Origin of the sequence: Enterococcus sp. DIV0660C (assembly GCF_017316125.1) — a bacterium.
Classification (GTDB): domain Bacteria; phylum Bacillota; class Bacilli; order Lactobacillales; family Enterococcaceae; genus Enterococcus_B.
This window is the reverse complement of record NZ_JAFLWA010000017.1, coordinates 1-57,671: the sequence shown is the minus strand read 5'-3', so window position 1 is coordinate 57,671 and position 57,671 is coordinate 1. Positions and strand designations below refer to the sequence as shown.

The window sequence follows — 57,671 nt, the reverse complement described above, 5'->3', positions numbered from 1 at the left end:
AAAATTGCATATCTTTGAGGTGTGATCCGAATATTTTCATGCTTTAGTTTTTCGATTGCCTCGTCTACCAATTTGTTGCCCACATTGACACCTCCTACGTGATCGTTCACGTATTATCATACTATTTTTATTTTTCAAAATCTACATTTCATGAAGATAAAATTAAAATTCATGTTTTTCTATGCAAAATGTTAAAGTTAACCTAAAGATCAGTAAAGTATATAAAAGAGGCCAAGACACCTGCTCGTCTTGACCTCCTTACTGTCGTTGATTTTAATCTTCTTGATACAATGCAGTTGATAGGTAACGTTCACCATTATCTGGTACAATAACTAAAACTTTTTTCCCTTTACCCAATTCTTTCGCAATTTTTAAACCAGCTGCAATTGCAGCACCTGAAGAAATTCCCACCAAAAAGCCTTCTTGACGACCGACTTCTCTTGAAGTTTCCATTGCTTCCTCACCGGTGATTGGCAAAACTTCATCGTAAACTTTCGTATCCAGTGTATCCGGTATAAATCCCGTTCCGATTCCTTGAATTTTGTGAGGACCAGCTGGTTTTCCTTCTAAAACTGCTGACTCAGCAGGTTCAACGCCGATAACTTTTATTTCAGGATAGACACGTTTTAATTCATGACCAGCACCAGTGATTGTTCCCCCTGTTCCAATTCCTGAAACAAAAGCATCTAACCCAGCCACTCCAAAAGCAGCCTGAATTTCAGGACCAGTTGTCTTTTCATGGATTTCAGGATTGGCTGGATTTTCAAACTGAAGTGGTAAGAAATAATTATGTTCTTTAGCTAAACGTTCTGCTTCTCTGATGGAACCAGAAATACCGTCAGCACCAGGTGTTAAAATTAATTCAGCCCCGTAAGCTTTCATTAGCAAGCGACGTTCCATACTCATTGTTTCAGGCATTACGATAATCACTCGATAACCCTTAGCTGCCCCAACCATCGCTAAACCAATTCCTGTATTACCAGAAGTTGGTTCAATAATCGTGTCACCAGGTTTCAACCTTCCGTCTTGTTCTGCTTTTTCAATCATACTTAAGGCGATCCGATCTTTCACGCTGCCCCCTGGATTGAAGAATTCTAATTTAACATAAACTTCTGCAGAATCCTCTGGAACTATTTTGTTTAATTTAACGATTGGTGTTTCTCCAATCAAATCAGTAATTGCTTGATAGATTTGTGGCATGAAACTCTCTCCCTTCGACCTGTCTTTACTTCTTCATCATAATACAATCAGATACTATCTGGCGAATAATTCGTCTTAAAACAGGCGACAAAAAAGTAGTTTAGACAAAATATCTAAACTACTTTTTAAGAAATTTCGTGTCAAAAAATTAGTAACTTAAACGATTAAACAGATAGCTCTTGTCCAACCATTAATGAATAATCACTTAATCCGTTCTTTGCCATCAACTCATCGATAGACATCCCAAATTTTTGTGCAATCCCCCATAGTGAATCACCAGAGACAACTGTATATGTTTGACCAGTGCCAGTTGACTGAGTATTTCCACCATAAGTTGTTGATTGCGTTGTAGATGAAGTCGTCGTTGTGGTTGTGGTTGTTGTCGTGCTTGAAACAGAAACAGTTGATGGTGTATCAAAACGTGTTAAGTTGTATGTGCTGATCAATGAATTTAATTTCTCTCCATAAGTTGGATCAGTAGCATATCGGCCTGTCAAATAAGCCGTAGCATCATAAACACTGGTTGTGTTACTTTTCCAAGCTCCTGAGTAGTGATAGTCGCCAGTTGAAAAACTAGTTGACCGTAACACATTCGCATGGTCTTGGAATGATTCCCAATAAGAAGAATATTTACGGAATGGTTCATTCATTGTCACCCATTGACCATTTAAATATTCTTTTGTTGGCATATAAACAACAGCACCATTATAACTTCCCTTAACACCAAATAGATTATAGTTTGGTGCACTTGCTAGTCCAGATGTTCCATAAGCACTTTCAAGCAATGCTTGCGCAATCATCACAGAAGCATATAAATCATTGTTGGCGGCAACTTCTGATGCAGACCAACCAATTTGGTTAATAAAAGACTGAGGATCAGTTGTCGTTTGGTTTGTACCTTGTTCATCTGCATGTGCACTTTGTGGTGCTGCTGTAACCAGCATCGGCCCAACCAAAAGACTTGTTCCCATTAATGGAGCAATGGCTTTTTTATTAATCACCATAGGTTTCTTCGTCTTATGATGACGGGCGCTACGGGTTTTCAGCTCTTGCATTCGTATTCCTCCTCAAAATAAAAAAACTTTAAATAAAAGTTTTCTCCTTAAAACAAACTTAATTAAGTAAATTATACGTTTATTTTGACAAAATCTCAATTTATTCTGGACGTTTTCTGCTTATGTAACACAATTGTAATGTAAAAGAAATCAAACAGTAACTTTACTTTCAATAAAACAAGCCGGGAATTTCTCCCAGCTTGTTCTTATTTTAATTAAATTATTTTATTCTTATAATTCTTCGTAAGTTTTCACAACGTTTTCGACTGTAAAACCAAATTCTTCAAGAATAATATTTCCTGGAGCTGATGCACCAAAGTGATTAATGGTGATTGTTGTTCCTTCTGCCCCAACATAACGTTCCCACCCAAATGGCGCAGCTGCTTCGATTGCGACACGTTTAGTTACAGATTTTGGCAGAACACTCTCTTTGTATTCGGAAGATTGTGCTTCAAACAAGTCAAAGCTTGGCATTGAAACGACAGAAACGTCTTTGCCATTTTCAGCTAAAACTTTTTGTGCTTTAACTGCTAAATCAACTTCAGAACCAGTTGCAATCAAGATACCTTCTGGTGTTTCACCTTGTGCTGGAGAAAGTACGTAAGCACCTTTTTTCACCATGTCATCGGCCTTTTCTTTTGTTGACGGAAGAACTGGTAAGTTTTGACGACTTAACACTAAAATAGTTGGTGTTTCTGTTGATTCCATCGCAATTTTCCAAGCAGCACGCGTTTCATTACCATCAGCTGGACGTACAACATGTACACCTGGCATACAACGAACAGAAGCAAGTTGTTCGATTGGTTCATGCGTTGGACCGTCTTCACCCACTGCGACTGAATCATGTGTTAATACATAAATAACTGGTGCTTTTTGAATGGAAGCAAGACGAATAGCTGGACGTAAATAATCTGTGAATACAAAGAATGTTCCACCATAAATACGTGTACCACCGTGTAATTGGATTCCGTTCATCGCTGTTGCCATGGCAAATTCACGAACACCGAACCAGATGTTTCGTCCTTCATAATTACCTGGTTCAAAATCAGTTTCAGTAGCAACCATTGTGTTGTTTGAGCCAGATAAATCAGCAGAACCACCCCATAAGCTAGGAACTGCTTTTGAAATTGCTTGGATCATATCTTTACTTGATACACGACTTGCTTGGCTGTGACCTTCATCATAACTTGGCATCTCAGCATCCCAGTTTTCTGGTAATTTTCCAGCAAACGCATCTTCAAATTGTTGTGCTAATTCTGGATAAGCGTTTTTGTAATTAGCAAATTTTTCATTCCATTGTGCTTCTGCTTTTTCGCCCTCTTCGACCATTTTTTCATGGAAACGAGTAGCTACTTCTTCAGGCACTGTGAAATCTGGGTAATCCCAACCATACACTTCTTTTGCCATCTTGATTCCTTCATCACCAATCGGTGCGCCATGGACAGAAGATGTTCCTTCGTTAGGTGAGCCATAACCGATAACTGTTTTCACTTCAATTAGTGTTGGTTTTTCAGTTTCCCTTTTAGCTGCTTCAATTGCGTTAGAGATAGCTTCTAAATCATTTCCATCTTTCACTAGGATATGTTGCCAGCCATACGCTTCGTAGCGAGCGCCAACGTTTTCTGTGAAGGCTTTTGAAGTTGGGCCATCAAGTGAAATATCATTTGAATCATATAAAACAATTAATTTTCCTAATTTCATGTGTCCAGCCATAGAACTTGCTTCTTGAGACACACCTTCCATTAAATCTCCGTCACCACATAAAGCATAAGTATAATGATCAACAATATTAAAGTTTTCTTTATTATAAGTTGCTGCAAGGTGTGCCTCTGCCATTGCCATACCAACAGCCATGCCGATTCCTTGACCTAGTGGACCAGTTGTTGCTTCAACGCCATCTGTATGATGGACTTCTGGATGTCCTGGTGTTTTTGATCCCCATTGACGGAATTGTTTCAAGTCATCAATTGTTACTTGATAGCCAGATAAGTGGAGTAAACTGTACAACATGGCTGAACCATGCCCAGCAGAAAGTACAAAACGGTCACGATCTACCCAATTTCTCGAAGTAACAGGATTTACTTTTAAATGTTTTGTCCAAAGTGCATATGCCATCGGTGCAGCACCCATCGGTAAGCCTGGATGACCTGAGTTTGCTTTTTGTACAGCTTCAATACTTAATGTACGGATTGTGTTAACGCCTAGTTGATCAATTTTGTCGAACAAAAGAACCCCTCCAATTTAGGTTTTTTTTACTGTAATTCATTTCATGCTCATTTTAGCGGATACAGTTCAAAAAATCAATGCTTTTTTGGTATTTTTTACCAAAAACCACACTAACGGTCATGTAACCCTTTTTCTTTTTGAATTTCTTTTAATTTATCTGGTGTCACATCATTACCTTCTGGATCAACGATTTTCATTCCTTCAATATGATGTCTCATGCCAGAGCGAAAAGCTGTCAAATATTCTTCTCTCAATAAAATCTGTTCTTTTTCTTCTTCTTTTGAAAGTCCTTCAGCTTTTTTCTTTTTGGCTAATTCATTAATACGTGCAATTTTTTCAGGTGATAACATTATCAGCCCTCCTTTTTTCTCTTCTTATATTATATAAAAAAACCAAAAAAAACAACTAGCGATCTCTATTTACATACGAACATTTGTTTGAAACAGCGCTTTTTATGTGGTATTATTTAATTATTAAGTGAAAGAAGGTGTACTTTGTGGCCCGACAAACTGAAACACGACAAATCGAAGTCTTACGTTATATCCACGAACAAGTGACCCGTAAAGGATACCCACCAACTGTTCGTGAGATTGGTGAAGCTGTTAACCTTTCTTCAACATCAACTGTCCATGGACATTTAGCACGATTAGAAAAAAAAGGATTCATTTTACGTGACCCGACAAAGCCACGAGCAATCGAACTAACTGATTTAGGGTTAGATCAAATTGGGATCAAACCATCTACTATTCCAATACTCGGAGTAGTCACAGCTGGTGAGCCGATTCTTGCAGTTGAAGATGCCTCCGACTTTTTTCCTGTTCCACCAAATTTAACTTCAGAAGAAGGCAGCTTATTCATGCTGACCATTCGTGGTGAAAGTATGATCAATGCAGGAATTTTAGACGGGGATAACGTCATCGTTCGAAAGCAAGAAAGTGCTAAAAACGGCGATATCGTCATTGCTATGACAACAGAAAATGAAGCGACTTGCAAAAGGTTCTATAAAGAAAAAAACCATTTCCGTTTACAACCTGAAAATGACTTATTAGAACCAATCATTTTAGATGAGGTCTCTATCTTAGGTTTAGTAGTTGGTCTCTATCGTAGCCACATTTATTAATATAATTAAACCAAAGAATTGCAGTAAAACTTCTGCAATTCTTTTTTTATTGATCTTACCTCTTTACAAACCGAACAAACATTCGTATAATGATTTTACGAACGAATGTTCGCATAAATAAATGAGGTGAGAATTCATGAAATCAATTAGACGTATTGGCTTGGTATTACTGGTTTTATTCTTAGGTATTTTGATTGGCAATTTTGGGATCCAACCGGCATTGATTATTTTTCTTCCGTTATTCACATTATGGTTCATGTTGTGGGACGAAAAAAAATATCGTCAAGCCGAACAGCGTAGGCTTCATGAAGAACATTTCTATCATGAACATTACTTACGCTCTCGGCAATCTTGAAAGAAAAATAAAGGTAATTAATCGTTCGTTACAATCATCTATTGGCTATTATACTGAAGGCAATTGCTTGTTCTTTACTTTGACTAATCCAAAGTATTCATTCAATAAGAACTATTATTCCCCTATCAAAAAAGACGATCAAAATTTTGATCGTCTTTTTGCATTTCTTAATTAGTTGACTCTTTTTTTAATTCCCATGAAGCATCACTACCTGGTACAGATTGTGTCCACCATTTAGCAAGATATTGTTTGCCATTGTAATTTACAAGATCTCCTGCAACATATGTCCCGCCTTGATAATAATCTACACTCCCGTCCTCATTTTTTATTATTTCTTTTTCCCAAACTTGTGCAGATCCTGGAGTATCCCCTTTTGTCCACCATTTAGCCGTATAAGTTGCTCCTTGATAGGTAACTTTGTCTCCTTTCACGTAAATCGTTGTTGAGGAATAGTTAGGTACATTTTCTTTTTCTTTGACTGTTACAGTAATTGTTTGCGTTGTCTTTTCACCTTTGCTGTCAGCAACTGTATATGTAAGATCATTTGTTCCAACTTTTGAAGTGTCGACATTTCCTGTCACAACTATTTTTGATGTTAGGTCACCATCTTCTTGATCGTTCGCTGTTACGCCAGCTAGTTTATCAAAGGTTGCACCAACTTCAATGATTTGATCTTTCAAACCAGAAAAAATTGGTTTCGTATTCGCATTAGGGTCCACTACTGTAATCGTCCGAATCTTTTCTGAATGGTTTTTCTGACTGTCTACCACAGAATAAGTTATTTGGTATTCACCAGCCTTTGAAGAATCCACCGTTCCAGTCGTCGTGATTTTAGCCGTTAGATCTCCATCTTCCTGATCAATCGCAGTCACGCCCGCTAAAGCATCAAAGGAATCATTCAACTCAATTGTTTCATTTGTTGCTCCTTTGATTACTGGCGCTTGGTCTCTTATGCCTGCCTCTCCGTCAAATTCACCCATAATTTTTGAAAATTCATAGGTTTCTTGTTCGAGTCCAGTATTTTTTAAATCTTCATTCAAATCATTGTCCCGATTCAACGACCAGAAAGAAAGCATGCCAATTTGTTTTTCATTTGCATATGCTAACAAGGCTTTAGCATCAGATTGAGTAAACGTTTCGTTTGCTTGACTTGATTTTCCTACCCACGGCGTCAAACCAATTTTCTGATATACTTGCGCGTCTGTCAGGTCTTGATTGGCATCACTATAAATTCGTTTTAGTTGTCCAGCTAAGCTTTCTGATGCTTGTTCAACATATGTATAGTATGTATTTGTTGGCCCTGTAACAAATGCAGGTCCAAAACACATTGTCATGATATTCACACCATGAACCTCCACCTTTTTCTGAACAGCATCTTGTAGCACATTGTATGCGTCATTGTCTGTCCCTTCACCTACTAAACCAGTCGGTAAAACAGGGAACGTATACCAAACGTCAGGTGCTTCATCACCCAGCTTATCTTGCATGATTTTGATTGCATCATTATTTCTTTGCCAAGCTTCTTTATCACGTACATGGGCACCTTCGATATCGAAATCGATTGTTGTTAATCCGTAATGTTCGACAATTTCAATGTATTTATTCGCAAGTTCTTCAGCATTATCATAGACATCTTGAAGCGGCGTGCCGTTTTCTCCACCAAATGAAACTAACACATCCCCTCCTTGTGCGCGGAATTCTTTGATTTGTTTAGCAAATGCAGTGACAACTGAACCGTTTGTTCCGGTACCATCTACATTATAGTACCCGCCAAAAGAAGCCGTCTTAGGATTACTTGGATCTGATACAATAAATCCGATATTTGCATAACTGATCTGTGATTTCTTCACTTCTTGACCAAGAGGATACAATCCTTGATACCCGTTTTCTCCGTTGTACCATAAACCGCCATCAATATATGGTGCAAAAACCTTTTCGCCCCATTTCACACCTTGTCCCGCATCGACACCTGCATAAGGAGTATTAGGATCAACATCAGGATCAATCGTCGGTTCAAATGGATTAGCAGTGACCCCTGCATTAAGAGTAACTGAACCATCTGAAGCTATTGTCCCTACCTCTTCCCAACCAGTTGAAGTTGCTTCGCCTGATCCCGGCGCTACATCTGTCTCCCCATTCTTCCACCAAGTTGCTGCATAAATTTTACCATTGTGTTTGACTTGTTTTCCCGTTGTGTCAGAACTTCCAAATTCTGTTAACTTTGTGACCTTTGACCATTCCAACCAGTCCTCTTCTGTTAAACTTGTTGTTAATTTTGAACTTGTTTTTTCTTCAGCACGAACTTGGATGATTGGTTGGATTGTTGATATAGCAAGACCACCTAACATCAGTCCACAAACGAGTGGTGATGCTACCTTTTTTAGCAACTGTTCTTTTTTCAACGATAATCATTTCCCTTCAATAAACTATTTTACAAATTATGTTCGATGAATGTTTACGCATGTTTTGAACCCGGGTTTCAAAATATGCGTGAAACAACATCTGTTGTGAATACTAATAGACTCATACATACCAAGCAACCCCCAAATAATGTCAGTAATTCGACATGTTCAGAGTGTTTTCGTTGCTCAAAATTGTTTTATTGGAAAGATTTCATTATTGTAAATGCTCTCTTTAAAGACAATTTTCAATAAATTAGTTCAATTATCATTCGTTAGAGGGATCTTCTAGTAATACACTTTTTATCCCTGCAAAATAATGGGCATTTATCTGTTTTTTTCACTATTCGTAAAAGCACATATTCTTCTTATTTAGAATTTAGCGTGAACTTATTAAGAAAAATTCTCAACAACTTTCATCTATGATTACTTTTAATAAGCGTTTTTGACAAAAATCGAATAAAAAAAAAGAGAGATTCCTAGAACAGTGTTGTTATCATATACACGTTATTTATATACGTAGAAAAATAGCTTAACAGCGTTTTTTTTTAACATTTACTCAATAAAAAAATCTTCAGAAAAGACCAGACACTATGTCTTAGCCATTTCTGAAGATCCACTTAATTTTTATTAGTATTCCATCAAAGTGATGATGTCATAACCTTCAATTTTATCGCGACCATGTAAGTCCATCAATTCAATCAGGAATGCACAACCAACAACTACGCCACCTAATTTTTCAATTAGTTCAATCGTTGCTTTGATCGTACCACCAGTTGCTAACAAATCATCACAAATCAGTACACGTTGACCTGGTTGAATCGCATCTTTGTGCAAAGTCAATGTATCTGTACCATATTCTAGGTCATAAGTTACTTCGATCGTTTCACGAGGTAATTTCCCTTTTTTACGAACTGGTGCAAAACCCACGCCCAACTCATACGCTACTGGACAGCCTACAATGAATCCGCGTGCTTCAGGTCCAACCACCATGTCAATTCGTTTTTCCTTTGCATAATCGACAATTTGTTTTGTTGCTTCACGATACGCATCTCCATCTGCCATTAACGGTGAGATATCACGAAAAACGATTCCTTTTGACGGATAGTCCGGAATACTGGCAATATAATCTCTTAAATCCACTGTTTGTTTCCTCCTAGGTTGTTAGCCATTTCTTAATGGTAGGAATATCACTTAATAGTAAGAATTCCTCAACTTTAATTTTCTTTAGTCGCTGTTGATACAGAGTGCTTTCAGTCAACGGGTGACTTTCTGGATGGGCGACTTTTTGTAAAACACCATCGTCTATTGTAACAAATTTCAATTCAAAAAACACCTGAATCATAAAAATTAATAATTTTTCTGGAATTTTCAAATACTGAGCGACTGCTTTTGTCTTATAACGAATATCAACTTTATCTTGTGTTTTAATAAACTGGAACAAACGAGCATATTGTTCTCTAGAGCCTACTCCATTCAGATAAGCTTCTTGTGAAGAGATCCCTAATAAATAAACTCGGCTAAACGTTCCTGCATTAAAAACAGCTTTCAACTCATCAAGTTCAGTTGGACAATCCACTAACACAAGTGATTCTGGTTGATTCGTCTCCACCCAACGCTTCATCTGATCCATTTTTTCAAAGATAACTACTTGCTCGCGAATACTTGGCGAAACTTGTTTTTTAACTGCTTCATCAAAAGCTAGATAACATGCTTTTTCTGGTAACGCCTCTTGATCTCGAAATCGTTTTGCACGCCAATCAAATACTTGCAGCCCTTTGACCTCAAAATCAGAAACCAACAGTTGCACCTTTTTTTGACCATTCCATTCATTCACGGAGAGTTTGCCAACAATATCAAGTGAATCATTCAACAGTTCACTTTCCTGAGAGCCAAACCCAAAGGCAACTGCATCCAGCTGTTCACCCTCATCTGTTAAAACAAATTTCAAATGTTGTTGATTTGCACCAATCTTTTTCACTTGTTTGGCTGTCACCTGTTGGAATAAAAACTGTGGCACAGGATTATCTGTCCCAAAAGGTGCTAATAATTTCAGCTCATCTAACAATGTCAAAGAAGCATCTTTAGGTGAAAGCACCTCATCAATTTGCATTGTTGGTCCCTTTGTTAGATCAATCTTGTTTTCTTTTACATACTCATTCATTTTTTCTTGTAACACTTCAAGATTTTCTTGAGGCATAGTTAAACCAACAGCTGCATGATGTCCACCAAAATAGGTAAATAAATCTCTTGTTTGGCTCAACATTTCATAAAGATTCAAAGCTTCTACGCTGCGGCCTGAACCTTTGGCAGTTCCATCTTCTTTTAAAGTCAGTACGATAGTTGGCTTACCTGTCTCATTCATGATTTTACCTGCCACGATTCCCAAGACTCCTTCATGCCAACCGCTATTCGCTAATAAATGGATACTGTTAGCAGAATTTACCATAGCTAATGCTTCCTGTGTGATTTCTTCAACAATACTTTTTCGTTCTTCATTGATTTCATTTAATTTTTTTGCTTGTGTGTGTGCAACTTCTTCATCAAAGGTCGCCATCAGTTCAACAGCTGGATTAGGATCGCCCATTCGACCAATTGCATTCAAGCGCGGTGCAATCGAAAAACCAATCGTCATTTCATCAGCATCTTTCATTTTCGCGCCACTTTCAGCAAACAATGCTTGTAACCCAATTCTTTCTGAATGACGAATTGCATCAATGCCTAGTGAGACCAAACTACGATTTTCCCCAGTTAGCGACACTAGATCAGCGACTGTCCCAATTGCAACCAGATCTAAAAATTCTGCTGGTGCTTCTTCCAACAAAGCTGTTGCTACTTTGAAAGCCACACCTACGCCTGCTAAATCTGTAAATGGATAGTTTCCATCTGGATGTCGTGGATGGACGATGGCAAAAGCATCTGGTAACACAGCTGGCATTTCATGATGATCAGTTACAATAACGTCAACTCCAACACTTTGAGCATAAGCAATTGCTTCATTTCCAGCAACGCCGTTATCAACTGTGACAATCAATTGTGTCCCTTGACTGATTTTCTCTTTGTAGACCGCTTGATTTGGGCCGTAGCCATGTTCAAAACGATTAGGTAAGAAAGCTTCTACTTCGGCTCCTAGTAATTCAAGTGTTTCTTTCATGATTGTCGTACTTGTGATTCCATCGGCATCGTAATCGCCATAAACTAGAATTTTTTCGCCACTGATAACTGCTTCTTGGATTCTATTGATTGCTTTATCCATGTCATGCATCAAATAGGGATCATGTAATTCTTGTTCTTTTGGATGTAAAAACTGTTTGATTTCTTGTTCTTCCTGATATCCGCGCTGCCAAAGCATTCTGCCAATAAAAGGAGATAAGTTATGGTTATTGATTAGCTGAAAAAAAGCCTCAGAAGGTTCTCCGGTACTTAATTTCCAATCATAATTTGCTTGCTTCACTGTCTCACTCCTAACTTAGTTATTATAGCAAACGAAAACGACAAAAAGAAGAGGGGGAAAAGAACGTTGTAGCTCCAAGCGGTCAGTTTAAAAAAATAATGAGCAACTGGCAAAAATAGCTTTTCATATTTTAGACAATTGAGAATTATTTCAAGGAGTTACTTGGGGAACACCGTGAATAAGGTTGTAGCTCAAGCGGCCAGCTCCAAAAGATAAGTGGTCAATCTTTCTTTACTCATTTCTTGGATAAATACCTCTCTCATTTAGTAACTATTAGACTTCCGCTATACAGGGACAAAAGAAAAAGGAGTACGATATCATCGTACTCCTTTTCTAGTTTACCGGTTAGTCAAAATAATTGAAGCTTTGTTGTGGCGATTGCGCACGATCTTCTTTAGCATTGCCAGTTTCTTCTAATTGGCTGATTTCCACTGTTTTTGCTTGTAGTTCTGCTTGGTAAGCAGCTTCTAGCTCTGCTCGTTCGTTGCGAAACTCTCGTTGTTGTTCTTCTTTTGCTGCTTCAATTTTTTGTTGTAAATTAGTTTGATGCTCTGCAAGTTCCTGTGTCAAGTTTTTGATTTCTTTTTTTTGTTGCCACAAACTAGCCGAAGCTGTTAAAAAGACGATCAAAGCACCAATCAGTGCTGAACCAATAATAACTAAAATCAATGGTGCTGAAAATGAAGCGAAGCCAAGACTCACTGGAACTTGTTCAATATTGAATACTGCAAATAAAACGATTACTAATACTAAAATAAAACCTAAAATCACACTACTTTGTTTTTTCATTTTTCCACCTACTTTTTGTTAAAAATTCCTCCAGCTAAGTAATCTCCAATATGCGGGAAAAGCGTATAGAATTTGGCTGCAATTTCCATGACAACAGGCTGGTTGATTTCACGTTTTGGATGACTCATACTCCGCACAATTTGTTTAGCTAACTTAGTTGGATCCAATACGATTTGTCCTAAGTTTGCTAAATATTCTCCACTTGGATCTGCTTTATCGAAAAATTCTGTAGCAATTGGTCCTGGATTAACCGTCGTGACTGTAACCCCTAATGGTTTTAATTCCAATCTTAATGCATTTGAAAAACCAATCACAGCAAACTTAGTTGCAGAGTAAATCGTTGATTTGGCTGTAGCCATTTTCCCTGCCATTGATGCTAGATTAATGATGTGGCCACTTTTTCTTTCAGCCATATCGATGGCGAATTTTTGTGTCAAGACCATCATACCTAACACATTAACTTCAAACATATCATAAGCTTTGCCTAAATCAAATTGCAGAAAATCTTCGAAGATACCAAAGCCAGCATTATTGACCAAAACATCCACTCGTCCGACTTCCGTCATTACTTTTTCATACAAACTTTCTACACTTTCTGGATTGCTAACATCAACTTGAAAAGCATACGCTTCTTTTCCACTTAATTCTTGGCACTTTGTTTTTACTTCTCCAATCAATTGAATCCGTCGAGCACAAGTAACCACAATCGCTCCTTGTCTTGCCGCTTCGTAACAGATTTCTGCACCTAATCCCGCAGAGCCGCCAGTTACTAGTACCACTTTATTGGCTAATTTCATGACAATTCCTCCTCATCTCTAAATGGAATCTCAATCACATCAAAATCTTTCATGATCGTTGTATTTGGGAAAATTTCTCGTGCTTCCTTTTCCAGCTCTAAGGCCGCTTTACCAACATATCGAGCGCTAATATGCGTCAACAATAATCGTGCAGTCTTTGCTTCCGTGGCAACTTCTGCTGCTTGATGAGAAGTTGAGTGAAAATAATTATGCGCCATTTTTGCTTCATTTTTGTTAAAGGTACTTTCATGAACCAATACGTCACTGTTTTTAGCAAGTTCAATAGCACTAGCCGTTTTTCTTGTATCACCTAAAATCGTTACGATTCGTCCTTTTTTATCTGGACCAACAAATTCTTTGCCATTAATTATTGCCCCATCTTCTAATCGAACTGTTTCGCCACGTTTCAACTGGCCATAAATCGGACCAGCAGGCACACCTAATTCTTTCAGGCGTTCTACTTGCAGCTCACCCTTATGATCCTGTTCGACAACACGATATCCGTAACTATCGATTCCATGATTTAATTTCTTTGTGTATACTGCAAATTGTTGATCTTTAAAAATAGGTTCATCCTCACGAACTTCAATAAATTTCAACGGATAACTTAAACGAGTTTGTGAAACAGATAGAGCCGTCTTAACAAACTGTTCTACTCCTTTGGGACCATAGATTTCCAATGGAGTATCTCCACCTTGGAATGAGCGACTACTAATCAAACCTGGCAAACCAAAAATATGATCCCCATGTAAATGTGTAATAAAGATTTTTTCGATTTTTCTTGGACGAATATTTGTACGCAAAATTTGCATTTGTGTGCCTTCACCACAATCAAATAACCAAATTTCATTGCGTTCATCTAATAATTTTAACGCGATACTTGTTACATTTCGCTGCTTTGCAGGCACTCCTGCACCTGTCCCTAAAAATTGTAATTCCATAATCTACCTGACTTTCTGTGAGTTCCCTCTAATTTTAGGGGAAAATCAACGGATAAGCAACCGAAAAAGACAGAGAAACGTGCCTAAAATACACTTTTCTCTGCCAGAATTTACTTTTTTCATCAGAATTACCCAACTAAAAAAGAAAACGGAACTTATTCTTGTGAATTGCCCTTATCTATTGGTTGATTTTCAACTGGTGGATGTTTTTCACTCCAAGTTTTTTGTGCTGCTTCTTTCGTACTACGTTCAATTTCTTTCGCATCCGCTACATCTTTTTCGACCTCATCATAATCTAATCGTGTGATTTCACCACCAAGTTCCATCATAACTAATTGGTTCAATGGGCGATTGTCTTCTTCTTCAGCAATCAAAATCAGACCTGTAGCACCCTCGCCAATTTTATCACCAACAAAGTCAAAAACGGTTTGCGCGTTTTGAATCTCTTTTGCATCTTGGGTTGCTCCAATCATTCCACCTGCAAACCAACCAAGTAAAATACCGAGCGGACCGCCTAAAATACCAACGAGCATACCGATCATGCCACCTTTTGAAGATTTATTACTTCCGGTAAAGTCGATAAAGTCTTCTACTTTAAATTGATGTGTGCCATTTGGATCATGACTGATGACAGCCATTTGTTCCCCCTTAATTTGTCGAGTAGCATGAAGCTTTTTGATTTCAGAAAAGGCTTGATAAGCTTGACTCTCCACATCAAAATTTAAAATAATCACTCGTTTGTTCATTTGACTCACTCCTTACTTTTTGCGTTCCTTTCATTTTACCTTTGATTGAGTTAGAAATAAAATAAAAACCTCTAAACGAAAGCGCTTATTTCAATATAAAAAAAACAAAAGAGAGGGGACAAAATTTTTGTCCCCTCTCTTACTTATTTTATTCAACAAATTCAAATTCAAATTCTCCAATGCGAACAATATCTCCATCTTTCGCACCACGAGCACGTAATGCTTCGTCCACACCCATTCCACGTAATTGACGTGCAAAACGCATAACTGTTTCGTCGTGATCGAAATTCGTCATTTGGAATAATTTTTCGATTTTCTCACCAGTCAATACCCAAGTTGCATCTGGTTCACGATCAATTTTGAATTCTGGTCCTTCTGGTGTAAATCCATAATGAACTGTTTCTTCCTCGATTTCTTCATCATAAAGAGGAAATTCTGGTGTTACTTCTAATAAATCAGCAGTTGCATTCAATAATGCATCCAGTCCTTTACGAGTCACACCAGAAATTGGAAATACTGGAATATCATCTGCAAATTCATCTGCTTTTTCTTTATTCAATTGCTCTTTGAATTTCACCAAATTTTCTTCTGCATCTGGCATATCCATTTTATTCGCAACAATCAACTGTGGACGTTCTAATAAACGCAAATTATAAGTAGATAATTCATGATTGATTGCTAGATAATCTTCGTAAGGGTCGCGCCCTTCCATTCCGCTCATATCGATCACATGTAAAATAACACGGGTACGTTCAATATGCCGTAAGAATTGCGTTCCTAGCCCAACACCTTGTGAAGCTCCTTCAATTAATCCTGGTAAGTCAGCTGCCGCAAAGCTACGACCATCAGTCGTTGTTACCATTCCAAGATTAGGAACTAACGTAGTAAAGTGATAAGCACCGATTTTTGGTCGTGCAGAAGAGATAACTGAAAGTAATGTAGATTTTCCGACTGAAGGAAAACCAACTAAACCAACATCGGCTAAGACTTTTAATTCCAATTCAATTTTACGCTCTTGTCCTGGCTCACCATTTTCTGCGATTTCCGGTGCAGGGTTTCGTGGTGAAGCAAAGCGAATATTTCCGCGACCGCCACGTCCACCTTTTGCAACTACTAAAGTTTGACCGTTTTCAATCAAATCGCCTAGTAAAGCGCCTGTTTCTGCATCACGTACAGTTGTTCCTTGAGGGACTTTAACATATGTGTCATCTGAACCTCGGCCATGCATCCCCTTGCTCATTCCATTTTCACCTGGTTGTGCTTTAAAATGACGATTAAAACGAAAGTCCATCAATGTGCGCAAGCCTTCATCAACCACTAAAATAACATCGCCACCGTGACCACCATCACCACCAGCTGGTCCGCCATCAGGAACATACTTTTCTCTACGAAAAGCAACCATTCCGTCGCCGCCCTTACCAGCTTTCACATCGATTGTCACTTGATCTAAAAACATGGACATATTCTCGTCCTCCTATTGTATTTATTTATTTAAATTTCTCGACTACCTGAATTTCCACAATAAACAAAAGTCCTATTTATTTTAGCGATGAAATCATGTTTTGTCTATCTTTTCAGCCAAAACTTTGCTATCTCTTACCAATTTTTGTATTTTTAGCAAATCCATTTGGAAGTTTCAGAAAAATCAAGTGAAAAGATAAATTTTTTGACAAATTCTAATTTTAGTAGCAAACTTAAATCGTATTAAGAGAGGTTGCGGCACTTTCACAGCCTAAATTAAAGGAGGAACTTTTGATTATGACAGTAAAAGTAGGTATTAATGGATTCGGACGTATTGGACGCTTAGCGTATCGTCGTATCAAAGAAGTATCTGATGACATCGAAGTAGTTGCAATCAACGATTTAACAAGTCCAACTATGTTAGCACAATTATTGCAATTCGATTCAACACATGGTACTTATCCTGGAACAGTTACTGCTACAGAAGACTCAATCGTGGTTGATGGTGAAGCAACTCGTGTTTATGCTGAACCTGATGCAAGTAAAATCCCTTGGGTAAAAGAAAATGGAGTAGACATCGTACTAGAATGTACTGGTTTTTATACTTCAGAAGAAAAAGCACAAGCTCACTTAGATGCAGGCGTTAAACGCGTTGTGATCTCTGCTCCAGCTGGCGCAATGAAAACAATCGTTTATAACGTAAACGACGACACTTTAGATGCAAATGATAAAATCATCTCTGCTGGATCATGTACAACAAACTGCTTGGCACCAATGGCTTATTTCTTAAATAATGAATTTGGTATCGAAGTTGGTACAATGACAACTGTTCATGCTTATACTTCAACACAAATGTTATTAGATGGACCAGTAAAAGGCGGAAATTTACGTGCTGCTCGTTCTGCTGCTGACAACACAATCCCTCACTCAACTGGTGCTGCAAAAGCAATCGGCTTAGTTATCCCTGAATTGAATGGTAAATTACAAGGTCATGCTCAACGTGTCCCTGTTGTTGATGGTTCATTAACAGAATTAGTATCAATCTTAAAAACAAAAGTAACTGCGGATGAAGTCAATGAAGCAATTAAAAAACATACAATTGACAACCCATCATTTGGTTATGATGATCGCGAAATCGTTTCTGGTGACGTAATCGGAACAACTCAAGGTTCAATCTTCGATCCAACACAAACAGAAGTAACTTCAGCTGGTGATTACCAACTTGTTAAAACTGTTGCTTGGTACGATAACGAATATGGATTCACTTGCCAAATGATTCGTTTGTTAGAAAAATTCGCTAACTTATAAGAAATTTTTCACTAAAAATTTCTTGCGACACTAAAAAGAAGCTGAGACAAATGTCTCGGCTTCTTTTTTATAGTTAGTATCACGAAGTTCCTGTTTCACCTTCACACACTTAAAAGTACTTCGCTAGAAAGTCTTTTACTACCTGCTGGTATTTATCTGGATCTACAGAGTAAGCTTTCGCATGTTCTGCGCCCTTTACGACATATTTTTCTTTTGGTGCGTTGGTCGCTTCATAAACTTCATTTAACATTTTAAATGGAACAAAGGTATCTTCGTCACCGTGAATAAAGAGCATTGGCGTTTCATTTTTCTTCAATTGTTTGACTGCACTTGCTTCATTAAAAGAGTAACCTGCTCGAACTTTCGTCATTAAACTAGTAGCAGGCATCAATGGAAATGCGGGTAGATTAAACATATCTGCTAATTGATATGAAAGCTCCTCATTTACAGAAGAATAGCCACAGTCCTCAATAATTGCTTTCACATTATCAGGTAGTTGTTCTCCGCTGGTCATCATGACTGTTGCCCCACCCATGCTGATTCCATAAAGAGCGATTTCTTCTTGTTTGCCATTTGTTTCAAGAACTTTGTTGATCCACTTTACATAGTCTTTTCTTTCTGGCCAACCAAATCCAATATAATTCCCTTCACTTTTCCCATGTCCTCGTGCATCTGGAAGTAGGACATTGTAGCCTAGATCATGGAAAATTTTAGCGTAGTTTGCCATCGTTTCCGCATCACCCATATAGCCATGCGCTGCAATCACTGTCTGATTACTTGGTTTAGCTGCAGGAAGATAAATGGCAGAAAGTTTTAGTTGATCCTCTGATTTAATGGTCCAATACGTGCGGTTTTCTTTTGCTTTGAACCAGGTTTGCGTTGCAGTTTCTTCTGCCGTTTTTGTAGTACCAGGTGTATCTTCGCCGATAAAATCTTTTGGTGCTGGAACGATCGCATAATTATAAAAATAATTCGCTGCAAAAATTAACCCAATCGTGAATAGTAGGATCACGCCAATACTAATTTTTACCCAAAGTTTCATATTTTTCATCTTTCTCCTATCATTTAAATTAAAAATAAATCACGAAACGAACAAATTTAGTTCTAAGTATAATCAATGTCTGTGCCTGATGCAAATCGATTTGACAAACAAAAAAGGACCAAGACAATTTCAAGTCCTGATCCTTTTGGAAGTGCGTATGATAAAAACATATTTTGAAAGGCTGTTTGATTCTTTTAATTTATTGCTTGAAGTTTAACGCTTGGAACCATAACCTTTTTCTACGGTGTTCCCAAAACAGCTCCTCCATATAGCTTGCACCCACTTTAAAATATGAAAAGCTATTTTAAGTATCTGCTCGCTATCTCGTCGGAGCTGAGCGTTTTGTACCACAACCTTTTTCTACGGTGTTCCCAAAACAACTCCTCCATATAGCTTGCATCCACTTTAAAATATGAAAAGCTATTTTAAGTATCTGCTCACTATCTCGTCGGAGCTGAGCGTTTTGCACCACAACCTTATTTCATATTTTCAATCAATTTAAAGCTTGACCATGGTTTCAAGAAATCAAGCAAGAATAATTCATCTGCTGAAATTCGGCCGACCACATTCACTCGTCCATCATTTTTCATTTCTTTCAGAGCAATTTGTGTTTCACCTTTATATTGACCGTAGCCAACATTATCAATCAAAACATCTCCGTGAGTCATATCACGAGTATTATGAGCTGGGAAAGGTTTCTCTTTGTAATAAATACGTGTCATTGTCGAACGTAAAATATACTCTGAACGGTCTCCTCGGTAACTGTGTAAGTTATCAAATAGACAAATCCGTTCGTCTTCTGTAATTCCTTCTTCTACATCGACTTTTAGCGTTGGGTAATCTGCGTTGAAGGCTTCTGCCATTGCTTTTAACTCTTCTTCACTTGCATAGGCGTTCCCAACAGAAATATCATCGATCAAACCAGTCAACATCAAATGTTTTACTTGTGTTGAAATTTCTAAGTCACGATGGTCTTCTAATGAACACAAACCATCCTGTGTTGGCCATGGACCGAACGTTGCAACTTGTGAATTCACAAAAGCCATTGTATTCAAATTATATTTTCTGAATTTTTCTGAGCAATAAACAAAGTGATCGTAACTTAAACCAGAATAGCGATGTGGATAAAAGTTATGTGACCCCAATAAATTATTTGTATTTGGTGAATAACTCATGATGTTATCCACGTAGTTTGTTCCAGAGCTCATATTGATTTCAATTTTGATTCCATATGGGTTACGTGTCATCTTTGCTTCTTCTGCACCCGTAAAACCAATATCTAAACGTACACCATATGCACCCATTTCATCAAAAAATGATAAGTCATCATAAGAGATCTCAAGTTGTTCAAATAAGGCAGGATTAATATCCACCATTACTTCCATTCCTAAGCTATTCGCATAGTCGACTACTTTTGTAAATTCGGCTAATACTTGCTCTTTGTCATCGTTCACTTGCAGCAAGCTTGTAAATACGCGTTTAAATCCATATTTGTGTGCTAGATTTAAATATGCTTTATCCTTTTCAAATGTTGAGCGTTCTGGGTAAATCGAAACTCCAAGTTTTCCCATAATCCTATTGCCTCCTAGCGGTTTGCTTTTTTGTATCCACTTACATTATAACAAACATGATACAAATGGTCTACACCTTTTGCTACTGCTTCAAAAAGAAAATTACTTTCCAATTTTCATTAGGTTTTTGCTCGAGAATTTGCTATCATAAATATAGACTATTTTTAAGAAAGAAAGGATCCAGATATGAAAAAGAAAAAAATAATGTTAACATTTGGATTAGCTGCAGCTCTACTAGCTGTTGCGGGTTGTTCAACAAATCAAACAACTACTTCAAGCACAAAAGCAAGCACTGCAGAAAGTACGACTGAAAGTAGCGTTGACCTAAACGCATTAGAATTACCTCAATTAACGAACGAAGTTGCTGCAAATGAAGCATTGGTCGAAATGACCACTAGCGAAGGAACGATCAAAATCAAATTGTTCCCTGAATTAGCACCAAAAGCAGTCGAAAACTTTTTGACACATGCCAAAGATGGCTATTATGATGGTTTGACTTTCCATCGAGTAATTAAAGACTTCATGATTCAAGGTGGCGATCCAAAAGGTGATGGCACGGGTGGCGAAAGTATTTGGGGCGAAGGATTTGAAACAGAAATTTCAAATCAGTTGTACAACATCCGTGGCGCACTTTCAATGGCGCGCTCTCAAAATCCAAACAGTAATGGCAGTCAATTCTTTATCGTCCAAAATTCTGATGACGTCCATGACGGCTTACTAAAAGATGACTACCCTCGCGCAATTATCGATGCGTATAAAAAAGGTGGCTATCCAAGTTTAGATGGTAGCTATACTGTTTTCGGACAAGTCATCGAAGGCATGGATGTTGTGGATAAAATTGCTCAAGTTGAGACAGATAGCAATGACAAGCCAAAAGCCGACGTAAAAATCGAAAGTATCAAAGTTTTACAAGAAGCTAAAACAAAATAAGCACGTAAAAAGAGGAGAGGACTTTTAAACAAGTCTTCTCCTCTTTTGTTTGATTACATTAAAAAAGCAGCGCATTAAGCATCTTGGTTTACGATAAAAGTGAATTCACATTCGCAGACTTTTTTGTCATCAACGTAAGCAGCTGATAGTGCAGTGCCAACAGCTCCTTTTAATTTTGTGATTTCAAAATGACATTTCATGACATCTCCAGGTACAACTTTTTGACGGAATTTGGCTTTATTGATTCCCCCAATATAGGCACGTTTCCCTAAAAATTCTTCTGATTTCAAAATTAAAATGGAACCAGCTTGCGCCAAAGTTTCTAAAATCAAAGCTCCCGGCATCACTGGATTATCTGGAAAATGTCCTTGAAAAAAATCTTCATTAATTGTCACGTTTTTAGTTGCAACTATTTTCTTTCCTGGTTCTAATGTGTCCACATAGTCAATATAGCAAATCGGGTAGCGATTAGGAATCAAATCCATTACTTCTGTAGCAGATAAAACATAAGACATATACATGCTCCTTCTTTCGTTTCAGGCAAATGCCAATTCATTTATTACTTTGATTATCAAAGTATCATATTCCTAATTATTTAGCAATCTTTTTTTTATTATCAAAAAAATAGTTTGACAATCAAAGCATTTTGCCTAATAATAAGAAATCAAGGAAGTTATTTTTTAAGCACTTATCTTTTTATCCTACTTTTTTACTAGACAACGAAATTTTTCGCGAAACAAAGGAGAGTCAATATGTCATTTTTAAAAGGAAAAAAAATCGTCATCATGGGCGTCGCAAACAAAAAAAGTATTGCATGGGGCTGTGCCGAAGCTATGCAAAAACAAGGGGCAGAAATCATCTATACTTATCAAAATGAACGCATGAAAAAATCTTTACTGAAATTAGTTGGTGAAGATGCTTTTACTGTTGAGTGTGATGTCGCTAGTGACGAAAGTATCGAGCAAGCAATGGATGCCATCGGCGCTTACGCTGGTGAGATTCACGGACTTGTTCACGCAATCGCTTATGCAAATAAAGAAGAATTATCAGGTAATGTTTCAGATATTTCAAGAGATGGTTATCAATTAGCTCAAGATATCAGTAGCTATTCCCTAATCGCTGTAACAAAATATGCACAAAAGTATTTAGCACAAAACAGCGGGATCGTCAGCATGTCTTATCTTGGATCAGAACGTGCAATTCCAAACTACAACATGATGGGCATCGCTAAAGCGTCACTTGAAGCAGCTATTCGTTACTTAGCTGCAGAACTTTCACCAAAAGGTATCCGCGTTAACGGAATCTCTGCTGGTGCAATTAAAACTCTAGCTGTGACAGGCGTCAAAGATTACCAAAAGCTAATTCAATTATCAGAATCACGTACACCAGATCAACAAGGTGTCACAATTGAAGAAGTCGGCAATGCTTGTGCCTTCTTGATTAGCCCACTTTCAAGCGGTATGATTGGTGACATCATTTATGTTGACAAAGGTGTTCACTTATCATAAAAACATCTAATATTCTTTAGAAACAATTTATAAAGCTGCGGTTGGCGAATACGTCATCCGCTTTTTTACATCTATCATTTGATTGAGCAACAACAAAAGAAGCTGGAAAATAACTTTCCAGCTTCTTTGTATGTTTAACTTTATTAAAAAGTAATGGTTCTTGTACTATTCCACTACTTGGATCCAACCTTCAGGTGCTTCTACATCCCCAAACTGAATACCCGTTAACTCGTCATATAAACGTTTCGTTACAGGACCCACTTCTGTTTCACTATAGAAAACATGGAGTTGATTATCATGATAGATTCCGCCAATTGGTGAAATAACTGCAGCTGTCCCACACGCACCTGCTTCAGCAAATTCATCAAGCTTGTCAATAAAGACATCTCCCTCGATGGCATCCATCCCTAAACGTTCTTCAGCCAACTGTAGTAATGAATATTTGGTGATACTTGGTAAAATAGATGGTGATTGCGGTGTGATAAATTTCCCATCTTTCGTGATGCCAAAGAAATTTGCCGCACCGACTTCTTCAATCTTTGTATGCGTTGCTGGATCTAAATAAACACAATCAGAATAATCTAGTTCATGTGCTTGTGTTCCAGGTAATAAGCTGGCTGCATAGTTGCCGCCTACTTTAGCTGCTCCTGTTCCTTTTGGTGCAGCACGGTCATAATCTGAAACGATAAAGTTCGTTGGTTTTAAGCCACCCTTAAAATAAGCACCAACTGGTGTACAGAAAACAACAAATAAGTATTCCGGTGCCGGATGCACACCAATGTTTTCCCCTACACCAATCAATAAAGGTCTTAAATAGAGCGTTGCACCCGTTCCATAAGGTGGTACAAATTCTTCATTTGCTTTGACAACCTCTTTGACTGCGTCAACAAACATTTCTTCTGGAACCATTGGCATCAACAAACGACGCGCGCTTTGGTTCATTCGGCGACTATTTTGTTCAGGACGAAATAGATTGATTTTCCCATCTTTCCGACGATACGCTTTTAATCCTTCGAAACATTGTTGTCCATAATGTAACGCAGGTGATCCTTCGTGAATCGTTAAGTAGTTATCTTCTGTTAACTCACCTTTGCTCCATTCTCCATCTTTCCATTTAGCAATGTAGCGCCAAGGTGTTTTGATATATGAAAACCCAAGATTATTCCAATCTATTTGCATGTTCGTGTCCCCTTCATGTTTTTCTCCATATTTTACCATTCGCTTAGTTGTTTGTCATTTTTATTTTGAAAGACACTTTTTCTCTTCCATTTTCTTTTTTTCTACTTCTTGATACAATGTTACAAAGAACGAGTGAAAGAAAAGAGGATTCTATGTATTTAGCACAAATAACTGAAACAAAAACAACATCAAGTGAAACAATTACCGATCAAGCCGTCCAACAAGTAAATGCCTTCCAGCGATTTTGGAATGAGATTGATTGGGACGAGATTCTTGCAACTTTTATTGAAAAAACACTGTATTTGATTTTTCTAGTCATTCTTTTTAGTGTTCTGAGCAAAATCGGAAAATATTTACTTGATAAATCATTTAGCCAATATTCAAAAAAAGCTAGTTTGAACGAAAGTCGTTTAAAAACCTTACACAGTTTACTTCATACGATTTTTCATTATACGCTTGGCTTCTTCTTTATCTATGCATTGCTTTCCGTCATTGGTGTGCCGATTGGCTCCTTACTAGCAGGTGCCGGAATTGCTGGGGTCGCTATTGGTTTAGGTGCGCAAGGCTTCATGAATGACATGATTACTGGTTTTTTTATTATCATGGAGCAACAAATGGATGTTGGAGATTATATTCAATTGGCAAATTTATCCATTGAAGGTACGGTTGTTTCTGTGGGAATCCGTACACTACAACTCAAAGCAACTGACGGAACCGTGCACTATATTCCCAATCGAAATATCACGACCATCAGTAACTTATCTCGAGCAAATATGTTAGTTCGTTTAGATATCCGAATCGTCCCTGAAGAAGGTTATGACAAAATTCAAGCAGTGATCCAACAAGTCAATCAACATCTAGCAGAAAAATATCAAAATGAATTACAAACTGAACCAACTATTTTTGGTCTCGTTGATCTAGGAAATAGTAACTTTGCAATTCGAACGATCTGCTATGCTTTAAATGGCAAACAATATGTCTTAAAGGAAGAATTTCTTAGCGCATATGTCCAAGCCTTGACAAAAGCTGGATTTACGATTCCGAATACACCCGTCGGACCCGTTGTATAAAATAAAGAAAGAATTTGTCAAAAAAGAAAGGATGAGATAGCTGCTTTTATCGTTTAAAAACTCTTTCGAAAAAAAGAGTGATCCTTTCATTTCCAGAATGATGATTCTGTCATTTTATTTTCTACTGTCTGATGTTGTTTTATGCCGTATGTCTCAGATTACGAGTAACACTTACTCTTGTGGTAACAACACAAAAAAGGAGAAAAAGAGTTTTTGCTCTTTTTCTCCTTTTTTAAACTGTGCTCTTCTCCAAAAAGTTTGGCTTTAGAGATATACATAATCTGTAACTTTTTTTATATTCACTTTTTATTGAACATTCACGTCCATAACTTGATAGAAAGCATTCACTGTATCACTAATGTTCCAAACAGCTAAAATAATGTGATAACCATTGCGATCTTGCGGAACAGAGATAGTATGGCTCACCAATTTTGGTGGTACTGTTGCATTGTCATTTACTTGACCAATTCGTTCGAAATCGCTAAATTTTAATGGCTGATTAGGATTCCAACCTGGTTTTGTCATATAGTAATCCCAAGTACTTGTGCGATGTTGGGCAGTTAATGTCCAAGAAACATTTAATGAACCCGTATTGATTTGACTCTTATGCCAACGCGTCGCTGTTTGTTCGTCTAAAGGTTCGAAACCAGTTACACCTGCACTTGCAATTTTTCCGTCGATAAATGTGTTTTTCAATGCTTCAATACTTTGTGGTTCCCACTGTGCACGACCAACATTTTGATTTAAGTTCCCTGCAGCTGCCGTTCCAAAATAGGCCCGACTACCAGGTTGGGTTACATAGCCATGTGCAAATCCGGGAACACTAAAACCAAACAAACCAATTCCGACCAAAACCAACAATAAGACTTTACCAAGCTTTTTCATAAATGAACCTCCTATGATTTGATAGCTACATTGTAACCGCTTACTCTTATTTTGGAAATAAATATGCTTGGCTGTTTGGTTATTAAGTTGCACAACAAAAAAAGCAGATAGCAGTAAAAACCTTGCTATGTCTGCTTTAAATCAACTATTTAACGTTTAAAATAACCGATAAAATAAAATCATCGTTTTTTTAATTTAACAGATTGATTGTTTCTTTTAGTCCTTCTGTTTTAGAAGTCAAAATGTTTCGTCTCTCTAATTCGTGAACCATGAAGTTTACTGCTTTTAATAATTCTTTTCGCGTGATGATTCCTTTAAAAACTTTGTCTTTTGTCACAACTGGTAAAAAAGGTGAGTCAACTAACAAATGCAATACATCTTCTAGTTCCCAATTTTCGTCAACCGTTGTAACATCTACTTCCATTACATCTGCGACTGTCAATCCTTCTAATGGTTCCATGCTGATATTTTGCAAATCCAGCATCTTATTCACGACATCAGATAAGCTGATCAATCCAACAAAGCGATCGTTTTTGTCTAAGACCGGGATTTTTGAATATCCGACTTTCGACAAAACAAGCAAGCCGTGAGAAAGCGGATTTTGGTAAAGAACGTTTGCTACATTCTCTGCTGGGATCAAAAATGTATCTTGATTTTCCAACAGCATTTCTCTTACTACAGGTCCAATCATTGAGTGGCCTCCATTCTTGTTTGTTCAACAATTTTATTTTACCGAAAACGGATGCAAATTCCATAAAGAAATGATGAACTTTTAGCAAAAATTAGAAATTAGTCCATAAAATCAGCGAGAAAAGTGAAACACTAATTCTTCTACTGGTTGATGTGCACGATTATAATACTGAACATTGATTTCATCAGTTAAACTTTCAATGATTGCATACGACGGAATTTGAATGAGGCCGCGTGGTTGTGAAATACTGCCAGGATTTAAAAATAAAATACCTTTTTCCATCTCACAACCGATTTGATGTGTGTGACCAAAAAATGCCATATTTGCTTCGACTGATTGTGCTTCTAAAGCTAATTGAGTCAAATCAAACCGAACATTCGATAGATGTCCATGGGTAAGATAGATGTTGTCACGACCAGTATTGATGACTTTTTTAGCTTCAAACCCTGGACCATAATCACAATTTCCTTGAACAACTTGAAAGTTTTCCCACAATGAATCATCTGCAGGTAACTCTGAATCTCCGCAATGAAAGAAAAAATCAACGTCTGAACGATAACGTTTGACTAAGTCCACTAAGATATCACGGTCACCATGATTATCACTTACAACTAAATAGCGCATTTATTTTGCTCCTTCCAACCACTGTTGCCATTTTTGGCTCAATTTTTGCATTGCTTGTCCGCGATGACTCACTAGATTTTTTTCTTCACTAGACATTTCCGCAGCTGTGTGTGCTGAACCGTCTGGGATGAATAACGGATCATAACCAAACCCATTATCCCCTTCAGGAATTCTAGCAATTTTCCCAGGCCATTCGGCTTCCACCACTAAGCTATCTTTATCAGGCGCTGCAAACACTAATGTACAATGAAATTGCGCTGTTCGTTGTTCATTCGGGACATCCGTTAACTCGTGCAATAATTTTGCATTGTTTCCTGCATCACTTTTTGGTTCACCGGCAAAACGAGCAGAATAAACGCCAGGCATTCCACCGAGTGCATCGACTTTTAATCCAGAATCATCAGCCAGTACAGGCTGTTTCAAGATTTGTGCAATTGTTTCTGCTTTTAAACGTGCATTTTCTTCAAAGGTTTTCCCTGTTTCTTCCACATCTGGTATTTCTGGATAGTCAAACAAGGTTTTGACTGTATATCCTTTTTTACCAAACATTTGGCGAAATTCTTCCGCTTTTCCAGGATTTTTTGTTGCAATAACAATTGTTTTTGTTCCATCCTCCACTTGAGTTGCTTTAGCTGAAAGTTCAGTCAACAGCGCATGCTTTTGTTCTGCAATCAGCTGTTCAATTGCTGACTTTCCATAAAAAAGCATGTCATTCAATTGTTCACCATCAAAGGTTGCTTCTTCACCTGTTCCTTGAATCTCCACAAATTTTCCAGATTCAGTCATCACTAAATTCATATCAACTAGTGCTGCAGAATCTTCTTCATAATCCAAATCCGTTACACATTGACCATCAGGCAAGATTCCTACACTAATGGCAGCCAAGTGTTCTTTCAATGGATCTTCTGTCACTTCTTTTTCTCTGACTAGTTTTTCGATTGCTAATGTTAAAGCGACAAATGCACCTGTGATACTTGCTGTACGTGTTCCACCATCCGCTTGGACAACATCACAATCAACAATGATGCTTCTTTCGCCTAGCTTTTCTAAATCGACCACCGCGCGTAAAGAACGTCCAATCAATCGTTGGATTTCCATCGTTCGACCGGTTAATTTTCCTTTGCTGCTTTCACGACGGTTTCTGGTATTTGTTGCTCGAGGAAGCATGCTGTATTCTGCCGTAACCCATCCAGTACCAGTTCCGCGTAAAAATGGTGGAACTGACTCTTCAATTGTTGCAGAACAAATCACTTCTGTGTCTCCAAAACTGATGACCACTGATCCCTCAGGGTGTTTGAATACATTGGTACGAATATCGACTTTTCTTAATTCTTGTGCTTTTCTTCCATCATGACGCATGCGTTAATTTCCTCCTAGTTCGATGTGTTCAACTTCTAACTCATCAAGCGGTAACCAGTCTTGCGCAATTTCTTTGAACAATTTTGGTGAGCCGGTTGTGTAAAATTTGTTGATGGTTCTTCCTGGAATAGGATTGTTACTAATTTCAAAATAATCGAGGAGCATAGAAACTTCTCCGACAGTCTCAGCCCCCGAGTCGATCAAAGTCACACTTTCTCCCATCACATTTTGAATAATCGGGCGTAATAAAGGATAGTGGGTACAACCTAAAATAAGTGTATCTAAATTTTTAGTTAATAATGGTGCTAAAGTTTCTGCTACGATTTTCTTTGCAACAGAGGAGTGATATTCGTTGCTTTCGACCACCGAAACAAACTTTGGACAAGGTAAGCTATTAACAGTTAACTCCGGTGCTTTTTCTTTGAGTGCTGATTCATAGGCACCACTTTTCACCGTGCCTAATGTTGCAATCACTCCTACTCGTTTATTTTTCGTTGCTTTTAAAGCCGCGCGCGTTCCTGGAAGGATAACGCCAATCACAGGAATAGGTAACGCCGCTTTGATTTCATCCAGAGCTACTGACGTTGCCGTATTACAAGCAATCACAAGCATTTTGATTCCTTGATCCACCAAGTAATCGGTCATTTCCCACGTAAATTGAATCACTTGTTCAGCAGGTCGTGGACCATATGGACAACGCGCAGTATCTCCTACATATAAAATATTTTCATTTGGTAATTGTTTCAGTGCTTCTTTGACAACTGTAAGTCCGCCAACACCTGAATCAATAAAACCTATTGGGCGATTATCTGACAATGGAACCCATCCTTTTTTTTGATTTCATTCTATCTGTCTATTGTGGACTTTTTGAGGCAATTTTTCAAGTCTTGAACTTTTTGAGCGGGTTGCTTAACACACTTTTTTTACAAAGAAAAAACCCCAATTCTTTGTTCTTTTTTAAACAAAGAATTTGAGATTTTTTATTTATTAATAACTGTATTTCCGTCGTTCTAAAAATCCGGATAATAATGATAATGCATAACAAATGACAAAGTACATCAAAGTCATAGCGACAAACATTGGCAAAACATAATTTGTATTTTGCCCATAAATGATTCGTGCTTGGTGCGTCAATTCTGGTAAAGAAATAATTACCGCTAATGACGTATCTTTAATTAGCGAAATCAATTGACTGACGATTGCAGGAATCATTGATTTAAACGCTTGTGGCATGACGATTTTACGCATCGTTTCAACGTAAGTCAATCCGGTTGATAAACCTGCTTCCATTTGTCCTTTTGGTACGGCGTTCAATCCTGCGCGGAATATTTCTGAGAGCATAGCTGATTCAAAAATTGTCAACGCAGCAACGGCGGACCAAAAGATATTCATTTGAATGCCCACTTGTGGCAAAGCAAAATACGTGAAGAAAATGATGAGTAACAATGGCAGATTACGAATAATATCAATCACCAAGCCAACGATTTTGGATAAATAAGGAATATTCGCAAAACGAATCACACCAGTTAAACCACCAATCAAAAAACTAAAGATGATAGAGACCAAAGAAACTTCGACAGTCACTTTCAACCCTTCTAGTAAAAAACGGATATTCATCCATGAAAAAGCACCACTAAAATCCATTCAACTTCCTCCTTCTATGAACGAACTGCCCATTTTTTCTCAAGATGAACCATCAAATAAGAAAGGGGCAATGTAATAATCAAATAAAATAGACCAACAATAATATAGGTATCAAATGTATTGAATGTTTCACTAGCAATCAAGTCCCCTTGATACATCAAATCTAATCCTGCAACCATTGCTAGAATAGAGGAATTTTTCACTAGATTGATGAACTGATTTCCTAACGGTGGGATAACTATCTTAAATGCTTGAGGCAAGACGATATACCGCATTGTTTCTGAGTAAGTAAAACCAGATGACATGCCTGCTTCCATTTGTCCACTAGGAACTGTTTGGATCCCTGAACGAACAGTTTCTGCAATAAATGCAGATGTATAAATCGTCAAGCCAATTGTTCCAGCCTGAAACCCATCTAATTGCATCCAGTACATCGGTACAACTACATAGAAAAACATGACAATGATCAGCAACGGAATATTCCGGAAAAATTCAACGTAAGCTTTTGCTAAACCATTGATCCATTTATTTTTTGACAACTGAAAAATTGCCATCAATGTTCCAATAACCAAACTAGCTATGAGCGCCAAAATACTAGAAAAGATTGTAATTTTGAATCCTTCTGCAAAGGTCGCTCCATAAGTTTGTATCAATTCACTCATATTGTCCCTCCTTAATCAACTTTGCCATCCGTTTCATTTGGAAACCAGTGTTGATAAATTTCATCATAGGTGCCGTCAGCAATCATTTCTGCTAATGCTTGATTGACTTCATCCAAAAATTCTTTCTGCCCCTTATTGATGGCAATTCCATACGGTTCATTGGTAAATGTACCTCCTGCCAACGTATAGCTTGGATTTTCATCCGCCATTCCTAAAAGGATCGCATTGTCAGTCGTCATTGCATCTCCTTGTCCCGATTGAAGTGCCGTAAATGCCTCTGCATAGTTCTCTAATTCTAAAATATTTGCATCGGGTGCATGTTCACGAATATTCGCTGCTGAAGTCGAACCTTTGACAGCCAAAACGGTTGTCGAAGCATCTAAATCAGTCACACTTTGGATACTGCTTCCTTTTTTGACTAGCAAAGATTGTCCAGCATCAAAATAAACGTCTGAAAAATCCACTTGTTTTTTTCGTTCATCGGTGATCGTCATCGTCGCAATGATTGCATCGATGTTTCCATTTTTTAACAACGGAATTCTAGTTTTCGAAGTCACTTCAACAAAATTTGCTTGTCCCTCTTTACCAAGTATTTTCTGTGTGATTGCTTTTGCAATATCGATATCAAAGCCTTGAACTTCACCAGACTTGATGTCCATCATTCCAAATAAACGAGTATCATATTTGACACCCCAAGTGATCTCATTTGTTTCTTTGATTCTTTCTGCGATATTTTCGTCCGCTACGCTTGCTCCCTTACAGCCAACCAGTGCAAGTAACACGATACTTAGCAGAAAGAGTAGACGAAAGCTTTTATGCTTTTTCATACAATTCCTCCTAAATTTTAATGGTTGATTACTTTACTAATAAATTGTTGTGCTCGCTCTTCTTGTGGATTGTCAAAGAAACCTTTTACATCGCGACTCTCTTCTAAAACTTCTCCTTCAGCCATAAAAATCACTCGATCTGCTACTTCTTTTGCAAACCCCATTTCATGAGTGACCACGATCATTGACATTCCTTCTCTAGCTAACTTCTTCATAACGTCTAGTACATCCCCAATCATTTCTGGGTCAAGCGCTGAAGTTGGCTCATCAAATAGTAGCATCTCTGGATTCATGGCTAAACCTCTGGCAATCGCAACACGCTGTTGTTGTCCACCAGATAGCATCGATGGGTAAGAATCTTTTTTGTCTAGCATATTAACTGTATCTAAAAATTTTTCAGCATTTTTGATTGCAGTTGCTTGATCTTGCTTCAGCACTTTAATTGGTGCTAGTGTGATGTTTTCTAGTACAGTTTTATTGGGGTATAAATTAAAATGTTGAAAAACCATCCCGATATTTTTACGCACTTCTGTTAATTTTGTCTGTTTATCTCTTAAATCTTTGTTATTTATCAGTAGTTGTCCTGAGGAAATAGTTTCTAAGCCATTGATGCAACGCAACATTGTACTTTTTCCAGAACCTGAAGGCCCGATGACAACAACTACTTCCCCCTTCTCAAATTCGAGGTTAATATTTTTCAAAGCATGGAATTTTCCATAGTACTTTTCCACGTTTTTAAATTCAATCATTGCCATATCATTACACTCCCATTATTATTTAGTAAGATTTCTTTTAAAGATACTTAATAAAACATATTATATCTGATAATAAAGGGAAATGTAAAGTTTCTACGTTATTTTCTACAAATCTATTTTGTTTTTGAATGTTCATTTCACTTCAATTTCCTTTGTACCCTTTCCGCGTTTTTTCATTTGACTAGTTGTTTCTTCCAAAAAAAAACGGTAAGATATAAAGTGCTAGTCTTACAAATCGTAAAGAGGTGTCTTTTTTGAAAAATATTATATTGACTGGAGACCGTCCAACGGGAAGATTGCATCTTGGCCATTATGTCGGTTCTTTAAAAACGCGGGTGGAAATGCAAGCTGACGAAAAGAATCAACTGTTTGTCATGATTGCTGACATGCAAGCTTTAACAGATAATGCAAAAAATCCTGAAAAAGTTTCTTCTAATGTGTTACAAGTCGCATTGGATTACTTGGCTGTTGGTCTTGATCCGACAAAATCAACTTTATTTATCCAATCACAAATTCCTGAGTTATCTGAGTTAGCCATGTATTACATGAACTTGGTCAGTGTTGGGCGTGTGAAAAGAAATCCAACAGTGAAATCAGAAATCGAACAAAAGAAATTTGGCGAAAGTATCCCAACGGGTTTCTTTGTTTATCCGATTTCACAAGCTGCTGACATCACAGCTTTCAAAGCAAATTTAGTTCCTGTTGGTGAAGATCAAAAACCAATGTTGGAACAAACACAAGAAATCGTGCAAAGCTTCAATCATACGTATGGTCAAGTTCTTGTTGAACCAAAAGGTGTCTTCCCTCCAAAAGGAATGGGACGTTTACCTGGGATTGATGGTAATGGGAAAATGAGTAAGTCACTGGGCAATGGTATCTATATTGCTGATCCGGCTGATGTTGTTCAGAAAAAAGTCATGAGCATGTACACAGATCCCAACCACATCCATGTGGAAGATCCTGGTCAAGTGGAAGGAAACATGGTCTTCACTTATCTGGATGTGTTCGGAACAGATAAAGAAACAATTGAAGACATGAAAGTACATTATCGTCGTGGTGGTCTTGGTGACGTCAAAATCAAGCGTTACTTGATTGACGTTTTAGAAGCTGAATTTGCACCAATTCGTGCACGTCGTGAAGAGTTTGAAAAAGATCCAGCAGCTGTTATGGAAATGTTACGTCAAGGCAGTTTAGCTGCAAAAGAAGTAGCAGCAGAAACATTAGCAGAAGTAAAATCTGCGATGGGGATCAACTATTTCAACTAATTATCAAAACAAAAAGCGAGGATCAAAATGAAGAATATTTTGGTCCTCGCTTTTTGACTAAATAAAACCCAGTCACGAGTTAGACTTTCCCGTCTGCCTCGTGGCTGGGTTTTTCTGGATAAGAAAAGAATCAACGAATACTTGCGTGCAAGTTTTCTGTTAATGCATGGGTTACTTTATCCATAGCTTTATTGATTTCTTCATCCGTCAATGTCGCTTCAGGATTTACAAATGTCAAGCTATACGCCATTGATTTGTTACCTGCTTCGATATTGTCCCCTTGATAGACATCAAATAATTGAATTTCTGTTAAAAATTTACCAGCAGATGCTTTAATTACTGTCTCTAATTCTTGATTTGTTATTTCTTCTTTAACTAACAAAGCAATGTCTCGACTAACGGCTGGGAATTTTGTCACAGCATGATAGGTGATTCCTGCTTGTGCTGCTTCAATCAGTGAAACTAAATCTAATTCTGCAACATACGTTTCCGGAATGTCATACGCTTTAGCAATCGTTGGATGAACTTGACCAACAAACCCAATGTATTGTTCACCAAGATAGATGGCAGCCGTTCGACCTGGATGCATTTCTGGCATAGTGGTTGCTTGATAACTCATTTGTTCAGTAATGGATAATTGGGCAAAAATGTTTTCTAACAATCCTTTGATTGTAAAGAAATCAACTTTTTCTGCTTTTGTTTGCCAATCTTTTTCTTGCCATGTACCAGAAATAGCTAACGCAAGATGTTTTACTTCTTGTGGCAAATGAGTCAAAGGATCATTTTCCTGATAGAACACACGTCCTACTTCATAGAAACCAACATCAGTATTTTTACGAGCGACATTGTAATTAACATTGTCCAATAACCCACTAATCAAGTTCATCCGAAGAACTGAACGCTCTTCACTCATTGGCCAGTCTAAACGAGTGATATTCGTTTCTTTCATTGCGAATTGACGAGATTTTTCTTCGGTTGTCAACGCATAACTAATTGCTTCATTCAATCCACTACCTTCAAGCAATGTACGAATGGTACGGGTACCTGCTTGCTCTGCCGTTAAACTTCCAGCAACTGTTTCACCACTTGGTAATGTAGATGGCAAACGATCATAACCATAGATACGAGCAACTTCTTCAATGATATCTGCTTCAATTTGAATATCCCAACGTCTTGGTGGAACAACGACAACGTATGTTTCATTAGTTTCTTGATAATCAAAACCAAGTGCTTCAAAAATCTCGTTCACTTCTGCACTAGTCAAGTTTGTCCCTAAATATTGATTGATTCGTTGTAATGTGATTGGAACTGTTACATCTTCGACTGTCACTTCCGCACCAGCTACTGCACCCGTTAGAACTTCGCCCCCAGCAAGTGCGACGATCATAGCTGCCGCAACATCGTTTGCTTCAGCAATCGTTGCATGATTGATTCCTTTTTCAAAACGTGCAGAAGATTCACTACGTAAATTGAATTGTTTCGCTGTTCGACGAATAGAAACTGGATCAAATAATGCTGCTTCTAATGCTACTGTTGTCGTTGTTTCAGTGATTTCTGAATCCAATCCACCCATGACACCCGCTAAAGCAACAGGAACCGAGCCGTTAGTGATTACCAAGTTTTCTGGTGTCAATTGGCGTGTTTCACCATCAAGTGTCACTAATTCTTCTGCTTCTTTGGCATGACGGACAACAAGTTCTTTCGAACCAAGTTTATCATAGTCAAATGCATGCAATGGTTGACCAAACAATAACAGGATATAATTTGTTACATCAACTACATTGTTGATTGGACGAATTCCTTCGTTCATTAAAAGGTTTTGTAACCATTGTGGACTTGGTTGAATTTTAACCCCTTCAATTACCCGAATTTGATACGCTGGAACAAGTTCTTTGTCTTCCACAGTCACAGCAATTTTTTCACTAGCCAAACGATCAACTTCGGTTAGTTTTTCATCATCGAATGTTGGTGTTTGGCGATAAATTGCGCCAACCTCATAGGCAACACCACGCATGGATAGTGCATCAGCGCGGTTCGGTGTGATCGATAATTCAATAATTGAATCATCCATACCAAGATATGAAAATACTGGCTCACCATTCACAGCATCCTCAGGAAGATAATAAATACCTTCTGCATATTCTTTTGGCACCACGCTATCAGAAAAACCAATTTCTTGTAACGCACAGATCATCCCATTGGATACTTCGCCGCGCATTTTTCCTTTTTTGATTTTCACATTGCCAGCAATCCGTGAATTGGGTAAAGCAACGATAACTTTGATGCCCGCTTTAACATTCGGCGCGCCACAAACGATTTGAGATAATTCCTCTTCACCAATGTCTACTTGGCAAATGGATAAGTGATCAGAATCAGGATGCGGTACACATTCTTTTACTTCACCGACGACAATTTTTTTCAAACCATCTTCTGGCACTTCGATTCCTTCGACCTCGATACCAGTAACAGACATTTTATCTGCTAATTCTTGTGGTGTCACTGCTGATAAATCAACATATTTATTTAACCATTTATATGAAACTAACATCCTTTTTTACTCCCCCTTGAACTGACTTAAAAAACGTAAGTCATTTTGATAGAAATTACGGATATCATTAACACCATAACGTAACATTGCTACGCGATCTGGTCCAAGTCCAAAAGCAAATCCTGAATATTCATTTGGATCGATCCCTGACATCTCTAAAACATTTGGATGAACCATTCCAGCACCTAAAATTTCAATCCAACCCGTATATTTGCAGACGTTACAACCCTTGCCTCCACATTTGAAACAGCTAACATCTACTTCAACAGATGGTTCAGTGAATGGGAAATAACTTGGACGCAAACGAATTTTGCGATCTTCCCCAAACATTTTTTTCATAACAACTTCCAATGTTCCTTTCAAGTCACCCATTGTTACATTTTTATCGATCACAAGACCTTCAATTTGATGGAATTGATGGCTATGAGTGGCATCATCCGTGTCACGACGGAACACTTTCCCAGGTGAAATCATACGTAATGCACCCTTTGAGAAATCATGTTTTTCCATTGTTCGTGCTTGAACAGGCGAAGTATGTGTGCGAATTAAAATATCTTCGGAAATATAAAACGTATCTTGCATATCTCGTGCCGGATGGTCTTTTGGTAAATTCATTCGTTCAAAGTTGTAGTGATCTGACTCTACTTCGTAACCTTCAACGATTTGATAACCCATTCCAACAAAAATATCTTCGATTTCTTCCATGATTTGTGTCAAGATATGGCGTGTTCCTTGCTTTACTTGACGACCGGGTAGAGTCACATCAAGTGTTTCTTTTGCTAAAGCAGCATTCAGTGCTTCTTCTTCAAGAACTTCTTTTTTACGTTCAATTTCTACTGTTAAAAAATCACGAATTTCATTTGCAAAGCTACCTACTTTTGGTCTTTCCTCTGGACTAAGGTCTTTCATTCCACGAAGAACTTCGGTAATCGGGCCTTTTTTCCCTAACGTTTCCACGCGGATTTGATTCAATTCTTTCAAATCCTGTGCGGCATTAATTTTAACAATCGTTGCTTCTTTCAAGCTTTCGAGTTGTGCTTGTAAAGACATTGCTGGTTTCCTCCTTCAAATTCAAATACAAAAAAAGACCTCATTCCTATCAAGGAACGAGGTCTTCGCGATACCATCCTAATTTGTGAGTAAAGCGATTAGCTACTCACACACTTACTTGATTAACGACAATAATTGCCGGCCTAGTAGCAAAAACTAGGCGAACTCAGAAAGTGAACTTCATTTTTCAAACACAGAATTTGCTCTCAGTCTATGGCAAATCTCCCTGATCTGGTTTAGCCAAACTACTCTTTTTCGTCATGGTTCTTTGTTTATTTACAATTTACAAAATCAATTCTACAAGAATTTTGTCCTGAAATCAACTGCATTCTTCCTCAGTGACCCACTTTTCACTCCAAACTTGTAACTGTTTGATTGAGTTTTGTAGATCTGCTCCTTTTTCAGTTAAAAGATACTCAGAACGATTAGATTCATTACAGGAGATATTTCGAGTAACAATTCCTTCTTTTTCTAACTCTTTTAGACGCTCGACCAATACTCGGTCGCTAACCATCGGAATCTTTGTAGCAAGATCAACAAAGCGTTGCGGACCATTTTCTAGTAATACATCAATAATTAATCCGTTCCATTTTTTTCCCAAAATTGAGAAAGTTTTCTCAAACTTCGGACATAGAACAAAGTCTGTCTGTGTAAGCTCCATCTTACTCACCTCTTTTTGAAGAGTATAGCATAATACTTACAAAGTGTAAGCAACTTATGCTTATTCATAATCTTTTGTTAACATTTATGATTTTTTTGCCACGTAATAAAACTAAAAAGGTATTCGTTACAGGTTTTCCTAAAGAATCTGCTAATGCTTGTTGGTAAAGTCGAAGTTGTCCTAAATATTTTTGGACAACTTTATCAACCTCATCTGGATTATCTGGATTCATAAGAAAATCTGTTTTGAAATCATAAAGATAGATTTCATCTGCAAATTCAATATAGCCGTCAATGATTCCGTGAATAAGTAATTCATCGCTTTCATCTGGATAATTTTCAAACACTTCATCTGCTGTCATCAACATCGCAAATGGTTGCTCTCTTTTCACTTTTGCGGCATTCTTCAATAGTTGCTTTCCAAAGTCTGTTTCAAAAAACCAAAGAATTGCAGAAATGTCGACTTTTTTTGCCACCTGTTGATCTACTAACCTTTTTTTGACTAGCTCTGCTAGTAACGCTTGGATCGATTCTTCTGTTGGTGGCACCAATGGCAATAACTGCAACAATGTATGTGTGACTGTTCCAATTGCAGTTGCCGACACACCTTTTTGTAAAAATTTAGGTTCGGCTAGTTGTTCTTGTGTATAACGAAATTGATGATTTTTTGCTTTTGTTTGATTGTCTTCCCAACTTAACTTTGTTGCCTGACTATCATCTGGATCTTCAAATAATCGTTTGATTTCTGAAACAGATTGGTAACTAGTCGTTTGAGTCGCCGCCTGATAAGGATAAACATAGGTTAAACGTTGACGCAGAGTCTCTGATAAGCCATTTTGGTTTTCTTTCGGTTTAACTAAAGAAGGTTCTCGTTGTGCAAGTTGGTGTCGTTTTTCGACTAACGCTTGTTGGTTCATCCATATAATGCTAAAGGAATCCTTCGCATCAGCTAAAGTCATTGTTGACTCTTCCTCTAAATATTCGGACATTCGAGGATGACGAATCAAGCTATAACCAATCCAATTCAGTAAACTTCCTCGACCTTTTAAACGGAGTGCTGGATCCAGAACAAGGTCTGCTGTATTTCGCGCTTCGTTCCACGTTTTGATTGTTTGTTCGCGACTCTTATAGGAGCCCACAATAAACAGTTTTTGTTCCGCACGAGTCAATCCGACATATAACTTACGCATTTCCTCCGACAATAATTTGTTTTGTCTAGCTAATTTGATTGCTTGAAAAGGTAATGTATCAAATAACACACGAGTTTGCGGGTCCATGTAGCGGATTCCTGCCCCTAATTTTTCCTCAAATACATAGCGTTTTCGTAAATCTTGTAAATTGAATTCTTTCGTCATGTCCAGCAAAAAGACAACGGGAAACTCTAGTCCTTTACTCGCGTGAATCGTCATCACCCGTACTGCATTGTCTTCCACAGCAATGACAGGTTCTGCCAAATCTTTGTCTTTTTCTTGCATTTTTTCGATGAAACGAACGAATTGATACAGCCCTCGAAACGAACTTTGCTCATAAGCTTTCGCACGATCTACTAGCGCATACAAATTTGCTTGCCGTTGGACACCAGCCGGTAATCCTACCACGTATTCTAGGTAACCTGTTTCATAGTAAATAGTCCAAAGCAAATCTGCAATTGAAGAACGTCGCGCAAGTTCACGCCACTTGTCCAATAACTCTCTAAAATCAGAGAGCTTAGCGCTCAAGTGATCTTGATTCATTTTTTCATAAGTCAAAAGCGCATCAAAGAATGTATGGTTTCGATCAGCTAAGCGAATCTGTGCCAATTCAGGTTCAATCAAGCCAACGATTGGTGAACGTAAAATAGCTACCAAAGGAATATCTTGATAAGGATTATCAATGATTTGTAATAATGAAATCATTGTCCGAATCTCCGTTGCTTGGAAATAATTTTGGGCGTCGTTCATTTCCAATGGAATATCTAATGTCTTGAACACATCTAAAATCGTTAAATTATTTTTTTTCGTCGGTGTTAGCAAAACAATATCGCCATATTCAACTGGTCGATTCGCTTTCAATTTTTTATCATAGATTTCCCATTTACTATCAACTAATTCACGAATTTTCAACCCTGTCATCAATAATTCGCCCTCTGTTTTATCTTCAAGGAAGTCATCCGAAGGCAACTCTTCCGTAGTTTCTTCCTGTTCTTTTTCATAAATCAAAATTTCTGGATCGAACTGCGTACTATTAGGAAAATCAGGAAAACCTAATGCTAATTTTGCAGCTTCATCATAGGTAATCTGGCCAACTTGTTCATCCATAATTTGACTAAAAATTAAATTGGTGAAATGTAATACTTCTTCTCGTGAACGAAAATTTTCTGCCAGAACGATTCTTCTACCACCGTCTGCCTTTGAAAAATCTTGATATTTTTTGATGAATAAACTTGGATCGGCTAAACGAAAAGAGTAAATGGACTGCTTGACATCTCCAACCATGAAAAGATTTCCGTTCGTTGGATCTGGTTCTCTTAACCAGTATAAAATTGCCTCTTGTAGCTGATTGACATCCTGATACTCATCAACCATTACTTCTTTAAATTTCTCTCGATAATAGTTCGAGGCTTCACTTGCTGCCCAACCGTTCGCAGTTCTTTTGGTCAAAATCATCAACGCTAAATGCTCTAGGTCGTTAAAATCTAATACACCTTTTTCACGTTTTTTTTCACTAAATCCAGCCATAAATGCTTGTGTTACTTGACACATCTCTTCTACTAAAGGAAGAGTTTGTGTCATAATGGCTTCCATTTGCACGGGTGAAACAGCAAAATAATTCTTACTGATTTCTTGAATCATTTTTTTCGATCGATCTCGAAGAGTTTTTATTTCTGCTGATAACTCTTTCAGCTCTGCTTTTCGACTGCTTTTAAATGTGGAAAAGGTTAAGTTTTCTAAACCTTGATAAGCAACATCTAGTTGGTCTTGCATAAATGCCTCATAGATTGCGTTGACTCTTTCACGTTCCTCCAAAACCTGGTCATACATTTTTTCCAAGCCTTCCGTCTGAGCTAAACGAACCATTTCTTCGTAATCTTGTACACATTGAAAAACATCTGCCAAAATCAACGGGCGTAGTTGCTCTTGATATAATGCCGATTCGCTAAGTGAGCCTTCTAAGCGATAAGCGTCACTCAAATGTTTAAGCCAATTAGCTGGATCTGGATTGGCACGCGCAAATTCATAAAGAGAAAAGATCAAATCAGTCAATCCTTCATCTGATCGATCATTTGAAAAGTTCGTCGTTAATTGGAAAAACCGCTCATTTTTTTCTCCGTAAAGGCGTTCACGTAATTCGTCCCACACATCTTCTTTCATCAATAACGTTTCTGTTTCATCTGTTAACATTCGAAAAACCGGATCGATATCAATCAAGTAATAAAAACGACGAATGACAGTTAAACAAAATGCGTGTAGTGTCGAAATATTAGCAGTAGGAAGCAACATCAATTGTTTTGTAAAATGTTGTTGACGTTGTGTATCTGTTTCATCATTGATTGCCGACTGCAAAGCTTCTTGGATTCTTTCTTTCATTTCACGTGCAGCGGCTTCAGTAAACGTAACAATCAAGAGTTCATCAATGTTTACACCCATTTTAAGTTTTTCAATCACTCGACGAACAAGAACCGTCGTTTTCCCAGATCCTGCTGAAGCGGAGACCAGCAAATTGTCCCCGCGATCAAAAATGGCTTGCCATTGTTCATCTGTAAAACGTTCATTTTGGGGCTTTAACGGAATCTGACTCACTCTTCTTCACCTCGTTTCAAAATTCTGCGTAATGCTTCATCCTTGTCCAATTTTTCTAAACGATGATAATTATTTTCTTTTAACATTACATCAAAAGTGCAGACACTTCGAAATGGACAAAATTGACAAGCAATACGCTGTTTATCTTTATACGCTGGATTCAGTTTGATTTCTCCCGAAGTGATTGCGTCACCAGCTAAACGCATATTTTTACGATTATGTGCCATAAACTGATGTAATTCTTCTTCTGTGAAGAATTTTTCTTTACTGTAGCTGCCTTTTTGATATTCATCTTTCGCATTTTTTTTCACTGGATAGATCAAAGATTGTTCTTTCGCTTCTAGCGAATGATCAAGAACTTCCAACAATCCCGGATCGTCAACAAAAACACCATCATAACTAAATTTTTTCAACGTATTCTTTTCGATCTCTTCATTCTCTGTTAATACGGGATTATGGACATGTAAATAATAAGAACCAGCAGGCTTGACTGTGGCTTGTCCGGTTAAGCGTACTGCGTCCATCAAAGCAACATCTAAGTAAGTCAATAGTTGCATAGCCATCCCATAGTAAGCCTCCGTAACATCAAATGTTCGCCCACTTGATTTATAGTCCACGACACTTAACCATGTTTCATCTTGTTCTGTTGCCGTATCGATACGGTCGATTTTCCCGCGAACATGAAGTTTCCCGCCATTTTGCAAAGGTAACTCCAAACCGGGGATCCCTTTTGCCCCTGCGATTTGTCCAAATAAAATCTCTGTTTGTAATGGATGTAAACCCGTATTTTTACTTTGTTTTTGTAATGCCCATGCAACTTTTTGGATTGTTTGACTCAATTGATAACGAATATAGTTCATCCGAGCAGAGCTATCTAAAATTTCAAAGCGCAATTCACCAAACACTTCTTGGAGAACTTTTTCAGTGAATTCTTGGCGTTCCTTTTCCGTCATACTAACAAGTGAAAGTTGATTTGAAAATAATAGTTTAAAGAAACGATCCAATGACTCATGATAAAAATCCCCTGTTGCTGCGGGGGTCAATCCATAGATCATGCGTTCTTTCAACTTCAAGCCAAATTGAACAAAATATTTATATTCACAATTGTAGAAATTTTCCATGCGAGAAATAGATGTATAGATTTCTTTCCCGTATAACTGCTCTGCTAACTCTGTCGGTAATGAGACTGGAACATTCAAATGAGACTGACTCTCAAATACACGCAAAGCAAAATTGCGCCAAGTAGAATGAAGAACAACTTCTCTTAATTCAGTCCAAACTTTCGCTAATTGTTGTTTCTCATCCGCTGCCAAACGAAACATTCGATTCAACGCATCAATAGCACTCCGATACGTGCCAATATAATTTGCTGGATCACTAGTTACCGTTAACCGCGTTTTTTTCTCGATTGGTATTGCTAAGTAATGATTGATTCGTTGTAAATAAGGAGAAATTTTCAAACTTCGATCCGTATCATAACTTTGCGCATAGCTTAAATAAAGTCGCTTTGTGCCTGAAAGAAAGACCAAATAAGCTTGAAAAGGCTCAGAAGACATACTTTCCGTTGCAGGATCAAACAAATATTGGCCTTCAGCCAATGCTTGATTCAACTGTTCTCGTTCTTCGCTAGACAACAACCCTTTTGTTTCTTGACGAGCTGGAAAGGTTTGATCATTCAAACCCAAAGCAAAAGTGATTTTTGCTTGATTTGGCCGAACCAATTCCAAGCGATTCACTTGAACTTGATCAATTGCTGTAGGAATCTTCCCATAACTTAGGTTTTCTAATCCACTACTGATAATATCTTGGAAGATTTCCCATTCGAAACTGGTTTCTCCATAAATCAATGCAAACTCATCCAATAAGTCAATCAATGCTCCCCACGTTTGCTCGTGATTTCTTGCTTGAGCTAAGTTTCCGCGAGCAACTTCTTGGTTTCGCCAAAATAAAAGTTGTTGCCGGACACCACTCGTTACTAAAAACTGATAAAAAACACTAGCGGCTTCTTGTCCATTTTCACAGCTTTTGATTTTTTTAAAGAAACTTGGGATATTACTCTGGAATAAGCGTCGAATTTCATTTGATTGCTCTTGTAGTTCTTGGACATCCTCCATTTCTTCTGATTCAAAGTTATAAGAAACAAACGTCCAATCCTTTGCACGGGTCCAATAATTTCCTTGATAATTATAAGCCAAAGCAACATTTTCTGTGAGATCCAATTTCTTACGAAAGTCATCTCTTATAACTTGCCAATGTTCTTGTTCTAATTCTGGATTTTCTGGAGCAATCAATAACTCCGTTTTGAAAAATCGCATAATATCAGTCAAACGATACGCGTAACGATCTAAAGCAAACAAACTATTGATCCATTCAACCAAGGGATGATTTTCCATCAATTGTTCTTCATCAAGATAAAACGGAATCGCCATTTCTTGAAAAATCGGTTTTAGTAAATTGCCATAAAGCAGCATATCTTTCGTCAGTACTTGGATATCGCGATACCGACATTCTCCTTCGCTTACCAAACGACGAATTTCTACAGCAAGCTGTTGGACTTCTTCTGTCGGTGTCTCCGCCTCCCACAAATGAATCGTCTTTTGTGCACCGATTTTCCGTGAACGATTTTGCTTATGACTACTTGTTTCTTCCCACATATCTTGTAGTGTGGCTAACACCTCTGGTACTTCTTTCGCTGGTGCATATTGATCAACTAAAATTGGCGCACGATGTTCCCTTGCTCCATTCAATAAGCGAAAATATAACTTTCCTGTTTCGTAAAATAAATTTAAAGGTTCAGGCACTTCATTCGGATAAGGACGATCAAGTAATAAATCGACAACCAGATTTCCTTTTACCATCATCGCGCTTAGCAGCTGATATTCCTGCGCATTGACGCGAGAAAAGCCCGTCATCAAAAATTTCACATGTTGGAAATCATGTTGGTAGAGATATTCACTCAAAATCGTCAAAGCATCTTCGGCTTGTAACATACGGTCAAATAATTCTTCTTCATACGCAGAAAAAATCAATCGCAAATCTTGCATTTTCAATTGTTGATCTGCTTCTTTTGGTCCTTTCGTCGTTAAGCCAGCCGTTAAATCATTAGGCTGAATATTTCCTGTGCGCATTTCTTCATACAATTCTTGGAGTTGCTTGATAAACCCTTTTTTGTTGACCTCGCCACGAAAAATAGTCAACTTTTCGCGATTTTTTTCTAAAATCTGACGCAGAATCATGGCTGAGCCAGTTTCGGTGATACTATTACCTGAAAGCAAAGTTGTCTGCTGTAAAATGTACCATGCGAGTCGATAAAAACTGAAAACTTGGACATTTGTCGTACTAAAGTTTTTTGTTCCTTTGCGCTGACGTAACATTGCTAATAATTCTTGTTCTTGTTCAAATTTATTGTAATTAGGGACAAGGAAAAAGACTTGATTTTGAGGAGCTGCTTCTAACCAAGCCGTCGCCTCATCAATTAATGCTGTTCGATGATCTTTTTTACCTGAGCCGAGAATAAATTGTAAAGACATTTTACTCCTCCTTTACTTTTTGATGCTCCTCTATTATAACAAAAAAACTGAACATTCGTTCTACTTATCAAGGTTTTTGATGAAAAGAAATAACTTTTAAAAAAAAAGGTTGTGGCGCAAAGCGGTCAGCTTCGACAAAATAATGAGCAACTGACAATAATAGCTTTCCATATTTTTGGTCAATTACGAATTATTTCGAGAAGTTGCTTTGAGAACACCGTGGATAAGGTTGTAGCGCAAATCATTTCCCTTCAACAATAGCATACGCAATCACACAAAGAAATTCCTTTTATTTTAAAGTAAATACAAACTTTATGAGAAAGTTGCTTTAAGAACATCTCGATAAACTTGCCACAAAAAATAGTCAGCTTCAAAAAAACTCTTTCTATTTGATCACATATGTAAACTACTTTTCCACAAAAAAAGCCTAGGGCATCGATTGCCCTAGGCACTAAAAATTTTTAATGAATTGAACCCATCAGTTTCTTAATTGGTTCTTTGATTGTAAACAATAAAATCCCGCCAACAATGGCAACGACCCCAATGATTCCAAAATATGCTGATTCAGTTGCCGGTGTGTAAAAACGAGCGATTTGCGCATTAATTGCCTGTGATGAGGCATCCGCTAGGAACCAGATAGCAATCGTTTGTGATTCAAATGCGCGCGGTGCTAGTTTTGTTGTTACTGATAGACCAACTGGTGATAAACACAATTCCGCAATTACGATGATGAAGAAGCTCCCCACCAACCACATTGGACTTACTTTTCCAGCTGTTCCATATAATAAACCTGGTAACATCAATAATAAGTAAGAAAGTCCAGCAAATAATAACCCAAGTGCAAATTTCACAACAGTAGATGGTTGTTTTTGTCCCAATTTTGTCCATAAAGTAACGAAGACAGGTGTCAAAACAAAAATGAAAATCGGATTTAATGATTGGAACCAACTTGCTTGGATCGTTACACCAAATAAAGTTGATTGTGTTCGTTCACTGGCAAACAATGCAAGAATAGATGAGCCTTGCTCTTGTAATGACCAGAAAATAATTGCTGCTAAAAACAATGGAATATATGCTAACACACGTGGTTTTTCTTCTGCAGAAACATCTTTTGACGTTAACATTTTTACAAAATAGAAAATAGGTAACACAATTCCAAGTACGCTGATCGAATTAACAAAGAAATCAATCGAAAGATGACCAGTTAATTGTGCACCACCAAAAATAGCAATGATTACGACAATCGCAATAACAAAGTTACGAATAAAACCTTTACGTTCTTCTGGCGTTAATGGGTTTGGTGCTTTCGTTCCAACACCGTCTAATGTTTTACGCCCTTGAATGATATATTGCAATAAACCAAAGAACATCCCAAATGCTGCTAGTGAGAACCCTAAATGATAGTTATATTCTTGACCTAAAGTCCCAACGATTAGCGGTGCTAGTAACGCACCCAAGTTTACACCCATATAAAAGATTGAGAAACCTGCGTCACGACGCAAATCCGTTTTTGAGTAAAGATGGCCTACCATTCCAGATACATTTGGTTTCAGCAAAGCTGTCCCCATAATGATCAATGCCATTGAAATAAATAGTGCTCCTACTCCAAATGGTGTTGCTAAAACAATGTGACCAAACATGATGAATACTCCACCAAAAAATACTGTTCGCTTTGCTCCAAGTAAACGGTCAGAAATCCAACCACCAACAATACTTGACATAAACACAAGTGAACCATAAATCGACATGATTGCTAAGGCTGTTGTACGTGGTAATCCAAGACCACCATTTGAAACTGCATCATACATATAATAAAGAAGTAATGCGCGCATTCCATAATAACTGAATCGTTCCCACATCTCAGTGAAGAACAATGTTGATAACCCCTTCGGCTGGCCAAAGAAGCCCTTATCTTGTTGATTTTCCATAATCCATACCCCAATTCTTTAAATTTTCAGAAAATAATAAACATATTCACCAAAAAATTTAACTGAAAAACTTATCTAAGAAATATATACTTCTTTTCTATAAAAATAAGTAAAATTCAATGACAAAATAATAAGAATAAAAAAACACACATTTAATAATTATATAGGACCTTTCCATAAATAAAGCGGAAAAAGTCGCTAAAACAGTCAAGTAACCGCTATCACTCTTTTCGCTTTCTCATTCAATTTTTCTTCAAAAAAAGTTGAATTTTTTTGAGCATTTCTGTTTACTTACTTTTTGTAAGATGATATACTTCATTTTGTATTCAATTACAAAAAGTAAGTTAAAAAAACAACATTCAAAGGGAGAGTATATTATGACTACATTTACAGACACTTTAAAAAACCGCCGTTCTATCTATCATTTGGGGCGCAACGTTTCACTATCAAACACAGAGTTAGAAGCACTTATCAAAGAAGCAATCAAAGAAAGCCCAACTGCTTTCAATGCACAATCAACACGCGCTGTCATTCTTTTCGGTGATGCTCACGAAAAATTATGGGAAATCACTGAAGAAGCACTTCGACCATTAACGCCTGCTGAAGCTTTTCCTAACACACAACAAAAATTAGCTGGCTTCAAAAATGGGTACGGAACTGTTTTATTCTTTAAAGACACTGACATCGTTAAAGGATTACAAGAACAATTTGAACTTTATGCGGATAACTTCCCAGATTGGTCAGAACAATCAAATGGTATTGCAACAGCAAATACTTGGGTTTCATTAGTTGATCAAGGTCTTGGCGCAAACTTACAACATTACAATCCAGTAATTGACGAAGCAGTTGCAAAAGAATGGAATATTCCTGCAAACTGGAAACTACGTTCTCAATTAGTCTTCGGTTCTGTTGAATCACCTGCTGGCGAAAAAGAATACATGAACGACGAAGATCGTTTCCGCGTATTTAGCTAAGCTACGCACAAGGCAAAAAAGGACATGTTTAGGATAAACCTAAGCGTGTCCTTTTTCGTTTAAAATAATCTTTTTATAGAAAACAAAACTGATTGTATCATTTAAAATAGATGAATATTTTTGAGAGTTAAGCACCTTGTGCCACCCCCTTCATCTACAGTGTTCAAGAAGTAACTCCTTCAAAATAAGAACAAATTGTTCAAAATTTGAGGAACAATTTTTGCCAATTTTTCCTTATTTATTGGTGCTGAACACTTCGCGCGACATCCTTTACTCTTCATCAATCATAATGTCAATTTGCGCATCATCATTTAATCGCTGCGCTAAAAATGGCACCAATTCCTCTAAAGAAGTCGAAAATTTTAGCATTGGCCCACGCCAACCTTTACGGAAAAAGTTCATTTTTACTTCATTTGAACCTTGTGGTTGATATAAAACGATTCGATTGATCTCAGAAAAAGGAACGCCTCGTTTATCAAAGCTATTTAAAACTAAACCATCTTCTGTGATCCCGCGGCTATCCAATAAAAAACTGATAAAGATCATTGCTGATAAAACAGCCTTCACCAAATCGTCTAGCGTTGGCTGACTAATGACAGTAAACCAGATCACTAAGACCACTAGAAATGGCACTACCAGATAAACCCAACGATTTCGGACAGCTTTATAAACAATTTCTCTGCGGACGAACCATAAGAATAAAAACATGACAAAAACAAATGCAAATAATAACAATGTAAAAGTCGTTATCATTGTACATCACCTCTCTTCTTTCATCTCAAGAAAACTTTTCTCTTTCTACTAAGTATATAGAACTTTTAAAAAAACAGCAAAAAGGACACGTAGCAACACTTTTCGCGTTAGAACTACTTGTCCTTTTTATTTTTTATTCAAATGTATCATATTTTGCAACAACCATGCTGGATTTCTCTTCCAATAACTCTTGATCTTCATCAGCACATTGAGCAACTTTGACTACGGCACAATTCGTCATTTTTGATACAACTTCTCCAACAACTGGTTGTGTGAATCCAATTGGCTTACAAGAATATTTTTCTCCTAAATTTATCATTTCTTCCGTCATCAAAATCCTCCTACACTGCTGCCCCATTTTCTTTCCTGAAGTATTTTATTCAGGCAGAATGTTCATTGTCATCGCCAGTTAACGCTTGCTAACAATTTTTTGAACAAACCATATTGGCATTATAGCTTACTGGTTTCGTTTTCACAAATAAAACCCCTTCTAAACACGAAAGCTTCGCTGAAAATTCATAAAAAAGAACGGAATTATTCATTTTTTCTTTCTCTCAGTGGTGAAGTTGAAATGGTTGAAAAAATGATTACTAGCTGTTAATTTTTTTATGTAAACTTTTTCACCGATAATCGATGAAAAAGTATTTTACATTCTCAAAAAAAACTTTATAATACCAAGAATGTAAGATGTTCCCTTGCGGAATAATTGGAGGTCCTTATGAAAAAGAAAGTTGCAAAAAAATTAACAGGGATTGTTAGTATCAGTTTACTCACTGCTGGTTCAATTTATTGGTTAACAACTCCCAACTCAAACGAAACGTCGCAGCAAAATCAAGAGAATCAGAAACCTCCAGCTAAAAAAAAGTCAAATGGAGCGAATGAAATCATTTTAGATGTCCCACTTGCAAATCAGTTCGACGAACCAGCTTTAGAAAATGGCTGTGAAGTAACTGCCCTTTCTATGCTTTTAAATTACTATGGCTTTGAAACAAACAAAAACCAATTAGCAAATGAGCTTACCTATGTACCTGTATTCAATGAAGATGGCACCCATGGTGATCCAAATGAAGGATTTGTTGGTGATATTTCTGGTGGGGACTGGGCTATGGGTGTCTATGTTGCACCAATTGCTGCACTCGCACAAGAAATAGTACAAACCAGTTACCACGCTCAAGCAAAAAAGGAAGCGTCACTTACTGATATCAAAGAAGCCTTAAATGAAGATAAGCCCGTTTGGACTAGTGTCACCATTGAATTTGAGGTTCCTGATGATAATGATTTCATGACTTGGACCACCCAAAACGGAGAAGTTTCTGTTACTCCTCTCATTCATGCTTGTGTCGTAACAGGCTATGATGAGGATACAATTTACGTGAACGATCCTTATGGTGAAAAAAATCGAGCAGTTCCAATCGAAGATTTTACTGAGGTCTTTGAAGCAATGGGTGGACAAATGTTAACCTTGGAAAAAAGTAACTAGCGTTCTTTCAGAGAATGACATATACTTTAGACAAGAAGATTCTAGTTTGAAGGAGGAGGCATCATCATGGAAAGATTCAATCAAAAAAAACCGAATCCAAATGAAATTCCAATCATTTTTGTACGTGATGATTCTGGTAATGTTCAGGGAAAAGTTTCCGTTAATGAATGGACAAATCGTCACCGTCCTTCTTCATTGAATCAATTGGAGATCAAATTATATCGTCAAGCTTTGGCGTATTATGCTGAACAAGATTTTGAAAAAGCAATTGACATCCTGAAATTTTTGATTTTACAAACTGAATATACGCACTTTGAATATGTTGAGCGTTTAGCAAATATCTACCATTTGAAAAACGAACTATCCCTTGAATTAAAACTTCTTTCTTCAACTATTTCTGTGGCCGAAATAACAGGTTTACCATCTAGTCTGGTTAGAAAAATCGAACGTCGAATCGAACGAGTCAAAAAAAATAAGTAACGAACAAGTTAAATTAGTTGCGTTTTTCTTAATAAGTGCTAACATAAATTTGCATGGAGTCATTGGGATGTAGCCAAACTGGTAAGGCACTTGACTCTGAATCAAGCAATTGCAGGTTCGAACCCTACCATCCCAATTCTGGGTTTATATTTTATGATCATTTTAAAAAGGAGTTGCGTCGTTTGTCGCAACTCCTTTTTATTTTTATGTTCATTATCCAATAAGTGCTAATGCTTTTTCAGGAACTTTGCTTTTTTCGACTTCTTCGTATGTTTCAACATGCGCACCTTTATTTTTCAACTTCAAATAACGCTCTTCTTTTAACACGCCAAGTCCGTTGAATTCAACGATTCGTTTTTTTCCGTTTTCATCTGCCGCTTCCTGAACATAGGTTGCTGTTCCGTAACTATTAACAGAATCTGGTTTTTTTGTTTTTACATAAACTTCTCCTTCTGTTACCAACGGATTCAGTTGATCCGCTATACCAGCAAATTCACCATGTTGGTTTGCCGTATACATCTTTAATCCAAACAAACTTAACCCGCCAATCAGAATAATTCCTACAAAAAATTTAACTACTTTCATTTTCCTACCTCCTATGTTATTGCATTTATTATAACTAGAAACAGAAAACAGAAACCTCCGACCTAGGAATGAGTTTTCTCTCATACTTTAGCAATGCAGTCAAATTTCATAACAACTATTATGTAAAAAAAACTTATTATCTGATAAACTAATAATGTAAAAGTAATCTGAACATGATATTAAAAGCATTTTATATTGTTATTCGTTACTTTTTAATAACTATAAAGGATGGGACAAAATGAATAAAGACGAATTAATTGCAAAAGTAAAAGAAATGGTTAATGAAGGAAACTTAGACGAAGCAAAACAATTTATCGAAGACCATAAGGATGAACTTGGCAACTATGTTGAGCAAGCAAAAAACCTTTTGAAAGATATCGATGTTGATGGTATCACTGATAAAATCAAAAGTTTGTTTAAATAAAGGTTGTGGTTCCAAGCGGTCAGCTCCGACTAGATAGCGAGCGACCATCCAAAATAGCTTCTCCTATTTTGCGAGGGTGTAAGCTATATGGAGGAGTTGCTTGGGGAACACCGTGAATAAGGTTGTGGCTCCAAGCGGTCAGCTCCGACTAGATAGCGAGCGACCATCCAAAATAGCTTCTCCTATTTTGCGAGGGTGTAAGCTATATGGAGGAGTTGCTTGGGGAACACCGTGAATAAGGTTGTGGTTCCAAGCGGTCAGCTCCGACTAGATAGCGAGCGACCATTCAAAATAGCTTCTCCTATTTTGCGAGGGTGCAAGCTATATGGAGGAGTTGCTTGGGGAACACCGTGAATAAGGTTGTGGCTCAAAACAGTTCTCCTACAAATAAAGCACATCCATTGAAGATTTTTCTGACATAGATTACCTACAGAAGCTATTTTACTGCATCAGATGGCAAGTAAAATAAACAATTTGATACGTTTCTTGTTTATTTTGCTAACATAGAATTGATTTTGAAAGGAACAAATTTATGGAAAAGCACATTGAGGATTTCAGAGATGGTATTTTTTCGCTTAAAACTCGGCGATTTGGTACGGTTGCAGAACTAATGATCAAAAATATTTATGCTTTGGATATGTCCACTGCACTCAATTATGATCTATGTAAAGACAAGATCAACTATGAAGTAAAGTTTTCAACTGTTCTTTCTCAAAACAAGCAAAAAATCACTCCTCAAAATATCATTAAGGAAATTTTGAATGCGACAATCGAACGGAGAATGATCAGCTTTCAAGACGTTCTCAATGGCGCACTATTCGATTGTAATATCCAACAAGTAAAACCTAATGAATTTCATTACTTGATTTATGGTCTCTTTTTTGAAGATCAAATTGCCATTTTCGAGGCGAAAACAGACCAAATCCAAATGATTCAAAACTATTCTAATAAACAGCATCGTGGAAATATCGGTGAGGGGCAGTTTCATATCAACCAAGGTACGATGGATTATCATTTTAAAAATCATTTCGTTCGTTGGCTTACTTATGAAGAACTCTATGATATTTTTTATCAAATTTAATTGCTAGATAAAAGCATCTGTTTACATCAAAAAAAGACCACCAAAAAAATTTGGTGGTCTTTTTTACGCGAATGTTTTTTCAACTAACTGGATCTCTTTTGGTGTTAAATCGAACAACTGATAAATTACCTTATCAAGTTTTCTCAATATCATTGGATCTTGCTTTTCTAAATAGTTAGCTACAAGATCACTGATTTCATTATCCTGTTTCGTACTGATTTTAGGAAATGGTAGTTCTTCTAAGTTTCCTCGCAAAATTTTAATTTCCCCAAACAAACAAGTATAAATATATGCATAGAGTGTTGAATTCAAAAGAGCCATAATTGTTTTGATTGAAGCATTTTTCGTATTTGGAATTAAGATATTTGCACTATTTAAAAACAGTGAACCCTCTTTATCATAGGCAAATACAAGTTTTTTAGAAATAAATTTATAGACTAATTTTTCTTTTGCTCGATAGATTTCATCTTTTGCTACTTGCTGAAAATTTTCTCGATCATAACGTATAAATTTTTTAGGAGCTAATAATTGATACGCTGTAATTTCTTTTCCTGTATAAATTGGCTCCAAACCAGAATCCATGTTATTTTTCAATTTATTTTTGTTATCCCCTGTTACAATTCCTAAGGCCCATTCACTCTCTTTCAAATCAAAGTTTTTCTTTTCTTTTATTTTTTCAATCAAGTGATAATCTTCCACAGCTATTAAGTTGTAATTGTAATTTTCTGTTTGATAAAATGCGTCAATCAAGACTTTCCAAGAGCGCTCTCCACGATATACTTCGATCAAATCATGCTGTTTTCCCAGCTCTAGTTGAATGCTAATATACTTCGTTGTCACGCCTGCAAAAAGTTTGTCATAAACATGGATATTCTTAATTTCATAGTTATTTAAAACATAGAGTCTCAAATCTTTATGTGTTTTGACATTCAAAAATGACTCTGGCAATAAATAGATCAAACAACCATTTTTTTTGAGGAATTTTTTTGAATGGACAAGGAAATGAGAGAAAGTTTCTTTTGAATTGATTTCAGTATTCTTAAATCCTTTGGGCAATGCTCCCCAAGGAGGATTGGTAATGATATAGTCAAATTTATTTGCAAAATCAGAAAGCTGATCATTTAAAAAATCACGTACATATACTTGTGGCTCAAACTCTAAATTTTTAAATTTCAATAACAGATTGATTTTTGTGATAAAAACAGCGATTTCATCATTATCAAATCCTACTAATCGCCGTGGGTCTTCACAAGGAATACTCAACAAAAAAGAGCCACTTCCACAACAAGGATCTAGAATAACCTTTTCTTTGAGATCAATTTTCTTGGTCATTTCCTCAACGACATTTTCAGGTGTATAATAGGACCCTTTTTTATTTTTTTCGCCTTCTACCAATAAACTCTGATAAGTGATTCCTAGAATATCTCGTTCATCATCTGGAATAGTGAGCTGAAAGGTTACCTCTGATAATTCGTTATTCCTTTTGAACTCATCTAAAACCTTCTTTACATGTTGATGTTTTAAGATTCCAGCATTTGATAATAACTCACAAGCTATTTGATAAACAACACTCGCTATCGTTAATTGCTCCGTCTTCATCATATCTACGATTTCTGATGAAAAGTATTTATTTTTCGGACGTTGATAATACTCAACAGGAACAATGTACTTCTCAGATAAAGTTTTATTTGCACGAGACTTTAGTCTAGTATCTTTTTCAGTCGACAGCCTTTGCCAATTTCTGATTGTAGCCTTAGAGATCGATGTTTCCATATGATTCCCCCCACCATAATAGCCGTATTGTAACACGAACGATTGATTTTTTTACCAAAATGATTGCTAAATTAGGTATAGAATAAACGTTTTTAATTGAAAACTGCACACAAAAAGGCTAAATAATCTCGTTATAAATTTCATTTACAAGGATTATTTTCGCCTATTAAACACTTTTAGTCTAGCTTTTTTATCATTTTGTTAATATAAGCGTGTTGGATCATAGTGATAGGTAACATTTCCATTCAAAGAGGCTTTTCCAACCACATATTTGCGATCTTCCAACTTTAGCCAAGCATCACGAAAGGTCATTACCTCCTCACGTTTGACTTCGATTTTTTCAATTTCTCCAGCAATCAATGCTTGGATTTGTTCATCATATGGATTCATTCTTTCTTCCTCCATCATTAATACGTAGTAAAAATTGGTTCATAACTTTTTTTCGTATCCAAATCTTTTCTGACTTTCACCGTTGTGTAGATGATTTTTTCAACCGGAATACTATAAAATTCTTCTTCGCCATTATTAAAGCGATGAACCTCTTTTTTACTTAAAATACCATTGATTTTATTCGTCAACACACGTTTTTCTACACTGTTACTGACAACATAATAAATCACTCGTATATTATTTACTAAATGTAAGTCAATTTCTAATATCACATGGTCCATGAAAATTTTCATCCTCTCTTTCAAGTTCGATTATATCAGGAATTTACGAGACAATCAAAATCAAAGAGCGAATTTATTGTGTGCTCTTCACAAATAAGCTTGCACCATTCAACTTGACATGTTATTTTGTAACATGGGCTTATTTTGATATAGGAGGCTTACCATGCTGATCTTGGGTCAACTATTCTTTTACATTCCATTTTTTACTATGGCTTTGATTACTTTCTATTATACCCGCTGGACGAGAAAAAAAGTCTCCGTGCTGATTGTTTCTCTCCCTAGCGCTTATTTCACTTACCAAATTTTTTCTATTCGCCATTGGGAGACGACTTCTTTGTTAAGCAAGTATGTCTTGGGGCTTACAATTTCAGTTATTTTGTTGATTGTGTGGTTGTTTATTCTGTACAATAAAAAAAATTAACGTTGTAACACGCAAAAATTTTGCTTGTTGAACGTTCCTTTTAAATCTTGCCTGATTGCTTGACCAGCTAATTTTACTTAGCTGGTTTTTGTATGCAAAAAAACGTGAATTGTTTCTCACAACTCACGTTCTCACTTTTCTTTTATTACTTTTCTTCTATTAATATAGAAGAAAAGTGTGTTTATTCATTCAATTCTGCTTTTTTTGCAGAAATTCTTCCAGTTCATCTAAAGCTTGCTGCGTATGAACGAAATCCTGACTATAAAGTGCAGCTAATCTCTCAGGTAGAATAAACCACGATGGATGATAACCATTCGTAGTCACCGGAAATCCTTTATCTAAACGATTATCTCCATCCCACCGAACAGCGATCGTTTTCTTGTCCTTCCATTTTACAAATGCTGTTGAGTAACCTTTTTTGGTCTTCGTTACATCTTCAATAATCGACAAAACTTTTATTTTTTCTTTAGGAGCCGTTACATCTTGTGGTTGAACCATTTTACATACCCGCTTTCCTTATTTAACTACCAAAACATTACACGGCGCATGTGTCACTACAAAAGAAGTTGTCGATCCAACTAATGCTTGTTGAATCGCTCCTTTCCCTGTTGCCCCCATCACAATCAAATCAATCTGTTCTTTATTGGGAATAACTGTTCCGATCAGTTCGCGAGGGTCTCCGGTTTCAACCACTGCATGGATCGAATCAATCCCGTACTCCTTTGCATCGTTGATTTTTTTCAACATTTCTAATTCAATTGCTTCTTTTTCTTCTGCATAAATTTTTGAAAATGCGTACGCACTGTGTGTTAATTCAACTTCATTGATAATCGACACAATAGATAAACTTGCATGATTTTGTTTGGCAATTGATAGCGCTTCAGAAAAAGCTTTCTCTGATTGCTTCGATCCATCAACAGCAACTAAAATATTTTGGTAATTGATAGTCATTGAAACCGCCTCCCTTTTCTTTTATTGTATCATCACCCACTAGATTTCAAAAATATATGCACTATTTTCTCAAAAATTCCTTTAAAAACAAATTTTTTTCCTTTTTACGTACAAAAACCAGAACATACTTTCTCATTTTTCTCTCCTGAAAAGTATTGCTGTGGTTGCTTTATGTGCTTTTTTTCATTTTACCCACATTTTTTGATAATATTTTTGTTACAAAAAACCCAACTCTGTTACAAAGTGTCATCAATCTTTTACCTATGAAATCTTTTCACATGATAAAGTATGTCCATGTTGAAAAACACTTAACAAAAACTTTTATGATTCGAAGGAGAATATATATTATATGAAATCACTTAAAACTGTACTATTAGGAACAACTCTGGCTGCCGGCGCTGCATTATTTATGGGAACAACAACACACGCAGACGAAGCGTACACTGTTCAATCAGGCGATTCATTATCAACTATTTCACAAAAATATGTTGGCGATAACTCCTTGATTAACCAAATTGCTCAATCAAATTCAATTTCAGATATCAATCTGATTTTTGCAGGTCAAACTTTAACTATCCCAACTGCTGAGCAACAAGCAACAACTTATGTTGCTCCTCAAACAGAAGCAGTTCAAGCCGAACCTGTGCAACACGATACAACTCAAGAAGTCGCTCATGCTCCAGCTCCAGAAACAGTTCAAGAAACTCCATCAGTTGAAAC

General features: G+C 37.1%; 54 protein-coding genes and 1 tRNA gene (1 of these 55 running past the window's edge). 15 read left to right on the top strand and 40 right to left on the bottom strand.

Annotation, left to right across the window (positions count from 1 at the left end):
* The 5 genes from DOK81_RS04485 to DOK81_RS04465 form a co-directional block, all read right to left on the bottom strand.
* Nucleotides 1–83, bottom strand: partial view of a Fur family transcriptional regulator gene (locus DOK81_RS04485; protein ID WP_206908809.1) — the 5' end (the start) only. Its footprint begins 364 nt before the window's first position; only the first 83 of its 447 coding nucleotides appear in the window; it begins with the start codon at nt 81–83; its stop codon lies off the left edge, out of view.
* A 190-nt stretch (nt 84–273) separates the two neighbouring features.
* Nucleotides 274–1,200, bottom strand: a complete 927-nt coding sequence (gene cysK / locus DOK81_RS04480; protein WP_206908807.1) for a cysteine synthase A — start codon at nt 1,198–1,200, stop codon at nt 274–276.
* Between the two features lie 164 nt (nt 1,201–1,364).
* Complete coding sequence (locus DOK81_RS04475) at nt 1,365–2,255, bottom strand: glucosaminidase domain-containing protein (protein WP_206908804.1); 891 nt, start codon at nt 2,253–2,255, stop codon at nt 1,365–1,367.
* Between the two features lie 231 nt (nt 2,256–2,486).
* A complete protein-coding gene (tkt, locus tag DOK81_RS04470; protein WP_206908802.1) occupies nt 2,487–4,481 on the bottom strand; it encodes a transketolase in 1,995 nt (664 codons plus the stop codon).
* A gap of 110 nt (nt 4,482–4,591) precedes the next feature.
* Nucleotides 4,592–4,831, bottom strand: coding sequence for a DUF896 family protein (locus DOK81_RS04465; RefSeq protein ID WP_067482326.1), 240 nt, complete (start codon nt 4,829–4,831; stop codon nt 4,592–4,594).
* A 146-nt stretch (nt 4,832–4,977) separates the two neighbouring features.
* Here DOK81_RS04465 and lexA point away from each other — a divergent pair, with 146 nt between their 5' ends.
* Together lexA and DOK81_RS04455 are read left to right on the top strand one after the other, a co-directional pair.
* The gene (gene lexA / locus DOK81_RS04460; protein ID WP_206908801.1) at nt 4,978–5,601 is read left to right on the top strand and encodes a transcriptional repressor LexA; all 624 of its coding nucleotides are present in this window, start codon (nt 4,978–4,980) and stop codon (nt 5,599–5,601) included.
* Between the two features lie 136 nt (nt 5,602–5,737).
* Nucleotides 5,738–5,956 carry a hypothetical protein gene (locus tag DOK81_RS04455; RefSeq protein WP_067482330.1) on the top strand — a complete coding sequence of 73 codons (219 nt, stop codon included), beginning with the start codon at nt 5,738–5,740 and terminating at the stop codon, nt 5,954–5,956.
* A gap of 167 nt (nt 5,957–6,123) precedes the next feature.
* On the opposite strand, the gene DOK81_RS04450 is transcribed toward DOK81_RS04455, so the two are convergent.
* The 8 genes from DOK81_RS04450 to obgE form a co-directional block, all read right to left on the bottom strand.
* Nucleotides 6,124–8,358: an immunoglobulin-like domain-containing protein gene (locus DOK81_RS04450; protein WP_206908799.1), complete on the bottom strand. Its 2,235-nt coding sequence runs from the start codon at nt 8,356–8,358 to the stop codon at nt 6,124–6,126.
* 627 nt (nt 8,359–8,985) lie between these two features.
* Nucleotides 8,986–9,498, bottom strand: a complete 513-nt coding sequence (locus DOK81_RS04445) for an adenine phosphoribosyltransferase (protein ID WP_206899078.1) — start codon at nt 9,496–9,498, stop codon at nt 8,986–8,988.
* Between the two features lie 13 nt (nt 9,499–9,511).
* A complete protein-coding gene (recJ, locus tag DOK81_RS04440) occupies nt 9,512–11,809 on the bottom strand; it encodes a single-stranded-DNA-specific exonuclease RecJ (RefSeq protein WP_206908798.1) in 2,298 nt (765 codons plus the stop codon).
* A 345-nt stretch (nt 11,810–12,154) separates the two neighbouring features.
* Nucleotides 12,155–12,598, bottom strand: coding sequence for a lipopolysaccharide assembly protein LapA domain-containing protein (locus tag DOK81_RS04435; protein ID WP_206908795.1), 444 nt, complete (start codon nt 12,596–12,598; stop codon nt 12,155–12,157).
* A gap of 8 nt (nt 12,599–12,606) precedes the next feature.
* A complete protein-coding gene (locus tag DOK81_RS04430; RefSeq protein ID WP_206908794.1) occupies nt 12,607–13,395 on the bottom strand; it encodes an SDR family oxidoreductase in 789 nt (262 codons plus the stop codon).
* Complete coding sequence (rnz, locus tag DOK81_RS04425) at nt 13,392–14,336, bottom strand: ribonuclease Z (protein ID WP_206908792.1); 945 nt, start codon at nt 14,334–14,336, stop codon at nt 13,392–13,394. The genes DOK81_RS04430 and rnz overlap by 4 nt, the downstream gene beginning before the upstream one ends.
* 155 nt (nt 14,337–14,491) lie before the next feature.
* Complete coding sequence (locus tag DOK81_RS04420) at nt 14,492–15,082, bottom strand: DUF1269 domain-containing protein (protein WP_206908790.1); 591 nt, start codon at nt 15,080–15,082, stop codon at nt 14,492–14,494.
* A 148-nt stretch (nt 15,083–15,230) separates the two neighbouring features.
* Entirely contained in the window at nt 15,231–16,544 is a 1,314-nt protein-coding gene (obgE, locus tag DOK81_RS04415; protein ID WP_277988512.1) for a GTPase ObgE, read from the bottom strand.
* A 296-nt stretch (nt 16,545–16,840) separates the two neighbouring features.
* Between obgE and gap the strand changes: the two genes are divergently transcribed.
* Nucleotides 16,841–17,851: a type I glyceraldehyde-3-phosphate dehydrogenase gene (gene gap / locus DOK81_RS04410; RefSeq protein ID WP_206899084.1), complete on the top strand. Its 1,011-nt coding sequence runs from the start codon at nt 16,841–16,843 to the stop codon at nt 17,849–17,851.
* 109 nt (nt 17,852–17,960) lie between these two features.
* Here gap and DOK81_RS04405 read toward each other — a convergent pair whose 3' ends face one another.
* Both DOK81_RS04405 and DOK81_RS04400 read right to left on the bottom strand, forming a co-directional pair.
* Nucleotides 17,961–18,893, bottom strand: coding sequence for an alpha/beta hydrolase (locus DOK81_RS04405; RefSeq protein ID WP_206908788.1), 933 nt, complete (start codon nt 18,891–18,893; stop codon nt 17,961–17,963).
* Nucleotides 18,894–19,369: 476 nt separating this feature from the next.
* Complete coding sequence (locus DOK81_RS04400) at nt 19,370–20,464, bottom strand: DUF871 domain-containing protein (RefSeq protein ID WP_206908786.1); 1,095 nt, start codon at nt 20,462–20,464, stop codon at nt 19,370–19,372.
* A 186-nt stretch (nt 20,465–20,650) separates the two neighbouring features.
* On the opposite strand from DOK81_RS04400, the gene DOK81_RS04395 reads away from it, so the two are divergent.
* On the top strand, nt 20,651–21,394 hold the full coding sequence (locus tag DOK81_RS04395) for a peptidylprolyl isomerase (RefSeq protein WP_206908784.1): 744 nt from the start codon (nt 20,651–20,653) through the stop codon (nt 21,392–21,394).
* Nucleotides 21,395–21,468: 74 nt separating this feature from the next.
* Here the strand turns inward: DOK81_RS04395 and fabZ are convergent, their stop codons facing one another.
* Nucleotides 21,469–21,909, bottom strand: a complete 441-nt coding sequence (gene fabZ, locus DOK81_RS04390; RefSeq protein WP_067482356.1) for a 3-hydroxyacyl-ACP dehydratase FabZ — start codon at nt 21,907–21,909, stop codon at nt 21,469–21,471.
* Nucleotides 21,910–22,146: 237 nt separating this feature from the next.
* Here fabZ and fabI point away from each other — a divergent pair, with 237 nt between their 5' ends.
* On the top strand, nt 22,147–22,902 hold the full coding sequence (gene fabI, locus DOK81_RS04385) for an enoyl-ACP reductase FabI (RefSeq protein WP_206908765.1): 756 nt from the start codon (nt 22,147–22,149) through the stop codon (nt 22,900–22,902).
* A 165-nt stretch (nt 22,903–23,067) separates the two neighbouring features.
* On the opposite strand, the gene DOK81_RS04380 is transcribed toward fabI, so the two are convergent.
* Nucleotides 23,068–24,120, bottom strand: a complete 1,053-nt coding sequence (locus DOK81_RS04380) for a branched-chain amino acid aminotransferase (protein ID WP_206908763.1) — start codon at nt 24,118–24,120, stop codon at nt 23,068–23,070.
* Between the two features lie 113 nt (nt 24,121–24,233).
* Between DOK81_RS04380 and DOK81_RS04375 the strand changes: the two genes are divergently transcribed.
* A complete protein-coding gene (locus DOK81_RS04375; protein ID WP_206908761.1) occupies nt 24,234–25,151 on the top strand; it encodes a mechanosensitive ion channel family protein in 918 nt (305 codons plus the stop codon).
* Between the two features lie 306 nt (nt 25,152–25,457).
* Here the strand turns inward: DOK81_RS04375 and DOK81_RS04370 are convergent, their stop codons facing one another.
* The 9 genes from DOK81_RS04370 to DOK81_RS04330 form a co-directional block, all read right to left on the bottom strand.
* On the bottom strand, nt 25,458–26,036 hold the full coding sequence (locus DOK81_RS04370) for a lytic polysaccharide monooxygenase (protein WP_206908760.1): 579 nt from the start codon (nt 26,034–26,036) through the stop codon (nt 25,458–25,460).
* A 190-nt stretch (nt 26,037–26,226) separates the two neighbouring features.
* Nucleotides 26,227–26,727: a cyclic-di-AMP-binding protein CbpB gene (gene cbpB, locus DOK81_RS04365; RefSeq protein WP_206908757.1), complete on the bottom strand. Its 501-nt coding sequence runs from the start codon at nt 26,725–26,727 to the stop codon at nt 26,227–26,229.
* A 111-nt stretch (nt 26,728–26,838) separates the two neighbouring features.
* Nucleotides 26,839–27,351 carry a metallophosphoesterase gene (locus DOK81_RS04360; protein ID WP_206908756.1) on the bottom strand — a complete coding sequence of 171 codons (513 nt, stop codon included), beginning with the start codon at nt 27,349–27,351 and terminating at the stop codon, nt 26,839–26,841.
* Nucleotides 27,352–28,710: a ribonuclease PH gene (gene rph / locus DOK81_RS04355; RefSeq protein ID WP_206908754.1), complete on the bottom strand. Its 1,359-nt coding sequence runs from the start codon at nt 28,708–28,710 to the stop codon at nt 27,352–27,354.
* Between the two features lie 3 nt (nt 28,711–28,713).
* Complete coding sequence (gene racE / locus DOK81_RS04350; RefSeq protein WP_206908752.1) at nt 28,714–29,526, bottom strand: glutamate racemase; 813 nt, start codon at nt 29,524–29,526, stop codon at nt 28,714–28,716.
* A 171-nt stretch (nt 29,527–29,697) separates the two neighbouring features.
* Complete coding sequence (locus DOK81_RS04345) at nt 29,698–30,354, bottom strand: amino acid ABC transporter permease (protein ID WP_206908750.1); 657 nt, start codon at nt 30,352–30,354, stop codon at nt 29,698–29,700.
* Nucleotides 30,355–30,368: 14 nt separating this feature from the next.
* Nucleotides 30,369–31,016 (bottom strand): amino acid ABC transporter permease, encoded by a 648-nt coding sequence (locus tag DOK81_RS04340; RefSeq protein ID WP_206908743.1) that lies wholly within the window; start codon nt 31,014–31,016, stop codon nt 30,369–30,371.
* A gap of 11 nt (nt 31,017–31,027) precedes the next feature.
* Nucleotides 31,028–31,843 carry a transporter substrate-binding domain-containing protein gene (locus tag DOK81_RS04335; protein ID WP_206908711.1) on the bottom strand — a complete coding sequence of 272 codons (816 nt, stop codon included), beginning with the start codon at nt 31,841–31,843 and terminating at the stop codon, nt 31,028–31,030.
* Nucleotides 31,844–31,860: 17 nt separating this feature from the next.
* Nucleotides 31,861–32,598 (bottom strand): amino acid ABC transporter ATP-binding protein, encoded by a 738-nt coding sequence (locus DOK81_RS04330; RefSeq protein WP_206908710.1) that lies wholly within the window; start codon nt 32,596–32,598, stop codon nt 31,861–31,863.
* 254 nt (nt 32,599–32,852) lie between these two features.
* On the opposite strand from DOK81_RS04330, the gene trpS reads away from it, so the two are divergent.
* Entirely contained in the window at nt 32,853–33,863 is a 1,011-nt protein-coding gene (gene trpS, locus DOK81_RS04325; protein WP_206908708.1) for a tryptophan--tRNA ligase, read from the top strand.
* 130 nt (nt 33,864–33,993) lie between these two features.
* Here trpS and pheT read toward each other — a convergent pair whose 3' ends face one another.
* The 6 genes from pheT to DOK81_RS04295 form a co-directional block, all read right to left on the bottom strand.
* Nucleotides 33,994–36,411: a phenylalanine--tRNA ligase subunit beta gene (pheT, locus tag DOK81_RS04320; RefSeq protein ID WP_206908707.1), complete on the bottom strand. Its 2,418-nt coding sequence runs from the start codon at nt 36,409–36,411 to the stop codon at nt 33,994–33,996.
* Nucleotides 36,412–36,417: 6 nt separating this feature from the next.
* Nucleotides 36,418–37,461 (bottom strand): phenylalanine--tRNA ligase subunit alpha, encoded by a 1,044-nt coding sequence (gene pheS / locus DOK81_RS04315; RefSeq protein ID WP_206908704.1) that lies wholly within the window; start codon nt 37,459–37,461, stop codon nt 36,418–36,420.
* A gap of 319 nt (nt 37,462–37,780) precedes the next feature.
* Nucleotides 37,781–38,122 (bottom strand): helix-turn-helix domain-containing protein, encoded by a 342-nt coding sequence (locus DOK81_RS04310; RefSeq protein WP_206908702.1) that lies wholly within the window; start codon nt 38,120–38,122, stop codon nt 37,781–37,783.
* 64 nt (nt 38,123–38,186) lie between these two features.
* On the bottom strand, nt 38,187–41,900 hold the full coding sequence (addA, locus tag DOK81_RS04305; RefSeq protein ID WP_206908701.1) for a helicase-exonuclease AddAB subunit AddA: 3,714 nt from the start codon (nt 41,898–41,900) through the stop codon (nt 38,187–38,189).
* A complete protein-coding gene (locus DOK81_RS04300; protein ID WP_206908699.1) occupies nt 41,897–45,430 on the bottom strand; it encodes a PD-(D/E)XK nuclease family protein in 3,534 nt (1,177 codons plus the stop codon). The genes addA and DOK81_RS04300 overlap by 4 nt, the downstream gene beginning before the upstream one ends.
* A 461-nt stretch (nt 45,431–45,891) precedes the next feature.
* The gene (locus DOK81_RS04295) at nt 45,892–47,358 is read right to left on the bottom strand and encodes a peptide MFS transporter (protein ID WP_206908698.1); all 1,467 of its coding nucleotides are present in this window, start codon (nt 47,356–47,358) and stop codon (nt 45,892–45,894) included.
* A gap of 377 nt (nt 47,359–47,735) precedes the next feature.
* Here DOK81_RS04295 and DOK81_RS04290 point away from each other — a divergent pair, with 377 nt between their 5' ends.
* Nucleotides 47,736–48,332 carry a nitroreductase family protein gene (locus DOK81_RS04290; RefSeq protein WP_206908696.1) on the top strand — a complete coding sequence of 199 codons (597 nt, stop codon included), beginning with the start codon at nt 47,736–47,738 and terminating at the stop codon, nt 48,330–48,332.
* A 270-nt stretch (nt 48,333–48,602) separates the two neighbouring features.
* Here DOK81_RS04290 and DOK81_RS04285 read toward each other — a convergent pair whose 3' ends face one another.
* Together DOK81_RS04285 and DOK81_RS04280 are read right to left on the bottom strand one after the other, a co-directional pair.
* Nucleotides 48,603–49,085: a hypothetical protein gene (locus DOK81_RS04285; RefSeq protein WP_206908694.1), complete on the bottom strand. Its 483-nt coding sequence runs from the start codon at nt 49,083–49,085 to the stop codon at nt 48,603–48,605.
* A gap of 133 nt (nt 49,086–49,218) precedes the next feature.
* Complete coding sequence (locus DOK81_RS04280) at nt 49,219–49,416, bottom strand: hypothetical protein (RefSeq protein ID WP_067482398.1); 198 nt, start codon at nt 49,414–49,416, stop codon at nt 49,219–49,221.
* A gap of 387 nt (nt 49,417–49,803) precedes the next feature.
* Here DOK81_RS04280 and DOK81_RS04275 point away from each other — a divergent pair, with 387 nt between their 5' ends.
* The 3 genes from DOK81_RS04275 to DOK81_RS04265 all read left to right on the top strand — a co-directional run bounded on the left by DOK81_RS04275 (nt 49,804) and on the right by DOK81_RS04265 (nt 51,181).
* The gene (locus DOK81_RS04275; protein WP_206908692.1) at nt 49,804–50,565 is read left to right on the top strand and encodes a C39 family peptidase; all 762 of its coding nucleotides are present in this window, start codon (nt 49,804–49,806) and stop codon (nt 50,563–50,565) included.
* Nucleotides 50,566–50,631: 66 nt separating this feature from the next.
* The gene (locus DOK81_RS04270) at nt 50,632–51,045 is read left to right on the top strand and encodes a hypothetical protein (protein ID WP_206908690.1); all 414 of its coding nucleotides are present in this window, start codon (nt 50,632–50,634) and stop codon (nt 51,043–51,045) included.
* Nucleotides 51,046–51,108: 63 nt separating this feature from the next.
* Nucleotides 51,109–51,181, top strand: a tRNA-Gln gene (locus tag DOK81_RS04265).
* A 77-nt stretch (nt 51,182–51,258) separates the two neighbouring features.
* Here the strand turns inward: DOK81_RS04265 and DOK81_RS04260 are convergent.
* A complete protein-coding gene (locus tag DOK81_RS04260; protein WP_206908688.1) occupies nt 51,259–51,630 on the bottom strand; it encodes a YxeA family protein in 372 nt (123 codons plus the stop codon).
* A 238-nt stretch (nt 51,631–51,868) separates the two neighbouring features.
* Here DOK81_RS04260 and DOK81_RS04255 point away from each other — a divergent pair, with 238 nt between their 5' ends.
* Nucleotides 51,869–52,054 carry a hypothetical protein gene (locus tag DOK81_RS04255; protein ID WP_206908679.1) on the top strand — a complete coding sequence of 62 codons (186 nt, stop codon included), beginning with the start codon at nt 51,869–51,871 and terminating at the stop codon, nt 52,052–52,054.
* A gap of 532 nt (nt 52,055–52,586) precedes the next feature.
* Nucleotides 52,587–53,135 carry a hypothetical protein gene (locus DOK81_RS04250; RefSeq protein WP_206908676.1) on the top strand — a complete coding sequence of 183 codons (549 nt, stop codon included), beginning with the start codon at nt 52,587–52,589 and terminating at the stop codon, nt 53,133–53,135.
* 63 nt (nt 53,136–53,198) lie between these two features.
* Here DOK81_RS04250 and DOK81_RS04245 read toward each other — a convergent pair whose 3' ends face one another.
* From DOK81_RS04245 to DOK81_RS04235, 3 genes are all read right to left on the bottom strand, one after another.
* The gene (locus tag DOK81_RS04245) at nt 53,199–54,908 is read right to left on the bottom strand and encodes a TaqI-like C-terminal specificity domain-containing protein (protein WP_206908674.1); all 1,710 of its coding nucleotides are present in this window, start codon (nt 54,906–54,908) and stop codon (nt 53,199–53,201) included.
* 201 nt (nt 54,909–55,109) lie between these two features.
* A complete protein-coding gene (locus DOK81_RS04240) occupies nt 55,110–55,298 on the bottom strand; it encodes a hypothetical protein (RefSeq protein ID WP_206908663.1) in 189 nt (62 codons plus the stop codon).
* Between the two features lie 17 nt (nt 55,299–55,315).
* A complete protein-coding gene (locus DOK81_RS04235; protein WP_206908661.1) occupies nt 55,316–55,579 on the bottom strand; it encodes a hypothetical protein in 264 nt (87 codons plus the stop codon).
* A 163-nt stretch (nt 55,580–55,742) separates the two neighbouring features.
* Here DOK81_RS04235 and DOK81_RS04230 point away from each other — a divergent pair, with 163 nt between their 5' ends.
* A complete protein-coding gene (locus DOK81_RS04230) occupies nt 55,743–56,000 on the top strand; it encodes a glucose uptake protein (RefSeq protein ID WP_206908659.1) in 258 nt (85 codons plus the stop codon).
* Between the two features lie 189 nt (nt 56,001–56,189).
* Here DOK81_RS04230 and DOK81_RS04225 read toward each other — a convergent pair whose 3' ends face one another.
* Both DOK81_RS04225 and DOK81_RS04220 read right to left on the bottom strand, forming a co-directional pair.
* Complete coding sequence (locus tag DOK81_RS04225) at nt 56,190–56,498, bottom strand: hypothetical protein (protein ID WP_206908658.1); 309 nt, start codon at nt 56,496–56,498, stop codon at nt 56,190–56,192.
* Nucleotides 56,499–56,516: 18 nt separating this feature from the next.
* Nucleotides 56,517–56,951: a universal stress protein gene (locus DOK81_RS04220; protein WP_206908656.1), complete on the bottom strand. Its 435-nt coding sequence runs from the start codon at nt 56,949–56,951 to the stop codon at nt 56,517–56,519.
* Between the two features lie 349 nt (nt 56,952–57,300).
* Here DOK81_RS04220 and DOK81_RS04215 point away from each other — a divergent pair.
* Nucleotides 57,301–57,671 (top strand): LysM domain-containing protein (locus tag DOK81_RS04215; protein WP_206908654.1); only part of this gene is annotated, 371 nt, incomplete at its 3' end.

Excerpts from the sequence above, each read along its gene's own strand:
- DOK81_RS04380 (WP_206908763.1), bottom strand. The coding sequence starts at position 24,120 with ATGGTAAAATATGGAGAAAAACATGAAGGGGACACGAACATGCAAATA.
- DOK81_RS04285 (WP_206908694.1), bottom strand. The coding sequence starts at position 49,085 with ATGATAACGACTTTTACATTGTTATTATTTGCATTTGTTTTTGTCATG.
- DOK81_RS04275 (WP_206908692.1), top strand. The coding sequence starts at position 49,804 with ATGAAAAAGAAAGTTGCAAAAAAATTAACAGGGATTGTTAGTATCAGT.
- DOK81_RS04300 (WP_206908699.1), bottom strand. The coding sequence starts at position 45,430 with ATGTCTTTACAATTTATTCTCGGCTCAGGTAAAAAAGATCATCGAACA.
- obgE (WP_277988512.1), bottom strand. The coding sequence starts at position 16,544 with ATGTCCATGTTTTTAGATCAAGTGACAATCGATGTGAAAGCTGGTAAG.
- DOK81_RS04395 (WP_206908784.1), top strand. The coding sequence starts at position 20,651 with ATGAAAAAGAAAAAAATAATGTTAACATTTGGATTAGCTGCAGCTCTA.
- DOK81_RS04360 (WP_206908756.1), bottom strand. The coding sequence starts at position 27,351 with ATGCGCTATTTAGTTGTAAGTGATAATCATGGTGACCGTGATATCTTA.
- DOK81_RS04420 (WP_206908790.1), bottom strand. The coding sequence starts at position 15,082 with ATGAACAAACGAGTGATTATTTTAAATTTTGATGTGGAGAGTCAAGCT.
- fabI (WP_206908765.1), top strand. The coding sequence starts at position 22,147 with ATGTCATTTTTAAAAGGAAAAAAAATCGTCATCATGGGCGTCGCAAAC.
- DOK81_RS04250 (WP_206908676.1), top strand. The coding sequence starts at position 52,587 with ATGGAAAAGCACATTGAGGATTTCAGAGATGGTATTTTTTCGCTTAAA.
- gap (WP_206899084.1), top strand. The coding sequence starts at position 16,841 with ATGACAGTAAAAGTAGGTATTAATGGATTCGGACGTATTGGACGCTTA.
- pheT (WP_206908707.1), bottom strand. The coding sequence starts at position 36,411 with ATGTTAGTTTCATATAAATGGTTAAATAAATATGTTGATTTATCAGCA.
- DOK81_RS04225 (WP_206908658.1), bottom strand. The coding sequence starts at position 56,498 with ATGGTTCAACCACAAGATGTAACGGCTCCTAAAGAAAAAATAAAAGTT.
- DOK81_RS04230 (WP_206908659.1), top strand. The coding sequence starts at position 55,743 with ATGCTGATCTTGGGTCAACTATTCTTTTACATTCCATTTTTTACTATG.
- DOK81_RS04465 (WP_067482326.1), bottom strand. The coding sequence starts at position 4,831 with ATGTTATCACCTGAAAAAATTGCACGTATTAATGAATTAGCCAAAAAG.
- DOK81_RS04405 (WP_206908788.1), bottom strand. The coding sequence starts at position 18,893 with ATGAAACTTTGGGTAAAAATTAGTATTGGCGTGATCCTACTATTCACG.
- rnz (WP_206908792.1), bottom strand. The coding sequence starts at position 14,336 with ATGGAATTACAATTTTTAGGGACAGGTGCAGGAGTGCCTGCAAAGCAG.
- DOK81_RS04270 (WP_206908690.1), top strand. The coding sequence starts at position 50,632 with ATGGAAAGATTCAATCAAAAAAAACCGAATCCAAATGAAATTCCAATC.
- cbpB (WP_206908757.1), bottom strand. The coding sequence starts at position 26,727 with ATGATTGGACCTGTAGTAAGAGAAATGCTGTTGGAAAATCAAGATACA.
- DOK81_RS04280 (WP_067482398.1), bottom strand. The coding sequence starts at position 49,416 with ATGACGGAAGAAATGATAAATTTAGGAGAAAAATATTCTTGTAAGCCA.
- DOK81_RS04375 (WP_206908761.1), top strand. The coding sequence starts at position 24,234 with ATGTATTTAGCACAAATAACTGAAACAAAAACAACATCAAGTGAAACA.
- DOK81_RS04345 (WP_206908750.1), bottom strand. The coding sequence starts at position 30,354 with ATGGATTTTAGTGGTGCTTTTTCATGGATGAATATCCGTTTTTTACTA.
- DOK81_RS04310 (WP_206908702.1), bottom strand. The coding sequence starts at position 38,122 with ATGGAGCTTACACAGACAGACTTTGTTCTATGTCCGAAGTTTGAGAAA.
- DOK81_RS04330 (WP_206908710.1), bottom strand. The coding sequence starts at position 32,598 with ATGGCAATGATTGAATTTAAAAACGTGGAAAAGTACTATGGAAAATTC.
- pheS (WP_206908704.1), bottom strand. The coding sequence starts at position 37,461 with ATGTCTTTACAAGCACAACTCGAAAGCTTGAAAGAAGCAACGATTGTT.
- DOK81_RS04255 (WP_206908679.1), top strand. The coding sequence starts at position 51,869 with ATGAATAAAGACGAATTAATTGCAAAAGTAAAAGAAATGGTTAATGAA.
- DOK81_RS04260 (WP_206908688.1), bottom strand. The coding sequence starts at position 51,630 with ATGAAAGTAGTTAAATTTTTTGTAGGAATTATTCTGATTGGCGGGTTA.
- DOK81_RS04240 (WP_206908663.1), bottom strand. The coding sequence starts at position 55,298 with ATGAATCCATATGATGAACAAATCCAAGCATTGATTGCTGGAGAAATT.
- DOK81_RS04475 (WP_206908804.1), bottom strand. The coding sequence starts at position 2,255 with ATGCAAGAGCTGAAAACCCGTAGCGCCCGTCATCATAAGACGAAGAAA.
- rph (WP_206908754.1), bottom strand. The coding sequence starts at position 28,710 with ATGCGTCATGATGGAAGAAAAGCACAAGAATTAAGAAAAGTCGATATT.
- DOK81_RS04290 (WP_206908696.1), top strand. The coding sequence starts at position 47,736 with ATGACTACATTTACAGACACTTTAAAAAACCGCCGTTCTATCTATCAT.
- DOK81_RS04435 (WP_206908795.1), bottom strand. The coding sequence starts at position 12,598 with ATGAAAAAACAAAGTAGTGTGATTTTAGGTTTTATTTTAGTATTAGTA.
- DOK81_RS04400 (WP_206908786.1), bottom strand. The coding sequence starts at position 20,464 with ATGGGAAAACTTGGAGTTTCGATTTACCCAGAACGCTCAACATTTGAA.
- cysK (WP_206908807.1), bottom strand. The coding sequence starts at position 1,200 with ATGCCACAAATCTATCAAGCAATTACTGATTTGATTGGAGAAACACCA.
- DOK81_RS04220 (WP_206908656.1), bottom strand. The coding sequence starts at position 56,951 with ATGACTATCAATTACCAAAATATTTTAGTTGCTGTTGATGGATCGAAG.
- DOK81_RS04370 (WP_206908760.1), bottom strand. The coding sequence starts at position 26,036 with ATGAAAAAGCTTGGTAAAGTCTTATTGTTGGTTTTGGTCGGAATTGGT.
- DOK81_RS04340 (WP_206908743.1), bottom strand. The coding sequence starts at position 31,016 with ATGAGTGAATTGATACAAACTTATGGAGCGACCTTTGCAGAAGGATTC.
- DOK81_RS04335 (WP_206908711.1), bottom strand. The coding sequence starts at position 31,843 with ATGAAAAAGCATAAAAGCTTTCGTCTACTCTTTCTGCTAAGTATCGTG.
- DOK81_RS04455 (WP_067482330.1), top strand. The coding sequence starts at position 5,738 with ATGAAATCAATTAGACGTATTGGCTTGGTATTACTGGTTTTATTCTTA.
- fabZ (WP_067482356.1), bottom strand. The coding sequence starts at position 21,909 with ATGTCTTATGTTTTATCTGCTACAGAAGTAATGGATTTGATTCCTAAT.
- DOK81_RS04245 (WP_206908674.1), bottom strand. The coding sequence starts at position 54,908 with ATGGAAACATCGATCTCTAAGGCTACAATCAGAAATTGGCAAAGGCTG.
- DOK81_RS04430 (WP_206908794.1), bottom strand. The coding sequence starts at position 13,395 with ATGAAATTAGCCAATAAAGTGGTACTAGTAACTGGCGGCTCTGCGGGA.
- DOK81_RS04295 (WP_206908698.1), bottom strand. The coding sequence starts at position 47,358 with ATGGAAAATCAACAAGATAAGGGCTTCTTTGGCCAGCCGAAGGGGTTA.
- DOK81_RS04235 (WP_206908661.1), bottom strand. The coding sequence starts at position 55,579 with ATGGACCATGTGATATTAGAAATTGACTTACATTTAGTAAATAATATA.